53 protein-coding genes (1 of these 53 running past the window's edge) are annotated in these 55697 nt (G+C 63.8%); 32 read left to right on the forward strand and 21 right to left on the reverse strand.

The genetic code is table 11. The features are described 5' to 3' along the window. Positions 1-294: 294 nt before the first annotated feature. The 7 genes from folD to AC5P65_RS15550 all read left to right on the forward strand — a co-directional run bounded on the left by folD (position 295) and on the right by AC5P65_RS15550 (position 10225). On the forward strand, positions 295-1173 hold the full coding sequence (gene folD / locus AC5P65_RS15520; protein WP_164133639.1) for a bifunctional methylenetetrahydrofolate dehydrogenase/methenyltetrahydrofolate cyclohydrolase FolD: 879 nt from the start codon (positions 295-297) through the stop codon (positions 1171-1173). Positions 1174-1546: 373 nt separating this feature from the next. Further along, on the forward strand, positions 1547-3004 hold the full coding sequence (gene guaB, locus AC5P65_RS15525) for an IMP dehydrogenase (protein ID WP_032958143.1): 1458 nt from the start codon (positions 1547-1549) through the stop codon (positions 3002-3004). 103 nt (positions 3005-3107) lie between these two features. Further along, positions 3108-4673 carry a glutamine-hydrolyzing GMP synthase gene (gene guaA, locus AC5P65_RS15530; RefSeq protein ID WP_495215693.1) on the forward strand — a complete coding sequence of 522 codons (1566 nt, stop codon included), beginning with the start codon at positions 3108-3110 and terminating at the stop codon, positions 4671-4673. 193 nt (positions 4674-4866) lie between these two features. After that, positions 4867-6267, forward strand: a complete 1401-nt coding sequence (locus tag AC5P65_RS15535; protein WP_495215694.1) for a TRM11 family methyltransferase — start codon at positions 4867-4869, stop codon at positions 6265-6267. Further along, positions 6260-7243 (forward strand): phosphoribosyltransferase-like protein, encoded by a 984-nt coding sequence (locus AC5P65_RS15540; protein ID WP_495215695.1) that lies wholly within the window; start codon positions 6260-6262, stop codon positions 7241-7243. The genes AC5P65_RS15535 and AC5P65_RS15540 overlap by 8 nt, the downstream gene beginning before the upstream one ends. Further along, the gene (locus AC5P65_RS15545; protein WP_495215696.1) at positions 7240-9270 is read left to right on the forward strand and encodes an ORC-CDC6 family AAA ATPase; all 2031 of its coding nucleotides are present in this window, start codon (positions 7240-7242) and stop codon (positions 9268-9270) included. Before AC5P65_RS15540 ends, AC5P65_RS15545 begins: the two co-directional genes overlap by 4 nt. A gap of 154 nt (positions 9271-9424) precedes the next feature. Further along, positions 9425-10225, forward strand: a complete 801-nt coding sequence (locus tag AC5P65_RS15550) for a hypothetical protein (RefSeq protein ID WP_495215697.1) — start codon at positions 9425-9427, stop codon at positions 10223-10225. Between the two features lie 110 nt (positions 10226-10335). Here AC5P65_RS15550 and AC5P65_RS15555 read toward each other — a convergent pair whose 3' ends face one another. Both AC5P65_RS15555 and AC5P65_RS15560 read right to left on the reverse strand, forming a co-directional pair. Further along, positions 10336-10695 (reverse strand): hypothetical protein, encoded by a 360-nt coding sequence (locus AC5P65_RS15555; RefSeq protein ID WP_495215698.1) that lies wholly within the window; start codon positions 10693-10695, stop codon positions 10336-10338. Between the two features lie 544 nt (positions 10696-11239). After that, entirely contained in the window at positions 11240-12157 is a 918-nt protein-coding gene (locus AC5P65_RS15560; protein WP_495215699.1) for a LysR family transcriptional regulator, read from the reverse strand. A 96-nt stretch (positions 12158-12253) separates the two neighbouring features. Between AC5P65_RS15560 and AC5P65_RS15565 the strand changes: the two genes are divergently transcribed. The 8 genes from AC5P65_RS15565 (at position 12254) to AC5P65_RS15600 (ending at position 20424) form a co-directional block, all read left to right on the forward strand. Continuing rightward, the gene (locus AC5P65_RS15565; RefSeq protein ID WP_495215700.1) at positions 12254-13093 is read left to right on the forward strand and encodes a type 1 glutamine amidotransferase domain-containing protein; all 840 of its coding nucleotides are present in this window, start codon (positions 12254-12256) and stop codon (positions 13091-13093) included. Between the two features lie 99 nt (positions 13094-13192). Next, positions 13193-13924, forward strand: a complete 732-nt coding sequence (locus AC5P65_RS15570) for a hypothetical protein (protein ID WP_495215701.1) — start codon at positions 13193-13195, stop codon at positions 13922-13924. A gap of 85 nt (positions 13925-14009) precedes the next feature. Next, positions 14010-14489, forward strand: a complete 480-nt coding sequence (locus AC5P65_RS15575) for a hypothetical protein (RefSeq protein ID WP_258391444.1) — start codon at positions 14010-14012, stop codon at positions 14487-14489. Between the two features lie 563 nt (positions 14490-15052). Continuing rightward, a complete protein-coding gene (locus AC5P65_RS15580) occupies positions 15053-16339 on the forward strand; it encodes an alpha/beta fold hydrolase (RefSeq protein ID WP_258391445.1) in 1287 nt (428 codons plus the stop codon). Between the two features lie 174 nt (positions 16340-16513). Next, on the forward strand, positions 16514-17548 hold the full coding sequence (locus AC5P65_RS15585; protein WP_495215702.1) for a radical SAM protein: 1035 nt from the start codon (positions 16514-16516) through the stop codon (positions 17546-17548). Further along, on the forward strand, positions 17545-18591 hold the full coding sequence (locus tag AC5P65_RS15590) for a hypothetical protein (protein WP_111098744.1): 1047 nt from the start codon (positions 17545-17547) through the stop codon (positions 18589-18591). Before AC5P65_RS15585 ends, AC5P65_RS15590 begins: the two co-directional genes overlap by 4 nt. Before the next feature lie 3 nt (positions 18592-18594). Continuing rightward, positions 18595-19140, forward strand: coding sequence for a hypothetical protein (locus AC5P65_RS15595; RefSeq protein WP_181451840.1), 546 nt, complete (start codon positions 18595-18597; stop codon positions 19138-19140). Between the two features lie 501 nt (positions 19141-19641). Beyond that, positions 19642-20424, forward strand: coding sequence for a 3-hydroxybutyrate dehydrogenase (locus AC5P65_RS15600; RefSeq protein WP_111098747.1), 783 nt, complete (start codon positions 19642-19644; stop codon positions 20422-20424). On the opposite strand, the gene AC5P65_RS15605 is transcribed toward AC5P65_RS15600, so the two are convergent. The 4 genes from AC5P65_RS15605 to AC5P65_RS15620 all read right to left on the reverse strand — a co-directional run bounded on the left by AC5P65_RS15605 (position 20421) and on the right by AC5P65_RS15620 (position 22144). Continuing rightward, positions 20421-20792, reverse strand: coding sequence for a DUF4180 domain-containing protein (locus AC5P65_RS15605; RefSeq protein WP_111098748.1), 372 nt, complete (start codon positions 20790-20792; stop codon positions 20421-20423). The genes AC5P65_RS15600 and AC5P65_RS15605 overlap by 4 nt on opposite strands. 109 nt (positions 20793-20901) lie before the next feature. Continuing rightward, a complete protein-coding gene (locus AC5P65_RS15610) occupies positions 20902-21360 on the reverse strand; it encodes an SRPBCC family protein (protein WP_111098749.1) in 459 nt (152 codons plus the stop codon). A gap of 2 nt (positions 21361-21362) precedes the next feature. Further along, complete coding sequence (locus AC5P65_RS15615) at positions 21363-21677, reverse strand: ArsR/SmtB family transcription factor (protein ID WP_005416268.1); 315 nt, start codon at positions 21675-21677, stop codon at positions 21363-21365. An 11-nt stretch (positions 21678-21688) separates the two neighbouring features. Next, positions 21689-22144, reverse strand: coding sequence for an SRPBCC family protein (locus AC5P65_RS15620; RefSeq protein ID WP_111098750.1), 456 nt, complete (start codon positions 22142-22144; stop codon positions 21689-21691). A gap of 233 nt (positions 22145-22377) precedes the next feature. Here AC5P65_RS15620 and AC5P65_RS15625 point away from each other — a divergent pair, with 233 nt between their 5' ends. Both AC5P65_RS15625 and AC5P65_RS15630 read left to right on the forward strand, forming a co-directional pair. Beyond that, positions 22378-22965 (forward strand): TetR/AcrR family transcriptional regulator, encoded by a 588-nt coding sequence (locus AC5P65_RS15625; protein ID WP_495215703.1) that lies wholly within the window; start codon positions 22378-22380, stop codon positions 22963-22965. A gap of 92 nt (positions 22966-23057) precedes the next feature. Next, positions 23058-23558: a hypothetical protein gene (locus AC5P65_RS15630; protein ID WP_495215704.1), complete on the forward strand. Its 501-nt coding sequence runs from the start codon at positions 23058-23060 to the stop codon at positions 23556-23558. 11 nt (positions 23559-23569) lie between these two features. Here AC5P65_RS15630 and AC5P65_RS15635 read toward each other — a convergent pair whose 3' ends face one another. From AC5P65_RS15635 to ftrA, 3 genes are all read right to left on the reverse strand, one after another. Beyond that, positions 23570-24037 (reverse strand): chemotaxis protein CheW, encoded by a 468-nt coding sequence (locus tag AC5P65_RS15635; RefSeq protein WP_180832281.1) that lies wholly within the window; start codon positions 24035-24037, stop codon positions 23570-23572. A 97-nt stretch (positions 24038-24134) separates the two neighbouring features. After that, positions 24135-24578, reverse strand: a complete 444-nt coding sequence (locus tag AC5P65_RS15640) for a BLUF domain-containing protein (RefSeq protein WP_495215705.1) — start codon at positions 24576-24578, stop codon at positions 24135-24137. Positions 24579-24673: 95 nt separating this feature from the next. Further along, positions 24674-25675, reverse strand: coding sequence for a transcriptional regulator FtrA (gene ftrA, locus AC5P65_RS15645; RefSeq protein WP_058982599.1), 1002 nt, complete (start codon positions 25673-25675; stop codon positions 24674-24676). Between the two features lie 337 nt (positions 25676-26012). Between ftrA and AC5P65_RS15650 the strand changes: the two genes are divergently transcribed. The 9 genes from AC5P65_RS15650 to AC5P65_RS15690 all read left to right on the forward strand — a co-directional run bounded on the left by AC5P65_RS15650 (position 26013) and on the right by AC5P65_RS15690 (position 36670). Further along, complete coding sequence (locus AC5P65_RS15650) at positions 26013-28589, forward strand: TonB-dependent receptor plug domain-containing protein (RefSeq protein ID WP_495215706.1); 2577 nt, start codon at positions 26013-26015, stop codon at positions 28587-28589. A gap of 116 nt (positions 28590-28705) precedes the next feature. After that, a complete protein-coding gene (msuE, locus tag AC5P65_RS15655; RefSeq protein WP_346483781.1) occupies positions 28706-29287 on the forward strand; it encodes an FMN reductase in 582 nt (193 codons plus the stop codon). Between the two features lie 157 nt (positions 29288-29444). Next, a complete protein-coding gene (locus AC5P65_RS15660) occupies positions 29445-29807 on the forward strand; it encodes a DUF3088 family protein (RefSeq protein ID WP_188249784.1) in 363 nt (120 codons plus the stop codon). A gap of 14 nt (positions 29808-29821) precedes the next feature. Beyond that, entirely contained in the window at positions 29822-30799 is a 978-nt protein-coding gene (locus tag AC5P65_RS15665) for an MsnO8 family LLM class oxidoreductase (RefSeq protein ID WP_495215707.1), read from the forward strand. 18 nt (positions 30800-30817) lie between these two features. Then, on the forward strand, positions 30818-32161 hold the full coding sequence (locus AC5P65_RS15670) for an LLM class flavin-dependent oxidoreductase (protein ID WP_111103769.1): 1344 nt from the start codon (positions 30818-30820) through the stop codon (positions 32159-32161). A gap of 4 nt (positions 32162-32165) precedes the next feature. Next, the gene (locus AC5P65_RS15675; RefSeq protein ID WP_495215708.1) at positions 32166-33386 is read left to right on the forward strand and encodes a M20 aminoacylase family protein; all 1221 of its coding nucleotides are present in this window, start codon (positions 32166-32168) and stop codon (positions 33384-33386) included. Then, entirely contained in the window at positions 33383-33934 is a 552-nt protein-coding gene (locus tag AC5P65_RS15680) for a GNAT family N-acetyltransferase (protein ID WP_478419530.1), read from the forward strand. Before AC5P65_RS15675 ends, AC5P65_RS15680 begins: the two co-directional genes overlap by 4 nt. After that, positions 33931-35676 carry an amino acid ABC transporter permease/ATP-binding protein gene (locus tag AC5P65_RS15685; protein ID WP_478419531.1) on the forward strand — a complete coding sequence of 582 codons (1746 nt, stop codon included), beginning with the start codon at positions 33931-33933 and terminating at the stop codon, positions 35674-35676. The genes AC5P65_RS15680 and AC5P65_RS15685 overlap by 4 nt, the downstream gene beginning before the upstream one ends. 16 nt (positions 35677-35692) lie before the next feature. Next, positions 35693-36670 (forward strand): ABC transporter substrate-binding protein, encoded by a 978-nt coding sequence (locus AC5P65_RS15690; protein ID WP_495215709.1) that lies wholly within the window; start codon positions 35693-35695, stop codon positions 36668-36670. A 59-nt stretch (positions 36671-36729) separates the two neighbouring features. On the opposite strand, the gene AC5P65_RS15695 is transcribed toward AC5P65_RS15690, so the two are convergent. Beyond that, a complete protein-coding gene (locus tag AC5P65_RS15695; RefSeq protein ID WP_495215710.1) occupies positions 36730-39849 on the reverse strand; it encodes a discoidin domain-containing protein in 3120 nt (1039 codons plus the stop codon). 222 nt (positions 39850-40071) lie between these two features. On the opposite strand from AC5P65_RS15695, the gene AC5P65_RS15700 reads away from it, so the two are divergent. Beyond that, entirely contained in the window at positions 40072-40371 is a 300-nt protein-coding gene (locus tag AC5P65_RS15700) for a hypothetical protein (RefSeq protein WP_197576056.1), read from the forward strand. An 83-nt stretch (positions 40372-40454) separates the two neighbouring features. Here the strand turns inward: AC5P65_RS15700 and AC5P65_RS15705 are convergent, their stop codons facing one another. Continuing rightward, a complete protein-coding gene (locus tag AC5P65_RS15705; RefSeq protein WP_495215711.1) occupies positions 40455-41531 on the reverse strand; it encodes an MBL fold metallo-hydrolase in 1077 nt (358 codons plus the stop codon). A gap of 104 nt (positions 41532-41635) precedes the next feature. Here AC5P65_RS15705 and AC5P65_RS15710 point away from each other — a divergent pair, with 104 nt between their 5' ends. Next, entirely contained in the window at positions 41636-42247 is a 612-nt protein-coding gene (locus AC5P65_RS15710) for a TetR/AcrR family transcriptional regulator (protein WP_021202877.1), read from the forward strand. Here AC5P65_RS15710 and AC5P65_RS15715 read toward each other — a convergent pair. Continuing rightward, entirely contained in the window at positions 42244-44190 is a 1947-nt protein-coding gene (locus AC5P65_RS15715) for an EAL domain-containing protein (protein ID WP_111103748.1), read from the reverse strand. The two genes, AC5P65_RS15710 and AC5P65_RS15715, sit on opposite strands and share 4 nt — an antisense overlap. Before the next feature lie 96 nt (positions 44191-44286). Continuing rightward, positions 44287-45003 carry an SDR family NAD(P)-dependent oxidoreductase gene (locus tag AC5P65_RS15720; protein ID WP_495215712.1) on the reverse strand — a complete coding sequence of 239 codons (717 nt, stop codon included), beginning with the start codon at positions 45001-45003 and terminating at the stop codon, positions 44287-44289. 90 nt (positions 45004-45093) lie between these two features. Here AC5P65_RS15720 and AC5P65_RS15725 point away from each other — a divergent pair, with 90 nt between their 5' ends. Beyond that, positions 45094-45897: an APH(3')-II family aminoglycoside O-phosphotransferase gene (locus AC5P65_RS15725; RefSeq protein WP_495215713.1), complete on the forward strand. Its 804-nt coding sequence runs from the start codon at positions 45094-45096 to the stop codon at positions 45895-45897. Here the strand turns inward: AC5P65_RS15725 and AC5P65_RS15730 are convergent. Then, complete coding sequence (locus AC5P65_RS15730; protein WP_188249773.1) at positions 45870-46295, reverse strand: DoxX family protein; 426 nt, start codon at positions 46293-46295, stop codon at positions 45870-45872. The two genes, AC5P65_RS15725 and AC5P65_RS15730, sit on opposite strands and share 28 nt — an antisense overlap. Positions 46296-46437: 142 nt before the next feature. Here AC5P65_RS15730 and AC5P65_RS15735 point away from each other — a divergent pair, with 142 nt between their 5' ends. From AC5P65_RS15735 to AC5P65_RS15745, 3 genes are all read left to right on the forward strand, one after another. Continuing rightward, entirely contained in the window at positions 46438-47028 is a 591-nt protein-coding gene (locus tag AC5P65_RS15735; RefSeq protein WP_111103734.1) for a TetR/AcrR family transcriptional regulator, read from the forward strand. Continuing rightward, positions 47025-48059, forward strand: a complete 1035-nt coding sequence (locus AC5P65_RS15740) for a DUF418 domain-containing protein (RefSeq protein ID WP_111103731.1) — start codon at positions 47025-47027, stop codon at positions 48057-48059. The genes AC5P65_RS15735 and AC5P65_RS15740 overlap by 4 nt, the downstream gene beginning before the upstream one ends. Positions 48060-48158: 99 nt before the next feature. Continuing rightward, positions 48159-49199, forward strand: coding sequence for an aminoglycoside phosphotransferase family protein (locus AC5P65_RS15745; protein WP_180832251.1), 1041 nt, complete (start codon positions 48159-48161; stop codon positions 49197-49199). Between the two features lie 132 nt (positions 49200-49331). Here the strand turns inward: AC5P65_RS15745 and AC5P65_RS15750 are convergent, their stop codons facing one another. From AC5P65_RS15750 to amaB, 7 genes are all read right to left on the reverse strand, one after another. Then, the gene (locus AC5P65_RS15750; RefSeq protein WP_019661359.1) at positions 49332-50219 is read right to left on the reverse strand and encodes a DMT family transporter; all 888 of its coding nucleotides are present in this window, start codon (positions 50217-50219) and stop codon (positions 49332-49334) included. A 32-nt stretch (positions 50220-50251) separates the two neighbouring features. Further along, the gene (gene murB / locus AC5P65_RS15755) at positions 50252-51313 is read right to left on the reverse strand and encodes a UDP-N-acetylmuramate dehydrogenase (protein WP_111103773.1); all 1062 of its coding nucleotides are present in this window, start codon (positions 51311-51313) and stop codon (positions 50252-50254) included. 8 nt (positions 51314-51321) lie between these two features. Beyond that, positions 51322-52377 (reverse strand): quinone-dependent dihydroorotate dehydrogenase, encoded by a 1056-nt coding sequence (locus AC5P65_RS15760; RefSeq protein ID WP_111103729.1) that lies wholly within the window; start codon positions 52375-52377, stop codon positions 51322-51324. A gap of 8 nt (positions 52378-52385) precedes the next feature. Continuing rightward, positions 52386-53156 (reverse strand): class I SAM-dependent methyltransferase, encoded by a 771-nt coding sequence (locus AC5P65_RS15765; RefSeq protein WP_495215714.1) that lies wholly within the window; start codon positions 53154-53156, stop codon positions 52386-52388. 4 nt (positions 53157-53160) lie between these two features. Continuing rightward, a complete protein-coding gene (locus AC5P65_RS15770) occupies positions 53161-53445 on the reverse strand; it encodes a DUF4190 domain-containing protein (RefSeq protein ID WP_111099072.1) in 285 nt (94 codons plus the stop codon). 161 nt (positions 53446-53606) lie between these two features. Then, positions 53607-54416, reverse strand: a complete 810-nt coding sequence (locus AC5P65_RS15775) for an SDR family NAD(P)-dependent oxidoreductase (RefSeq protein ID WP_111099073.1) — start codon at positions 54414-54416, stop codon at positions 53607-53609. Positions 54417-54456: 40 nt separating this feature from the next. Then, positions 54457-55697, reverse strand: partial view of an L-piperidine-6-carboxylate dehydrogenase gene (gene amaB, locus AC5P65_RS15780; protein ID WP_111099074.1) — the 3' portion only. 292 nt of this gene lie beyond the right edge of the window; the window shows 1241 of its 1533 coding nt (coding positions 293-1533); its start codon lies off the right edge, out of view; it ends in the stop codon at positions 54457-54459.

A 55697-nucleotide genomic window follows, 5' to 3' on the forward strand; every position in this document is an offset into this window, starting at 1 on the left:
GCGGTCGGTTGTAGAGCCGAGCCCATGCTCGGCTGCTCTTCGGTCGGGTTGCGATAAAGCCGCGCTGCGCGCGTGAGCCGAGCGTAGGCTCGGCTCTACACGGGCGGGGCGGTCGGTTGTAGAGCCGAGCCCATGCTCGGCCGCTCTTCGGTCAGGTTGCGAAAAAGCCGCGCTGCGCGCGTGAGCCGAGCGCAGGCTCGGCTCTACAGGGGCGGGTCGGTCGATGCCGTGGCGGTGGGCGAGGGGGCCTGAATCGGGGACAATAGCGTCCCCGCCGCCCCACGCCTGCCCCCGATGAACGATTCCGCCCCCCAGCATCCTGCCCGCATCCTTGATGGCCGCCGCATCGCCGAGGACCTGCTCGACAGCCTGAAGGTGCGCGTCGACGCCCGCGTGGCTGCTGGTGGCAGCCGCCCGGGCCTGGCCGTGGTGCTGGTCGGTGGCGACCCGGCCTCGACCGTGTATGTGCGCAACAAGCGCCGTGCCGCCGAGAAGGTCGGCATTGAGGCGCATGACTACGATCTGCCGGCCGGGACCACCGAAGCCGAGCTGCTCGACCTGATCGACCAGCTCAACGCCGATCCGAAGATCAACGGCATCCTGATCCAGCTGCCGCTGCCGGGCATCCCCGATGCGCGCCGACTGATCCAGCGCATCGACCCGCGCAAGGACGTGGACGGCTTCCACCCGGAAAACGTCGGCCACCTGGCCCTGCGCGAGTTCGGCCTGCGCCCGTGCACCCCGCGCGGCATCACCACGCTGCTGGGCCACACCGACCAGCCGGTGCGAGGCCGCAACGCCACCATCGTGGGCGTTAGTAATCATGTCGGCCGCCCGATGGGCCTGGAGCTGCTGATTGCCGGCTGCACCGTGACCAGCTGCCACAAGTTCACCCCCAAGGACGTGCTGGAACAGGCCGTGCGCAACGCCGACATCCTGGTGGTGGCGGTGGGCCGCCCCGGCATCGTGCCGGGCGAGTGGGTGAAGCCGGGCGCGGTGGTGATCGATGTGGGTATCAATCGGTTGGATGACGGCCGCCTGGTGGGCGACGTCGGGTTTGAGGCGGCCGCCCAGCGGGCCAGCTGGATCACCCCGGTGCCGGGGGGCGTGGGCCCGATGACCGTGGCCACGCTGATGCAGAACACCCTGGAAGCCGCGGAAGCGCTGAGCTGACCCCAATTGGGGCTATCTGCTGTTGGTGGGTGCCGACCGTTGGTCGGCACAATGCTGGGGCACAGGTGTCTGAAGGGTAGTGCGGACCAACGGTCCGCACCTATCAAAGATGCCCCAGGGCTGGCCCAGGTGATCCTCTCAAGGTCAAGGTGGGTGCCGACCGTTGGTCGGCACAATGCCGGTGCACAGGTGTATCAAGGTAATGCGGACCAACGGTCCGCATCCACCAAGGGCAGGTTCCAGGCCCTGAGAGCCGGTTCCAAGCCCTCCTGAACCAATCGCCGCCCGCGCGACACTGCGTCGCATCTCCCCCCTGCCACGCGGCGCGAAAACAGGGTAAAATGTCGCGCTTCCCCACATCTCGGGTATGCCGATGCTGCGCATCCAGGCTGAAGCACTCACGTACGACGACGTCTCGCTCGTCCCCGCCCACTCGACCATCCTGCCCAAGGACGTCAACCTCGAAACGCGGTTGACTCGCGACCTGAAGCTGAAGCTTCCGATCCTGTCCGCAGCCATGGACACCGTCACCGAAGCCCGCCTGGCCATCGCCATGGCCCAGCTCGGCGGCATGGGCATCATCCACAAGAATCTCAGCCTGGAACAGCAGGCCGCGGAAGTGGCCAAGGTCAAGAAGTTCGAGGCCGGTGTCATCCGCGACCCGATCACCGTCGGCCCGGAAACCACCATCCGCGACGTGCTGGCCCTGACCCAAGCGCACAACATCTCCGGCGTGCCGGTGGTGGGCAGCGACGGCCAGCTGGCCGGCATCGTGACCCACCGCGACATGCGCTTCGAGACCGAGCTGGACGATCCGGTCCGCCACATCATGACCAAGAAAGATCGCCTGATCACGGTCAAGGAAGGCGCCGCGTCCGACGAAGTGCTGCAGCTGCTGCACCGCAACCGCATCGAAAAGGTGCTGGTGGTCAACGATTCGTTCGAGCTGCGTGGCCTGATCACCGTCAAGGACATCCAGAAGAACACCGACTTCCCGAACGCTGCCAAGGACCTGTCGACCCGCCTGCTGGTCGGCGCTGCCGTCGGCGTGGGTGGCGATACCGATCGCCGCGTGGAAGCGCTGGTCGCCGCCGGCGTGGACGTGATCGTGGTCGATACCGCACACGGCCACTCGCAGGGCGTGCTGGACCGCGTCAGCTGGGTCAAGAAGAACTTCCCGAACGTGCAGGTCATCGGTGGCAACATCTGCACCGGCGAAGCCGCACTGGCGCTGCTGGACAGCGGCGCTGACGCAGTGAAGGTCGGCATCGGCCCAGGTTCGATCTGCACCACCCGCGTCGTTGCCGGCGTCGGCGTGCCGCAGGTGACCGCCATCGACCTGGTGGCCGAAGCGCTGCAGGACCGCATCCCGCTGATCGCCGACGGTGGCATCCGCTACTCGGGGGACATCGGCAAGGCGCTGGCCGCCGGTGCCTCGACCATCATGGTCGGCGGCCTGCTGGCCGGTACCGAGGAATCGCCGGGCGAGACCGAGCTGTACCAGGGCCGTTCGTACAAGAGCTACCGCGGCATGGGTTCGCTGGCTGCCATGGAGAAGGGGTCGAAGGACCGCTACTTCCAGGACGCCGCCACCGCCGACAAGCTGGTGCCGGAAGGCATTGAAGGCCGCGTGCCGTACCGCGGCCCGGTGGGCGGCATCATCCACCAGCTGATGGGCGGCCTGCGCGCCACCATGGGCTACGTGGGCTGCGCCACCATCGACGAGATGCGCAGCAAGCCCAAGTTCGTGAAGATCAGCGGCGCCGGCCAGCGTGAGAGCCACGTCCACGACGTGACCATCACCAAAGAGCCGCCGAACTACCGCGCCTGATGCGGGCCGAGCAAAGAGGAACGGGGAAGCACTTCCCGTTCCTCTTTCTCCATCTGCCGCCGTAAATCTGATTTCGTTTTCCCTACTGCATTGCCGGGGCGCCATGACCAACATCCATAACGACAAGATCCTCATCCTCGATTTCGGCGCGCAGTACACGCAGCTGATCGCCCGCCGCATCCGCGAGCTGGGCGTCTACTGCGAAATCTGGGCGTGGGACCACAACCCGGCCGAGATCGCGGCGTTTGGCGCCAAGGGCATCATCCTGTCCGGTGGCCCGGAATCGACCACGCTGCCGGGTGCCCCGGCCGCGCCGCAGGAAGTGTTCGACAGCGGCCTGCCGATCTTTGGCATCTGCTACGGCATGCAGACCCTGGCCGCGCAGCTGGGCGGTGCCACCGAAGCGGCGGATCAGCGCGAGTTCGGCCACGCCGAAGTGAACGTGATCAACCCGGATGCGCTGTTCAAGGGCCTGAGCGACCACGGCGGCGAGCCGAAGCTGAATGTCTGGATGAGCCACGGCGACCACGTCTCCGTTGCACCGCCGGGCTTCACCATCACCGCCACCACCGACCGCATTCCGGTGGCCGCCATGGCCAACGAAGAAAAGCGCTGGTACGGCGTGCAGTTCCACCCGGAAGTGACCCACACCCTGCAGGGCCAAGCGCTGCTGCGCCGCTTCGTGGTGGATATTTGCGGTTGCCAGACCCTGTGGACCGCCGCCAACATCATCGACGACCAGATCGCCCGCGTGCGCGAACAGGTGGGCGATGACGAAGTGATCCTGGGCCTGTCCGGCGGCGTCGATTCGTCCGTGGTGGCCGCGCTGCTGCACAAGGCCATCGGCGAGAAGCTGACCTGCGTGTTCGTGGATACCGGCCTGCTGCGCTGGCAGGAAGGCGACCAGGTGATGGCGATGTTCGCCGAGCACATGGGCGTGAAGGTGGTACGCGTGAATGCCGCCGACCGTTACTTCGCCGCGCTGGAAGGCGTGAGCGACCCGGAAGCCAAGCGCAAGATCATCGGCAACCTGTTCGTTGAAATCTTCGACGAAGAGTCGAACAAGCTGAGCAACGCCAAGTGGCTGGCGCAGGGCACCATCTACCCGGACGTGATCGAGTCGGCTGGCAGCAAGACCGGCAAGGCGCATGTGATCAAGAGCCACCACAACGTGGGCGGCCTGCCAGAGCACATGAAGCTGGGCCTGGTGGAGCCGCTGCGCGAGCTGTTCAAGGACGAAGTGCGCCGCCTGGGCGTTGAGCTGGGCCTGCCGCGCACCATGGTCTACCGCCATCCGTTCCCGGGCCCGGGCCTGGGCGTGCGTATCCTGGGCGAAGTGAAGCGCGAATACGCCGAACTGCTGGCCAAGGCCGATGCCATCTTCATTGATGAGCTGCGCAAGGCCGATCTGTACGACAAGACCAGCCAGGCGTTTGCCGTGTTCCTGCCGGTGAAGTCGGTAGGCGTGGTGGGCGATGCGCGGGCCTATGAGTGGGTGATTGCGCTGCGTGCGGTAGAGACGATTGATTTCATGACGGCGCATTGGGCGCATCTGCCGTATGAGTTCCTGGGCACGGTGAGCAACCGGATCATCAATGAGTTGCGGGGGGTGTCGCGGGTCGTCTATGACATCTCGGGGAAGCCGCCTGCGACTATTGAGTGGGAATGAGCGTGGTTCTTGATGTAGGCTCGCCGAGATAGGCGCGGAGTGACTATAGGGCGCGGAATTCGCGCCCTTTCAGTTTGTGGCCATGTCAGAACGCGAATGGGAACCTGTTGGATAGATGGTGATCAATTCGCTAGCGTAATGAAGCGCCATTGTTGCCTGCGAGTGCCAGTCGGTCTTATCACTATAAACTGTGATGAACAATAATTTCGGTAGTTTGATGTCGAGAATAACTAGCGATGGTTTTGGAGCGAACGAGGCAGGGAGGGTGCCGGCCAGCTCCGTCGGGTATCCTTTTGACACAAGTTCGGCGGTGCTGAAGTTGTTTGCGGAGTACGCAATCGAAGGGCAGCCTGTCGCTGTATCATTTAGGCAGCTTGTTCCATGGATTAAGATGGGTGAGCGCGCGACGCACCATATTCACCATTATCCGGCTAAGCTCATCCCCCAGATCGCTCATTTCTTCTTGGCTACAGAAATTTTCTGTCCAAGGTATGGGGTGGTGCTTGATCCATTCGGTGGGACTGGTACTGTGGCGCTTGAGACCTGCTTGTCAGGTCGCCATGCTGTATACGCTGATACAAATCCTTTGGCTCGCATGATCGCGGCAGCCAAAGTTACTCCTATCGCCAATCTAGACGCCGACTCTTTGCTCTCATCTGTATATAGTCGATATAAGCGAGCCCGCAGCAACTCGCTCCCGGATGTAGTGAATGTGGAAAAATGGTTCGCAGGATCAGTCATTCGGCAGTTGGCTAGACTAAAGCGATCAATTGACGCAGAGCCTGTTGAAGCTATTCGGAATTTCTTGCTGGTTACCTTTTCAGCCACACTTCGAAAGGTAAGCAATGCCGATCCTAGGCTTTCTGTTCCTGTGTTAATAAAAGCTCGATCGACGCCGAGTGGCGAAGTTGATGTATTTAAACGATTTTCCGAGCAATGTGAAGCCAATGTGCGCCGTATGAGTGAGTACATGGCCGCTATTAACGGCGGCGGATCTCTAACGGTTGCCGGATCCGATTGCCGTCGTTTGCTAGTGCAAGATGGTGGTGTTCTAAATCCAGGCGAGGTCGACCTAGTTATTTCATCCCCGCCTTATGCTGGAGCTCAAAAATATATTCGTGCTTCTTCACTTAGCTTGGGTTGGCTGGGGCTAGCAGGGGCGGGAAAGCTTAAGCCTCTAGAGAATCTAACGATTGGACGTGAGCATCTACAGCTTAGGGATCGATTGCAGGCGGGAGAGACGCACGCGCCAAGCGCAGAAAAGGTTCTGAGGAGAATAGAGGCCAAGAATGGTTATCGCGCGGCAATATGCCGGATCTATCTCATTGAGATGTATGATGCCCTTGTTCAGGCGGCGAAATGCCTAAGGCTTGGTGGATACTTTATTCTTATAATAGGGAATAATCAGGTATGTGGTGAGGAGTTCTGGTCATCCACATACTTATCTGAAATGTTGACCGGGCTGGGTTTTAGAGTTGAGCTCGAGCTGGTAGATGAAATCAAGTCTCGCGGCCTCATGACCAAGAGAAATAGGTCGGCCGGCATGATATCTAGGGAATGGGTGATCGTGTTCAAGAAGGTGAGAGATGCTTGAAATTCCAAATGGGCTTTCCAATGATCAGATCTTGGCGTGGGAATCTTTAGCTAGCAGAATTGTTACTTTGAACGAGCGGGCTTGGGATCGGAGGGTGGGCGCCGAGGTTATAACTAGTTGGCTGGAAAACTTTGACGGCCGAACTGGGAATGCTACCGCGGAGGAGCGCCTCGGGGCTCTCTATATGCTTTCTCAGTTTATGTACTTTGGTTCTCGAGAAATTAGAGTTCTTCTGCAGGCTTTATATAGGGATCTATTTCTCTTGCCTCTCGCGCATGAGGTGAAGGCGCGTACCGGATCGGTTTCAGATTTTAATTCTGAAATGAATAGTCAGATATCAAAAACCAGATTCTTGGGTCTGGGTAATCCATCCGAAAGTGGCGTTCATTTGCTCTATTACTTTAGACAGGAAAATCTGCTTTCCAAGTCTGATTTCATCGATGCGGCTCAGATGTACAAAAATGTCGAAGTGGCAGGCGAGCGTCGCAGGGTCGCGAGATACGACGATGTGGAGCGGTACATCTTCATAGACGACATGTGCGGTAGTGGTGAGACGGCTGTAAGATACTCGAATGACGTTCTGCCTGACCTTCTGGATCAAAAGCCCGGGATAGAAGTCAGCTATCTCTGTCTTTTCGGAACCAAGGCGGGAATGGATCGAGTCAGGGGAGAGTCTCGATTTGGTCAGAATGCCGCTGCTGTATTTGAGTTGGATGAGAGCTATAAATGGTGTTCTAAGGATTCCAGATTCAAGGCGGGCATTCCCGTTGGAGTCGATCCCAAAATTCTGGATTCAATAGCACTAACCTACGGTAGTGGCCTGAGTATTCACCATCCCCTGGGATACTTGGATGGGCAGCTTCTCCTTGGATTCTTTCATAATACGCCTGATAATACCATGCCCGTAATATGGGCGGACGCATACAATAGCGGGACTTCTTGGTATCCCGCATTCCGAAGGTACCCTAAAGTATGAATCATTTCAGTGATGATCCGAAGGTATATCAGAATCCATTTGAGCTGAACAAGGCTTCAGACTATTCGGACAAGCAGGTTCAGGACTATTGGGTAGACGTCGAGGATCTCAAGCTACTCCGTTTATTGAATCTGAGCTCCGCTAGGCCGATGTTCCTTCTGGGCGGCAAGGGCAGTGGGAAGACGCATTTAATGCGTTACTGCTCTTCAGCCGTTCAAGAGCTTCGTCATGATTCTCTGCGTTTAGCCATAGAGTCTGACGGGTATGTAGGTATATATACCAGTATCGACGGCTTGAACGTTCATCGGTTCTCAGGGAAAGGCCAGTCCGAGGAGGCTTGGTCTGCGGTCTTCTGCTATTCGTTCGAGCTGTGGCTTGCTGTGAGTCTTCTGACATCTCTGCAGTTTGAGTTGGATCGAGAGCCTGAAATTTCTGCTCGAGTGGAGTCCGATATCCGGGCTATGGTGCAACTTGAGGGGGAGGGGAAGGGTAGTATATCTGGACTCATTGATTCTCTTAATGGTCTCCGCCGTCACGTCGATCTTATTGTAAATAATGCTGCCATTAAGCGAAGCCTGAGCGGAATTGAGGTCGGCTTTACGCCAGGGCACTTGGTTTATGGAATTCCCAAGCTGCTCGCGAAGGAATATTCGTTTCTTTCTGAGGCGATGTTTATTTATCTTATAGATGAGCTAGAGAACTTCACGGAGCAGCAACAGTTCTTTATCAATACCTTGATAAGGTACAGGAAGGGGCCTGCAACGCTGCGTGTTGGATCTCGTATTAATGGTGTAAAGACATTTTTAACTCTGGGGGCGGGTGAACCCATCCGCAGGGGCGCAGAGTTCGATGTTGAAGTCATCGATGAAGTACTTCGGCTTGAGAAAGCAAAGTACGAAAAGATGGCTGAAAAGCTCGTAAAAAGGCGGATTCAGCTGGCTGGCATTGATATCTCTCTCCGTAGTCAACATCCTAGAGAATTCTTCTCTGAACCAGATCCAACTGACTGTTATCGTGAAGCGTCTCTCGCACTAGTTAACGGACGGGATATGGCTGGGCAGCGACGACCACACTTGGCGCGTCTTGAGAGGCAGCTCGCAGATGTACTGTCTGATGCGGAGGAAGTGGCCCGAATCGTCAAGAATCTAAGTGTGGCAGATCATCCGGTTCTCGAGAAGATTAATATTATGATCTTCTTAAAGCGTGTGTCGCGTGGCGGGGATCTGATTGAGCTATCCGATAAGGTGGCAGCTGACTGTGCAGCCTTCCGATTGGGAGGCCGGTCGGCTTCATCGTCGTACTACGTTACCTATACGCACTTTTCTTCGGATATATTTGCTCAGCTGTATAGAGATTACGGGAAAAGACCAGTTTATGCTGGGTTTAGAACTCTTGTCAGATTGTCGCAGGGTATTCCGAGAAATCTTCTCAATCTTCTAAAGAACATATATAGGAGATCTGAGTTTGCGGGGGAGGATCCATTCAGAAGTGGTGTTATTTCTGTTGATGCTCAAACGTATGGCGTCCAAGACTCGGCGGATTGGTTCTGGGAGGACGCGCAACCAGACCGTTTTGGTTCTGTGGTGCGTGGCGCGGTAGAAAATGTCGCGACCCTTCTGCGCTCAATAAGATACAGTGATAATCCTTCCGAGTGCGATCTGTGTTCCTTTTTAATTGCCCTGGATGGTTTGTCGGAGGATAGTATTGTCGCGATTCGTGCCGCGGAAAGTTGGTCGTTTCTAATTCAGGTTGGTACCGCATCTGGCTCGAAGAATGATGGTCGAATCCTCTATAAGTACCAAGTCAATCCGATGCTGGCCGCGCGGTGGGGGATTTCTGGGTCAAGGCGAGGGTCGGTGGAGTTGAGCGATGAGCTCGCCAACACCATGTTCTCATCGAAGGGTGAAAGTACTGAAGTTAAGCAGGCCATACGAGCGCGGGTAGATGGAATGGATGGAGGGAAGCTCCTGTCTCGTTGGAAGGTCGCTGCGGCTGCTAGTTCTCAAGGAGGCCTGTTCAATGAGTAGGGATAGGGATCTCCGGCAACTCTACGACTCCCTCGGTGAGGGGCGGTTCCCTCTGCCCAGCGATTACAGCTGTGATGTATTTGTCTCAGCGTTTAACCTGAGTCAGCGAGTGCGAAGTGTTTTCGATCAAGTCTCTGCTGCTCGCAAATGCTGGGTGCTCCATCAGGAATATGATTTCGCATCAGCCGATCTGCCTGAAGGTGCGGAGATGTACACCTCCGGTGCTCAGGGTGAGGCGGACTTTGTGGTTGACGTGATGAAGGATGTTCTGAAAGGGATTTCTTCAGATGCGCGGGTGTGCATTGACTCAACTGGATTTATGCGCCCCCATCTAATGTTTCTGTTGCTCTATTGTAGGGAGAGTGGATTTCTAAATGTAGACGTGATCTACACGGAGCCATCTCACTACGTAAAAAAGGCGGAGACTGTATTTTCGAGTGATGTTATTGAGGTTCGCCAAGTCGAGGGGTATGAGGGGGCTCATTCTACCGATCTCTCGAAGGATATACTCTTGATTGGCTGTGGGTATGATCACGATTTAATTAGTGAAGTTATCTCTTACAAAGGAGGGGCTCGGATTTTGCAGCTGCTTAGCTTGCCATCTCTTAGTGCTGATATGTATCAGGAAAGCCTGGTTAGATTGCAGCGCGTTGTGGAGGCTCCTGGGAGTGTTGCTCCGGTGCAAATTGCGTATGCTGCCGCTAACGATCCATTTGCAACATTCATGGCTGTTGAGAGCGCTCTCCAAAGAATTTCTATAAACCAAGGTGGGATTTCTAATATATATATGAGTCCGCTGGCGACAAAGCCCCAAGTAATTGGGTTTTGTATGTATTACCTCAAGCGCTTGAATGGGTCGTCAGCTAGTCTCGTTTTTCCATTTGCTAGAAAGTACTCGAAAGAGACGAGCAAAGGGGTGGGGCGTAGTTGGCTCTATAGGCTGGGATTATCGTAGTCGTTCTTGTTTTCTTCATCTTCGTGCTCTTTTAGTCGAGAGAGCATGAGTGGTCCCTAGGTCTGCGATTAGTCGAACCTCCTCCCGGAAGGACGAGTGTTGATCGACCTTTAGCTGTCCGGCCTAACCTCATTACAGGCCCACTCAACCAGCCCGCGGCAAGCCAGAAACAATCCATCCACCACTCCCTCATCCAAATGCCGCTCCGGGTCCGCTGCTACCCGGCAGCGGTCTGCCGCGTGCAGGAGTTCCAGCACCGTGAGTGCCCCGACCATCGCACGCTCGCTCCTGGCCAGGCTCACGCGGCGGCCGGGTGATACATCGGTTTCTGGCCACGGGTGCCCATCCGCCCCCTCGCAGCCGCGCATGCGCTTGAGGATGCCGAGGAGGGAGTTCAGATCGGGCAGGGGAGTGTCGTCGTTGATGGGTTCAACAACGGTGTACGAAGAGAAGGTGTCGGATTCGTGCATGGCGTCGGCTTCCGTGGCTGTGCTTAACAGCGCCACCGCGAAGAGGTGGCGGACGGTGCGGGTTCCAAACCGGGACAGACAGTTGTCAATAACCGGCGGGTCCGAAGACCCCCACGCACCGCCCGCCATAAAGACCGACGGATTGCCCGCCGGCACCGGTTAAGGACGGTGCCGACGGGCAAGCGTAAACAACTATCTGTCTCGGGTTTGGACGCCCGCTGCCACCCGTTGTCGGTGGCACGTCATGGTGTTTACGCAGCCGCTTCGAATGCCAATAGAAATTCGCGAAGGAATCGCGGAATCCGAGAGCGAAGAACTATTGTTGCACGCACCATTCATGCAGCACGCGACGCGAGCAGACGCATTCGCGCAGCTACTCTGCTGATGGCGAATCAAAGTGGCGCAATCGCCCATGCCACAAGCGAATAGCGCGACAGCCTTCTTTGCAACAGTTCTTAGTCCGCCTCGCCAAGCAGCGGCACGCGATCAGCCGCACACCCCGAAAATCGGTTCAAACCCGACACCGCCATCGAGCCTTGCGGCTTCAACCAGCGCGATCCTCACCCGCATTCCCCACCAGCAACTCAATCATCGCCCGCGCCGCCGCAGACTGTCGCCGATGCGGCGCATAGATCACCGAGAACGGCCTCGACCGCCCACGCAGCTGCGGCAGCACCTCCACCAACTGCCCACGCTGCAACCGCTCGCGCACGATGAACTCATAGCTCTGGCAGATGCCGATGCCCTGTTCGGCCAGCGACACCACGCCCAGCACATCGTCGGAGGTCTCGATGGACGAACGCGGCAGCCAGTCCACGTCGCGCCCGCCGTCGCGGAAGATCCATGGCGCCAACCGACCGGTGCGCGGGATCACGAAGGGCAGGCACAGGTGCTGCTGCAGGTCGTCCAGCGTCTGCGGCGTGCCCCGGCGCTGCAGGTAGTCCGGCGCGGCCACCAGCAGCAGCGGCGCGTCTTCCAGCTTCCGCCCCACCAGCCCGCTGTCCGGCAGCTGGCCCAGGCGGATGGCCAAGTCGAAGCCTTCGGCCACCAGGTCCACGTTGCGGTTGGTGATGTTCAGTTCCACCTGCACCTGCGGGTACTGCTGCGCAAAGCGCGCCAGCACGGGCGGCAGCCGGTAGTGGCCATAGGTGGTGGGCACGCTCAGGCGCACGCGGCCGGCCAGCGCACCGTCCTGGGCCAGTACGTCGCGCTCGGCATCGTCCAGCAGGCCGAAGGCGGTGCGCACCTGTTCCAGGTAGAGCCGCCCGGCGTCGGTCAGGCCCACGCGGCGGGTGGTCCGCTGCAGCAGCTGTCGGCCCAGTCGCGCTTCCAGGCGGGTGACCGCGCGGCTCAGCACCGAGGGCGTGGTGGACAGCGCCACTGCGCCGGCCGTGAACGAGCCGTGCTCGACCACCGCCAGGAACACCTCCACATCGCCCAGGTAGTCGAACTTGCGGCTCATTTGGCTCTCCGGGGAACAGATGTTTTGCGATGGGGCCAATTTATCGCCGCTGCGGCGATGAATAAAGTGGCCGCCATTCCCCGATAGGAGCTCCCCATGAACCTGATGACCCGGCTGGCCGCAGCGCTGGCCCTGACCTTGGCCGCCAGCGGCGCGCATGCTGCCAACGTGCTGGTGGTGCTGTCCGACGAAAACCACCTGGACCTGAAGGACGGCAAGGTGCTGTCCACCGGCTTCTATCTCAATGAGCTGATGCAGCCGGTGAAGCTGCTGCTGGACGCGGGCCACGAGGTGACCTTCGCCACGCCGCAGGGGCGGGCGCCGACGGTGGATGCGTCCTCGGTGACGCCGGCGTACTTCGGCAACGATGCGGCGCAGCTGACGCTGCACAAGGAGTTGCTGGAGAAGCTGGCGCTGACCTCGCCGACGGCCTCGCCGGTGGTCAGCCTGGCGCGCGTGGAGCAGCAGGGCTACGCGCGATTCGATGCGGTCTACATTCCCGGTGGCCACGCACCGATGCAGGACCTGCTGAAAAGCCCGGCGCTGGGCCGGCTGCTGGCCGACTTCCACCAGCGCAACAAGACCACCGCGCTGGTCTGCCACGGGCCGATCGCGCTGCTGTCCACGCTGGCGGATGCGGGTGGTTTTGTGGCGAAGCTGGAAGCGGGTGCGATGCCGGCTACGCCGAAGTGGATCTACAGCGGCTACCAGATGACGGTGATCAGCAACCAGGAAGAAGAGCAGGCCAAGCCGCTGCTGGGCGGCGGTGAGATGAAGTTCTACCCGCAGACCGCGTTGCAGCGGGCGGGGGCGACGTTCAGCAGCAACACCACGCCGTGGACCGGGCATGTGGTGGTGGACCGCGAGCTGATTACCGGGCAGAACCCGGCTTCGGCGTTGGAGGTGGGGCAGCGGCTGGTGGAGCGGTTGAAGTAAGGCGGGGCTCTGCATCGCGTGCGGTGCCGTGGCAACATGGTGGGCTGGCCTCGTCCTTCCGGGCGGGGCCGGTTTTCCACGGAAGCTCTAGAACACGACATGCGAACGTCTTTTTTCATTCTCTCCGCCTTGTGCCTTGGCCTGCTGTCCGGCTGTGCCAGTGGCCCGGAGGAGCACGCCTCAAGCCGCGAGATCACCAGTGCGTTCGTGGCCGACGACGGCCAGCTGTACCTGCTGCCGCGCTATGACGAGCCGATGCGCTTCAATGCCGCGCCGTTCCGTGAGTACCGGGCGCTGATGGACAGCCCGCTGCGCGAGGCAGTGGCCTGCGCGCAGATGTACTTCCATGAAGACTGGCGCGACCCGGCGAACAAGGCCAAGGTGCACGGCAGCTATGCGCTGCTGCTGCGGCCGGAGCAGGTGACGGCGGAACAGGCCGCGCAGTTCAAGCTGGAGCGGATTGAGGTGCTCCCGCGTGAGGCCAAGGCCGTGGAGGAGCGGGCGCGCTACTACCTGCCGATGGACCGGACCCGTTACGCGCTGGCGTTTGACCGCGCCTGCAATCTTTCAAGGAAGGGCGGCAGCTATTACAGCGCGCTGTTCGAGGGCGACGGCGAGCGGGTGCAGTTGCCGGATGCTGCGGCACTGGCGGAGAAGGGGAAGCTGGCACAGCCGATCAATGCGCGGGCGCAGCGGATCCTGCCGGAGAGGGAGGACAAGCCGGGTGTGGGGTCGGCGGCGGGCAAGGTGCTGGGCGCGGCGTTGATCCCTGTGGCGGTTCCGGTGTTTGTGTTGAGCCTGCCGTTCCTGGGGCCGGATCATTGGAAGTGATGGGGCGTTGAAGCCAGAGCATCCACGCGTGGCGTGGATCTAGTCGGGCCTTGCAAGTGCCTGAACGTTCATCCTGGAGATCTGTGTGCCCAGCACGCTGGAAAATGTTTTGAAGACCGTAGGTTTCATTGTCCTTGCGGCGCTTCCGTTGGTGATCCTCTGGTTTACCCTTCGGCGAATGTCGGCAACTGCTCGCTCGTCCGTGAAATCGGGGCTGCGTTTGGATCCTCCTCGCCGGATATCCGGAACATCCATGACCTTGGTGATGGTGGATGGCAAAGAGGATCGCGAGCACTACTTCTTTGATGCGGAGTCCTTTTACATGCGGCGGGGTCCGCAGCCCACGATGGTTCCGCTTTCGCAGATCACCTCAGTCACGCGAACGTCCGACAGCATCTACGGGCGCTATGTCTGGCAGGTGTGCTTCAGCAAGGCATCGGGCAGAAAGTGCGTGAAGTTTACCAACAACCTGACGCTGTTCAACCGCGACTTCCTGCTGTTTCTGGAGGCGGTGCGGAAGGTCAATCCGCTCGCGACCGTTGAGCGGGCAAGCGTCATCTTCTAGAGCGTGTTTGAAGTTCGGTATGAACAGTGTCACTGCAATGGCATCACAGCGTGCAGCCCCTGTTCGACCGATGTGATCGATGAGAAATGGGCGTTTGTTGCGCAATCGACGTGCGCGGGTGGCCCGCGCGCAGGCTATGACGGCAATAAACGCAAGAATGGAAGCAAGTTTCACATTGCCGTGGACACGCTCGGCCATATATTGCCCGTGCTGGCGAATGAGCAGGAGCGCGCGCAGGTTGGCACTCTGGCTCGGAAGGTCCAGCATGTGACCGGTCAGGCTGTGAAGCCGGCCTGTGTCAGCGAGGGGTATATCTGCTTCAAAGTTCGTAGCGCGCTCTAGACGAATATCCCCGCTTGCTTGCGACCATCTCCAACCAAGAATCGCAGCCACCTCTAGCACACGTTGACCTCCGTACCCGCATGCATCCATGATGGCGTCATTCAGGATGAACTGCGTATGCGCTGCCTCGACTCAACGAATCCGCCAGAACTGGGTTGGTGAGCGCTATCACGTCGACGCTGACTACCTCTGTTGGGCAGCGTCAAGATGGAGCTATAACATTGAAGAAGCGCATTGGGATGTTGATCTTGTCGCTAACGATGCTTGTTCATTCAGCGGTCGCAGCAGAGCCTGAGCAAGTCGTAGCCCGCTTGCTCGATCACCTGGAGGCTGGGCGCATCGCTGAAGCCGAAGCAATGTTCACTCCACAAATGGCCGAAGCGGTACCGGCGGAATCTCTCAGCACCCTGTGGAACTCATTGGGGACTTTGAAGAGTCGTGGCCTGGCAGCGATCAGCACTCATGAAGGCATGCAGCTGGTGTTGGTGCCATTGCAGTTCAGCAACGGTCGATTTGTTGCACAAGTGGTGGTCGACAAACAGGAGAAAGTCGGCGGGTTAATGTTGCGGCCCGCCGCGCCCGAACAAGCGGCGCCGGCCCCGGCCAATGCCAGCTACCATGAGATCGATTTCGTCGTTCCACAGGCACGCGGTGCGCTTCCAGGCACGCTATCGCTTCCCAAAGGAGAAGGCCCATTTCCCGCCGTTGTGCTGGTGCATGGCTCAGGACCGCAGGATCGTGACGAAACCGTTGGACCCAATCGGCCCTTCCTGGACGTCGCGCGCGGTCTCGCCGCGCAGGGTATCGCAGTACTTCGATACGACAAGCGAAGCCGTGCGCGCCCCCAGGATCTTAATGGCGACTTCAGCATTGATGATGAAACAACCGACGATGCGGTTGCCGCGCTCACGGCGTTGGGCGCTGATCGAAGCATAGATGGCAAGCAGCTATTTGTGCTGGGCCATAGCCAAGGCGCGATGCTGGCGCCGCGCATCGCCCAGCGATCACCTGAAGTGAGAGGGGTAGTCCTATGGGCCGCACCCGCGCGAAGCCTGTTGCAGATTATTCCAGAGCAGACCCGCCGCCTCCTTTCGGTAGACGGGCAGCTTGGGCCAAAAGCGGAAGAGCAGCTGGCCATGCTGGATACACAAATCGCGGCTGCTTTGGGTGATCAGGAAGTTGAGGCCAGCAAGCTCCCGCTGGGTGCACCCCAATCCTTCTGGAAGAGCATCGAAGCAATTGACGCGCGCGGCGACGCCAGGTCACTCCGGAAACCATTGCTTCTATTGCATGGTGGCCGCGATTTTCAGGTAACAGCGATTGACTGGCGCATGTGGAACGAATCGCTGGAGGGGCAGCAGGAAGTGCAACTGAGAGAGTATTCCGCACTCAACCACCTCGGCATTGCAGGTGATGGCCCGGCTTCCCCCCAGGAATACATGCAGCCCGGAAACGTGGACCCGGTAATGATCAGCGATCTCGCACGTTGGCTTAAAGCCCAGAAGTAATGAGGCTGTCGGGCCATGAGCGCCCGTAGGCGTTCTCACGTCAAATATGCAATCGAAGATCTGCCGGGTTTCAATCTTCCGAAATATCCCTTATGGTGGATCTGCTGTTTGGACCCGCCGTAGTGTCCACAGGCGGCCCGGATTGGCCCTTGCCAGTAACATGGAGAAGCAAAAATGGATTTATGCGCTACCCAGGTGCTATCGCCCAGGACGCTGACGTTTATCACAACCTATCGCTGCACTGCGGCATGCGTTCAGTGCTGTTTCGAGTCGAGCCCGACGGTCAAAGGAAGGCTCAGTCGCGATGAGATGATCACAGCGCTTCATGATGCCAAAGGCTCCTTCCCCTCGCTGTCTGTCATCGTCTTCACCGGCGGCGAGGCGACACTTCTCAAAGACGATTTGATCAGTGTGATAGCCGAAGCGACATCGCTAGGGCTCGGCACGCGGATGGTATCGAATGGCTCCTGGGCGAAGACCCGATCCACCGCGAAGCGTTGGGCTGAAAAGCTTTCAACCGCAGGATTGAAAGAGCTTAATATCAGCTCCGGCAAAGATCATCAGGAGTGGGTACCTCATTCTTCCGTGGTCAATGCTGCCGAGGCCGGCCTCACTGCGGGGCTGCACGTTCTCGTGACGGTGGAGGCAGACACGGAAGACGGTCGAACAATGGCGACCTTCGCCGAGGATTCGACAATACGGATGCTTCTGAAGAAGGGCTTGCAACTGCAGTCAAACAGCTGGATGGAGTTCAAAAGCGATCAGGTCAAGCGCGAGAATACGGTTCCACAGCACCTGCGAATAGCCCCGTGCCACCAGATTCATGACAACATCGTTGTCACGCCCTACAAGGAAGTCGCTGCCTGTTGCGGACTGACACTTGAGCACATCCCAGAGATGAAAGTTGGGCGTCTCGAGGATGGCGTCAGCAACGCCTATCTCTCTCAAACGGACGATTTCCTCAAGTTCTGGATCAGAGTGGACGGCCCTGCGGAGATCATCAGGCGCGTGATGGGCGAAGAGAAAGCCGATGAACTACTGAATGGATCGGTGCACATGTGCCACGACTGCGCAGTGCTTCACAAGAACAGTGAAGTGCGCGCAAGACTTGAATCGGATTACCAGAAGTTCATTCCAGAGGTAATGAGTCGCTACGCACTCGGTAAGGCAGTAAACACCCTTTCCCGGCAACAAGGAGCGTTCAAATGAAGCGGCGGAAGTTCATCCAGTCCACACTCGCGGCCAGTGCTGCTGCATCAATTTCCGGGGCGGCGGCTGCCGCGGGCGACAAGAGGGTGTTCGGCACACCTGCGAGCCTTACCGGCGGCACGGATGTCAACGCAACACGAATGCTTCTTCCACTCTCGCGTAGCGGCATGCCTGCAGCCGGCTGGGATCACTGGTCAAAGTTGAGTGCCGCTGCTGTCGATATGTTTTCTGACGAGAAGAAGCGTTCGCTCTTCAACACCAATCCTGGTCGATATCTTTCCACGCTTGGGTTCGACACCAGCAAAGAGACACTGAACGCACCATCTCTGGCTCTGCTGGTTGCTCTGTCGGATAGGGATGTACAAGACGCGGCCAAACGTCGTGACTATACGCAAATGTTGAACTATCTCCAGGCATCTGGTGCGTTGGCGCGTCCAAAGGAAGACGTGCTCACCATGAAGATGCAGCACGCACTCCAGAGCAATATAGACATGATCCGCGGCGTGATGGAGCTTTCTGGGGACGAGTCTCCCGATGCCGAATCGGTACTCTCTTTCATCAAAGCTACTGACAAGCCTCCTACAACGGCAGACCTCGCGGCCCTCGCCAGTGTGGCGGAGCTTCTGCGGACAGCCCCTGGTCAAGCGGTTGTTGGCGCGGCTGTGATTGTGGTTGCGGCTGTTGACGCCATTGTTGGTGTGACCGTAGCCGTGGCTGCATTCACCATGGTTGCCGTTGTGAACCAGGTAGTGGTTGCCGGAAACGAGACCCAGATACCGTCATACAATCATGTGTTCAACGGCCAGCTGAGTCGGCTGGACGGTGACATCTGCGACAGTTGCGACGTTGCACATCGTGCAGCTTCCATCCTGGGAGCCCCCGGCCTTTACGACGAACACGCAAAACTCGTAATAAAGAACGAGGTTCGCTCGTTCCTGCGCGCGATGCGAAACGTCGGCCTTGTCACCTATGAAGAAGATGCATTTGAGACGATTGTCGAAGCGACTTACGTTTACGGCATGCGGTCAATCTCTGCGGAGTAGTTCATGATGATGTGCCGATCCACGCTGGACGTCTCCCTGATTCATGCCTATGCGCTTCCTCTCGGCATATGCGTGGCAGCAGCCGTGGTTCTGATCGCAGTATGGCTGGTACCCCGCTCTGGCGGGGTGCCAGCCAGGAATATTGCGCTCGGCTCGGCGCTGGCCGTTGTTGTCGTAGTTGCCTTTGGCCTCGTATATCAAGCGCGGACAGCGTACATCGCCGTTACAGATGGCCAGCTGATTGGGTCAGCAGCGTTTGTCCGACTGCAGCTCCCGCTTTCCAGTGTCTCGTGGCAGGACGCTTCCGATGCTTCAAGGCTCACGCTGCCTCACCGGCAACTTGGAACGAGCACCGGTGGCGTTGAGCTTGGCAAGTTCCGCATGCACAGCGGTCGCAACGTCTTCGTGCTGCGCACGGAGCGTAGCTCTGTTCTCGTCAAAGCCAGAGGGGATACTGACTTGATTCTGGACCGACGTCTTCACGAACAGCTCAAAGCATGCATGGATCAGGTACGTGAGACCGGCGGTCATCGAGGAAGATTGCAATGATCAGCAGGAAGTACTGGTTTACCAGGAAAAAGTACGGATGGGGTTGGGGGATGCCGTGCGCGTGGCAGGGCTGGCTTGTGTACGCAGTCGCATTCGGCCTGCTGCTGGCAGGTCCGTTTCTGTTCTCTCCATTTCGCGAGCCCATCGCGTTTCAGCTCTGCACGTGGGCCGTAGTGTTGGTCCTTGTCCTTATCTGCTGGATGAAAGGCGCTCCGCCCGGTTGGAGGTGGGGGGAGTAGAAGGGCCGCAGAAGCTATTTTCGGACGTGTTCGATCCGCTGGGCAAAGCATGGATGCATTGCCCTTGTGGGAGTCGGACAGTATCGCCAGCAGGCCACGGCTGCGCCCCCTCTGAGGTGTACCGTCCGTTTTGAATGAACGCTGGACACTTCCCTCGGCGGATGCCCAACGCGTTCTAACCGTTGATTGACCAAGGTAGCGTCGCTTAAAGGGGGCACCGGTGAAGCTACACTGACCACCTACGCCCGATGGAAGCTCGCCCATGTTCTCTGGAAAGGTTGCGGTGGTCACCGGCTCCACCAGCGGTATCGGTCTTGGCATCGCCACCGCGCTGGCGCGGCAAGGTGCCGACATCGTGCTGAATGGCTTCGGCGACGCGGCGGAAATCAAAAAAATTCGTTCCCGGTTGGAAACCGAGTTCAGCGTACGGGTGACGCATGATGGCGCCGATCTGTCGCGGGGTGCAGCGGTGCGCGGGATGATCGACCACGCCGTCGCGACGATGGGGCGCATCGACATCCTGGTGAACAATGCCGGCATCCAGCACACCGCGTCGATCGAGGAATTCCCGGTAGAGAAGTGGGACGCAATCCTGGCGCTGAATCTGTCGGCGGTGTTCCATGCAACGGCGGCGGCGTTGCCGCACATGAAGCGGCAGGGCGCCGGCCGCATCATCAACATCGCGTCGGTGCACGGGTTGGTAGGCTCGGTGAACAAGTCGGCCTATGTGGCGGCCAAGCATGGCGTGGTGGGGTTCACCAAGGTAACCGCGCTGGAGAATGCGGGCACGGGCATCACCGCCAATGCGATCTGCCCGGGCTGGGTGCGGACGGCGCTGGTCGAGCAGCAGATCACCGCGTTGGCGGAGAAGGAAGGCACGGATCAGGAATCGGCCGCCCGCGCGCTGCTGGCCGAGAAGCAGCCTTCGTTGCAGTTCGTGACGCCCGAGCAGCTGGGCGAAATGGTGGTGTTCCTGGCCTCGGACGCTGCGGCGCAGATCACCGGCACGGCGCTGCCGGTGGATGGGGGCTGGACGGCGCGCTAACTGGCCGAGGCCGACAGGCGAGTCTGCAGAGCATCCCAATCGGCCACGAAGCAGCCGTCGCGACCACGGTTGCACTCGGTGATCCACGCGTCCAGCGATTCGCTTTGTGCGCGGTAGCCGCTGACATCGCCCAGCACGGCGAAGCGCAGGCGGTAGTTCACCAGCATCTGCAGCCACTGACCGGCCATGCCGGAGCGCAGCTCGAAGAATTCTGGAGAGAGGCGCTGCACCGGAATGGCGATCCACTCGGCCTGATGCCCAAGGGCGTCGCCGACCAGATCGCGCAGGCCGTTGGCATCGAGTGCGGGGCCCTGCGGCTCGATGCGCAGGACGCGGATGGTGCCGAGCTGTTCCAGAGAAGGGGGCATGGGGTGTCCTGAAATCCGCGTTGTGTGCCGAGTATGGTCGCGTACGCTCGTGACAGCGAAGCCGCCTGCAGTCAGTGCGGCTTCGCTCTCATCGTGCTGCTCGAGATGTTCAACTCGGCTTCGCAAACACATCCAATCCCTTGCCGGTCTCCAGCAACGACTTCAGGCTGGACAGCACGATCGGCCAGCCCTGGCGGATGCCGGTATCCATGCCACTGCCCGGTTCCAGCTCCTCATGGGTAACCGTCAGCCGCACCATGTCCTGGTAGGGCACGATCTCGAAGGTCACACGGCTGTAGGCGTCCGGGTCGTCGGCCTGCGAGGCGGCGGCCCAGGTGATGACCAGCCGCGAGGGCGGGGTGCTTTCCACCACTTCGCCGACCAGTTCGACCGAGCGCGTTTCGTTGGCGCGCACATGCTGCCAGCGCGAGCCGGGCTTCCAGTCCGAGACGTTTTCATGGCCCCAGTAGCGGCTGGCGATCTCGGGGCGGGTGATGGCCTCGAACACCTTCTGTGGCGTGGAGGCGATATAGATCACGTGGATGAAGCGGGTGGTCTCTGCGGACATCGTCATTCTCCTTCCAGTTCGCGTTTCAGGTCATGCAGCAGGCTCAGGCGCTGCTGCTCGAACTTGCGTACCCAGCGCTCATAGACCTCATGCAGCGGCACCGGGTTGATGAAGTGCAGCTTCTCGCGGCCACGGCGCACGGTGCTGATCAGGTTGGCGTCTTCCAGCAGGCCCAGGTGCTGGGTGACCGATTGCCGGGCCATGTCCAGGTGCTCGCACAGCTGACCGAGGGTCTGGCCGTTGTCTTCGCAGAGCAGGTCCAGCAGCGTCCTGCGTGTGGGGTCGGCCAAGGCCTTGAACACCTTGTCTGCATTCATGCGGGGCGTCTTCAGTTCCAGTTGTCGATCCTGACGTCGTGCGGGTTGGGCTGGCCCTTGCCGGTTTCCAGCAGGGCTTTGAGGCTCATCAGGAACACCGCCCACTTGGTGCTGCAGTGGGAGGTGAACTCGACGCGTTCCTTCCAGCCTTCGTGGGTGAACAGTACGATGCAGTAGTCGCCTTCCTGTTTCAGTGCGAAGCGTGCATGCGTGCCGATCCATTCGGCGGGGCCGACCAGGAACTTCCAGAGCACCAGCTCGCCAGGAATCAGCTGTTCCAGTTGCATTTCCATGGCGCCGATTTCCTGGCCGTTGTTGGTGAAACGGACCTTTGCCGTGCCGCCGACGTTGTAGTCGCCATGGGCGTCTTCTGCCCACCAGGCGGCGACGCCTTCGGGGGTGGCCAGTGCTTGATACACCTGGCTTGCGGGGGCCTTGATGCCGACCCGGTGTGCGATATCCACCATTGCAGGTTCCTCGCATGGGCCGGCAGGTGCCGCCCTTGAGTGGACTATATGCAGGTAACTACCTGCATGTCAAAACCGGCCACGAACGCCCGGATGCGGTAGTGCCGGCCGCTGGCCGGCATCCCGGTGGAGTTGGGTGCGTGCAGTTGCCGGCCAGCGGCCGGCACTACCAGATGCTGCCGACCTCGCAGCGGGGACTTGACAGTGGGGCAACCTACTAGTAGGTTGGCGACATGAAAGAGTCGCTCTCGCCCAAGGCCCAGGAGATCCTGGCCCATGCCCGCTCGCTGCTGGAGGCCGGTGGCTACAACGGCTTCAGCTACGCCGACGTGTCCGCGCGGGTGAACATCAGCAAGGCCAGCATCCATCACCACTTCCCCAGCAAGGCGGACCTGGTGCGCACGGTGGTTGAACTGTACCGGGCCGAGGCGCGCGAAGGCCTGGCGCTGCTGGACCGGCAGCTGGACGACCCGCTGCGGGAGCTCAACGCCTATGTGGACTACTGGTCGAGCTGTATCGCCGGTGGCACGTCTTCGTTCTGCACCTGCGCGATGCTGGCGGCAGAGGCGCCGATGATCCCTGCGGAGATTGCCGAAGAAGTACGCGGGCATTTCGATGATTTGAGTGGGTGGCTGACGGTGACGCTGGAGAAGGGCGCGGCGCTGGGCCAGTTGCGCCTGCAGGGTTCCCCTGCGGACGAGGCCAGGGCGTTCATGTCGTCGGTGCATGGCGCGATGCTGGCCGCGCGCGGTTTCGGCGATGCGGCGACGTTTGCTGCGCTGGCACGGCTGGCCATCGCGAGGGTGAGCGCGGCTGCCTGATTGATGTGTGCTGGGCCTGCGGCAACGTAGGCCTTTTCTTTGATTCAGAAGTCTACCTACTAGTAGGTTCAATCAACCCTTGGAGATGTTCCATGTCGCACTCTCTGTCCACGCTGGGCGTGATCCACACGGCCGTCAGCCTTGTACCGGTGTTCGCCGGCCTGTATGCCTTCATTCGCCATCGCGCGATCGACCCCGCCACGCGCGCGGGCAAGCTGTACCTGCTCGGGCTGGTGCTGTCGGTGGCAACGTCGTTCACCGTCTCCAGTACGGGCGGGATCAACCCGGGCCACGCATTCGGGTTGATCGTGCTGCTGGTTGCCTTCGGCGGCGTGCTGGCCGCCCGGCTGCGCTGGCTGGCGCGCGCAGCGCGTTACCTGTCGACCTTCGCGCTGTCGTTCAGTTTCCTGTTGTCGCTGGTGCCCGGCGTCAATGAAACGCTGACCCGCCTGCCGGCCGCGCAACCGATAGCTGCGGCGCCGATGGCCCCGGTGGTGCTGCAGACGTTGCTGGGATTGGCGGCAGTGTTTGTGCTGGGCTTTGCCGCGCAGTGCTGGCGCATGCGGTCTCAACCGGTTCGCAGGCGCCCTTGAGCAGAGGCACCTCAGTCCCGCATGGCCATTTCAGCCAGCAACGACTGCGGTTCGATCAGCGCAGCCGAACGTGTGGCATCCACCCGAACATGCCGGCTGCAGAAGTTGAACACCCGACCCTCGGCAGGCGCGGATACGTCTGGCGTTGCGTCCGGCGTCTCGATCTCCAGCACTTCATCCACCGCCAGCGCCAGCGTTGCGCTACCGGCGTTGATCAAGAGCACGGCAGGGCTGCCGCCACCGAATGCCGGTTGACCGCTGAGCCTGCGCAGGTCGGCTACCGGCAACGGCTGCCCTCGTACCTCCAGGTTCCGCCGGCCATGCTGATCTGCAGGGCCGAAGGTCTCGGGGCCGCGTATTTCCACGGCAGCCTGGACGTCGATCGCGAACAGGGCCGTGCCTGCACGAAGGACGACGACCTCGAACAACTCGGCGGGCGAGGCACGTGTTTGCGTTGAAGGTTGAGCGGGTACAGGCATGCTGTGGATCTGGCAGGAACGATGGGTAACGCGGCTTGAATGATGACGTGTGCAGGGAGCACGCGGCCGCGTGGGACTACGCGCGCAAGGCGGCGGTTCAGCTGGATCCGACGGGCGCATGGTGCGCACTGAGCGGGCCGATGCGCGGAAAGTGCGGACGCAGCAGGCCGACGAGCTGATCCATGCCCGGAACGGCATGGCCAAATTCGTCCCATCGCGCATTGACCAGGCCGGACACCATGATCTGCCCGGTGTCGATGCGGGTCATGGCCCAATAGGGAACAGCACGCGCGCTGATGGCCATGTCCAGTACCGGAACGACGGCAGCATGCGAGCGACTGTCATGGATGCGGCGCTTGACCGCCTCCAGGCCGTCGGGAGGACCTTCGATGTACTGGAAAAACCGCTGACCGTCGACGAGCAGCGCTCCGGTAACGTCCACGCGACGGTTGAACGTGGCAGAGCAGGAGACGATCTGCCGGAGGATTTCATCGGAAAGCCCAGCCGACATGTGGCTGGAGTAGGCAAATGCGTGGAGCATGGAAGGGGCTTCTTGTGACGCCCGTCACTATACGTGGGGCGCCGTAGCCTGCCGTGAGCCTTTCCTCACGCATCACCTGGGAGTGATGCGTTGGATCAGCAGCCCACCAGCCGATCCGCGCCAATTCCGCCGCGATGCTGGCTGCGGTATTCGGTAGGACTGGCGTCCACCTGGCCGCGGAAGTGCCGGCGGAACGACTCCTGCGAACCAAAGCCGGCCTGCTCGGCAATCCACTGCAGCGGCCGGTCAGTGGTTTCCAGCAGCTCGCGGGCGAATGCCACGCGCTCGCGGATCAGCCAGTCGATGGGTGACAGGCCGGTGGCTTCCAGGAACTGCCGCTGCAGGGTGCGCTGGCTGAGCGCGGCCTGCTCGGCAAGACTGCCCAGCGAGTGCGGCTCGCGCAGGTTGCGGCGCATCCATTCCATCAGTTTTGCCAGACGCGAGGGCTCGCCATGGGGAATGGCGCGGCTGACGCGCTGGCTGCGCCCGGCATCACGCCATGGCGCCAGTACCAGCCGCTCGGCCACCAGGTTGGCCACGCGCGCGCCGTAGTCCTTGCGCACCATGTGCAGCATCATGTCCATGCCGGTGGCCGAGCCGGCCGAGGTGATGATGCTGCCGGTATCGACGTACAGCACGTCCTCGCGCACATCGATGCGTGGGAAGTCGCGCGCCAGCGCTTCGGTGAGGCGCCAGTGGGTGGTGGCCTGGCGGCCATCGAGCAGCCCGGCCCACGCCAGCACGAAGGCACCGGAGCAGATCGAAGCGATGCGCGCGCCACGGCCGTGGGCACGGATGAGTGCATCAAGCAGCGCCTGTGGCGGGCGCTCGCTGGGCTCGCGCCAACCGGGAATGACGATGATGTCGGCGTCATCAACTGTGCTGAGGTCGTAGGGAAGCTGCACCTGCGTTCCGCCAAGCATGCGCAGCGCACCGGGTTCACCCGCGCACAGCTGGGTGCGATACCAGGCCACGCCGAGCTCGGGTCTTATCGGCGCGAACAGGCCCACCGCACAGCCGAATTCGAACAGCCCCTGGCCGTGGCAGGCGACGATGGCAACGAGCGGCGCAGCGGGGTCGGCGGGTGGGCTGGGCATGGCTTGATGCTACGGGTGCAGATGCATGGCGCTGAGTGGTGCGCGGGCATGAGGTGATGCCGGCCAGGCATATGGAGCGGTCGCTCCCCTCTTGTAGAGCCGAGCCCACGCTCGGCTCAATACCGGCAGGGGGATGCATCTGACGCCGTCGCGAGGAGCAGCCGAGCGTGGGCTCGGCTCTACAGACAGCAGTGCACCGGCAATGCCGCCTAACCTCATTACCAGCGGTCATGTGGGTGGCCGGATATGACGGTTGGGTGACGTAATCCCGCCTGTCGCGCCAGGTGAACAGGCCCTTGAATGGAAGCGTGTTTCCGGCCCACCCCCACGAGCCCCCATGCCTGTCGCCCACGCCCCTGTCCTGAGCACTCTCGCTGTCCTGATCACAGCCATCCTCGCCGCTTCGCCCAGCCATGCGGCTGAAGCCGATGCGGATCCTGCTGCCGCCGCCGCGACGGCCAACGTGGCCGCGTCCACGCTGGATGCCGTGGTGGTGACCGGCTCGCGCACCAGTACGCGTACGGTGAAGAACAGCTCCACGCCCATCGATGTGATCTCTGCCGAGGACCTTGCCGCTACCGGGCAGGGCAACCTGCTGGAAGCGTTGCAGCGTGCGCTGCCGTCGCTGAGCCAGATCGGTGGCTACCAGAGCGACCAGGAAAGCCTGATCCGTGGCTACCAGCTGCGCAACCTGTCGCCGGGCTACACGCTGGTGCTGGTGAACGGCAAGCGTCGCAATGCCAGCGCCTATGTGAGCGGTGCCAACGGCGGCGGCTTCCCCGGCCATGCCTGGGCCGATCTGGCGCTGATTCCGGTGTCGGCCATCGACCATGTGGAAGTGCTGCGCGATGGTGCGTCGGCCATCTATGGTTCGGACGCGATCACCGGTGTGGTCAACGTGATCCTGAAGTCGCAGGCGCACGGTGGCGAGCTCGCCGTGGAAAGCGGGCAGAGCATCGACGGTGATGGATCGCGAACCAGCGTGCGTGCCAACGTGGGCCTGCCGTGGGGTGCCGATGGCTTCGTCAACCTGTCCGGCGAGACCACGCGGCAGCACCACGCGATCCGTACCCGCCGTTACATCGATGGCTACCTGAGCTATCCGGCGGTGGACGCCAACGGCAACCTGGTCGCACTGCGCCCGAACAACCGGTTGCCGGCCGGCGCATCACTGAACCCGGCCGAAGCCAGCCGCAATGCCGAGGCCAACACCATCCTCAGTTCGCCATCGTATGCGCTGAAGGCCTTCGCGGTGAACGTGGGCCATGGCCTGGGCGAAAGCGCGCAGTTCTACGCTAACGCTACGGCCAGTGACCGCACCGCGCAGGCGATCCAGAACTTCCGTCTGCCGGCGACCATCTTCACCACTTACAAGGCACCCGGCGTGCTGAGCGTGTTTCCCGATGGCTTCCTGCCGGTGCTGGAAACCAAGGAGAAGCAGTACACCGGCACCGCGGGCGTGAAAGGCCAGATCGCAGGCTGGGACTACGACGCCAGCCTGACCGGCAACCGCAGCACGGTGCGCACGTATACCCGCAACTCGGTGAACTACTCGCTGCCATACCCCGGTTCGCCTACCGACTTCTACGACGGCAAGCTGGACTACCAGCAGGGTATCGCCAACCTCGACCTGCGCCGTGGCTTCGAGGTGGCTGCGTTCGCCTCGCCGCTGGAAGTGAGCGCAGGTGCCGAGTACCAGCACGAACAGTACGAACGTGGGGCGGGGCAGTGGGAGTCGTATACCGGCTTTGGTGCTGCGGCCTTCGTCGGCTATTCCACTGCGGACGCGGTGAAGGCTACCCGCAACAGCAAGGCGGTCTATGTGGGCGCGGCCACCAACATCACCTCGCGCTGGTATCTGGATGCGGCCGCGCGCTGGGAAGATCACTCCGACTTCGGCAGTGTCTCCACCGGCCGCCTGACCACGCGCTTCGACTTCACCGACGCGCTGGGCGTGCGCGCCACGGTCAGCAACGGTTTCCATGCACCCAGCCTGGGCGCGCAGTACTACCAGGCCACGGGCAGCTGCCCCTGCGGCACCACGCTGGTGGCGCAGGTGTCTTCGCGGGCGGCGGTTGCGCTGGGTGCGACGCCGCTGAAGCCCGAGAAAGCCACCAACTACAGCCTGGGCGTGACCTGGGACCCGAGCCCGGCGTTCCACCTGGCCGTGGATGCGTACCAGATCGACATCCGTGGCCAGCTCGGCCAGTCCAGCCAGATCGGCTACAACGCGCAGGATCCAGCGCGCATCACCGACAACAGCGGCACGGTGCTGAGTAAGGCGCAGAAGAACACCATCGATGCGCTGCTGGGCTCGGCCGGCATCAGCATCCTGCCGGGTGATGCGTTCTATGCCAGCTACTTCACCAACGTGGGCAATACCCGCACAAGCGGTGTCGAGCTGACCCTGGAGGCCAACCAGGAAACCGTGTGGGGCAAGCTGCGCTGGAGCTATGCGGCCAACGTGGGGCGCACCACCATCCAGAAGGTCAGCGACATTCCGGCGGCGCTGCAGGGGCTGCCGAACATCAACCTGTTGACCAAGAGCAGCGAGTACGCGCTGCGCTTCCGTACGCCCAGCTACACGCAGGTGGCGGGGTTGGGCTGGCAGAACGGGCGCTGGCGCTCGAACGTCGACTTCACCTACTACGGACCGATCAAGCGCCTGAACAACGGCGTGGAGTACAAGCAGCCGCCGGTGCTGGTGACCAATCTCTCCGGTGGCGTGGAACTGGGTGCGGGCTGGAGTGCGGCGCTGGGCATCAACAACGTGTTCGACAAGCGCACCCGCAAGGTGCCGGAGTACGCGCGCAGTGCCACCGATGTGGCGAGCATCGAGACGACCTGGGATTCGGGCGACGTGCTGAGCCGCATCGGGGCGTTCTGGTACGGGCGGATCAATTACCGGTTCTGATCTGGAGCAGTCGAGCATGGCTCGACTCCACAAAGGCGAAAGCAGCCGAGCATGGCTCGGCTCTACACGAGGCGAAAGGCGGCCGGCGGCAGTTCGGCATCATCGAGGAGCAGTTCATGTCTTCTGCATTGAGGGTGGTTGCAGTGGTGGGGTCGCCGACCAGTTCGGCGACGTCGCGCACGTTGCTGCTGGTGCGGCACCTGCTGGCGTCGCTGCAGCAGCGGGTGCATGCCAGTGTGGATCTGGTGGAGCTGGCACCGATCGCGCGTTCGCTGGGGCAGGCGTTGTCGCGCGACGAAGTGGAGCCCGCCGTGGAGCAGGCGCTGCAGACGATCGAGGCGGCCGGGCTGCTGGTAGTGGCTGCGCCGGTCTATCGGGGATCGTATCCGGGGCTGTTCAAGCATCTGGTCGACTTCATCGGGCTGGAAGCGCTGGTGGATACGCCGGTATTGCTGGCAGCGACCGGCGGCAGCGAGCGCCATGCGCTGGTGATCGACCACCAGTTGCGGCCGTTGTTCAGTTTCCTGCAGGCGCACACGCTGCCGATCGGGGTGTACGCCACGCCTGCCGACTTCGATGGCGAGCACATCAACAGTGCCGCTTTGCAGGCGCGGATCGCGCTGGCGACCGAGCGTGCGGCCGGCCATCTGGCTACGCAGGCGCTGGCGGTAGCGGCGCCGCTGCGACGCATCGCCTGACGGCATAACCGGCGGCGCTTTGCTTATGGCCAAGGCGCATCTGCGTGGCCGGATCTGACCGCCGATTGTCGTCTGGCATCGCCGTGCCGACCGCCGTCATCTCTAGCATCGATATCGAAGCGGCATCGCATTGCCGCCCCCCGATGAGGACGACCCCGTGAGTCTGGACGCAACCGACAAGCCCATCCTGTTCCTGCTCGACCGTGAGTTCGAGGACGGACAGATTCCCGGCCAGCGCTTCTTCTGCCGGCACAGCCTGCTGCTGGAAGGGGCGCTGTCGAGCATCGACGGCCTGGACGCGCAGCTGGACGTGCGCCGCATCGGTTTCGCACGGCCGCGCCGGGAGTTGATCGCCGAGATCGGCGAGCAGGACCAGTCGCTGCCGAAGCTGGTGCTGCCGCAGGGCGTGCGCAGTGACCTCGCGAGTGGCGTGCACCAGGACCGCCAGTACATCTCCGGTGCCGAGCCGATCCTGGCCGCGCTGAACGGGTTGCTCGGCATCCCCGTGGCCCATCCCTGAGCGAGGACGCGACCATGAGCTATCAGATCAGCGTGTTGGACAAGAGCCCGGTGGCCGAAGGCGCCTCGCCGGAGCAGGCGCTGCGCAACAGCCTGCAGCTGGCACAGCGCGCCGAACAGCTGGGCTATCACCGCTACTGGTTTGCCGAGCACCATGCCGCGCCGACGTTGGCGAGTCCCGCACCGGAGGTGCTTGCGGCGTGGGTGCTGGCGCAGACCCGGCGCATCCGTGTCGGCAGCGGCGGGGTGATGCTGCGCCACTACGCGCCGTACAAGGTGGCGGAGAACTTCAACCTGCTGGCAGCGTTGGCGCCAGGGCGCGTGGATCTGGGCGTGGGCAAGGCGCCGGGCGGCCTGCCAGCGTCGACTGCCGCGCTGGCGGCCGGGCGCCCGGCGTTCGCCGACTTCGACCAGCAACTGTGCGATCTTGAGGGCTATCTGTCCGGCGCCGAAGCCGATGTGCTGGCGCGGCCGATTCCGCAGCAGGCGCCGGAGCGCTTCCTGCTCGGTGCCAGCCCGCAGAGTGCGAAGCAGGCGGCCGAGCTGGGCTGGCGCTTCGTCTACGCCGCGCACTTCGATGGTGATCCGAAGCACATCGAGGCCGCATTCGACGCCTACCGCAGCGTCGCCTCGCAGCCCCCGCTGCTGGCCACGGTGGCCTTCGCCGCACCGACTGCCGAAGCAGCCGCACGCCATATCGGCGCGCTGCGCGTCTACAAGCTGCATCTTGGCCCGGGGCAGACGGTGAACCTGCCCAGCCCCGAGGCGGCTGCCGAGTATGCACGCCAGGTAGGTGTGGCGGACTTCCGCATCGAGGAAACACGGCCAAGCGTGCTGTCCGGCGATGCGCAACAGGTACGCGGCGAACTGGATGCGCTGCACCGACGCTTCGGCGTGGGTGAATTCATCCTCGACGCGCCGGTGGCCGACTTCGACGCACGCCTGACATCCCTCGAACTGCTGTCGCCCGCGCCGCGCGCGGCGGTGGCCTGACCTGCAGGAGCGATTCCCATGAGCACCACCCCGCGCCACATTCCGTTCGGCATCATGCTGCAGGGCCCCGGCAGCCACATGCATGCCTGGAAGCATCCGTCCAATCCGGCCGATGCCAGCGTCAACCTGCAGTTCTACATCGACATTGCGCGCACTGCCGAGGACAACGGCATCGCCTTCGGCTTCGTTGCCGACGGCCTGTACATCAACGAAAAGTCCATCCCGCACTTCCTCAACCGCTTCGAGCCGATCTCGCTGCTGTCGGCGCTGGCCACGGCAACGAAGAAGATCGGCCTGGCCGGCACGCTGTCGACCTCGTACAGCGACCCGTTCACTGTCGCCCGCCAGTTCGCTTCGCTGGATCTGCTCAGTGGCGGCCGCGCCGGCTGGAACGTGGTGACCTCGCCACTGGAGGGTTCGGGCCGCAACTACGGCCGGCCACACCCGGAGCATGCACTGCGCTACCAGATCGCCGATGAGTACCTGGACGTCGTGCAGGGGCTGTGGGATTCGTGGGACGACGACGCCTTCGTGCGCGAGCGCGACAGCGGCACGTTCTTTGCGTCGGAGAAGTTCCGCCGGCTCGACCACAAAGGCCGCTTCTTCCAGGTGGAAGGCCCGCTCAACATCCAGCGTTCGCCGCAGGGACAGCCGGTAATCTTCCAGGCCGGTTCGTCTGACGATGGCATCGCGCTGGCCGGCAAGTACGCCGATGCGGTGTTCACCCATTCGCCTTCGCTGGAAGAAACCCGTGCATTCACCCAGAAGGTGAAGAACTCGGCGATCGCGCACGGCCGCAGCGGCAACGATGTGAAGATCTTCCCGGGCATCGGCCCCATCGTCGGCCGCACCGCCGAGGAGGCCGAAGCCAAGTACCAGGCGATCGCCGCACTGGCCACGCTGGAGGATGCACTGGCGTACCTGGGGCGCTTCTTCGATCACCACGATTTCAGCCAGTACGACCCGGATGCACCGTTCCCGGAGCTGGGTGACATCGGCAGCAATTCGTTCCGTTCCACCACCGACCGCATCAAGCAGGATGCGCGTGAGAAGGGCCTGAGCCTGCGCCAGGTGGCGTTGGAAGCGGTGAGCCCGCGACCAAAATTCATCGGCACGCCGGAGCACGTGGCCGATGAGCTGATCCGCTGGTTCGACGCCGGTGCCAGCGACGGTTTCATTCTTGGATTCGCCGCACAACGCGAAGGCCTGGACGATTTCGTGACCCACGTGCTGCCGATCCTGCAGGCGCGCGGCTACCACCAGCGCGAGCTGGAAGGACAGACCCTGCGCGAGCATCTGGGTCTGCCGTACAAGGCCAGCCGCTATTCGACCGACGCCGAACCGGCGCGGAAGGTGGGGTAGGGCGATGAGCGGAGAAACTGCGGCAGCGCCGGGCCATGCCCGGCGGGATTCCGCGTCCATCGGCGTGCTGCCGGAAATTGCAGCACGCGCCGAGGCCGCCATCGCGATCCGCCATGACCTGCACCGCCACCCGGAGCTGGCCTTGGAGGAGCACCGCACCAGCGCCCGTGTGGCCGAGTTGCTGCAGCAATGGGGCTATGAGGTGACCACCGGTCTCGGCGGCACCGGCGTGGTCGGCACGTTGCAGCGTGGGCAGGGCGGCCGTCGGCTGGGGCTGCGTGCGGACATCGATGCCTTGCCGATCCACGAAGACTCGGGGCTGGCCTACGCCAGCCAGACCGACGGCCTGATGCATGCCTGCGGTCATGATGGTCACACCGCCATCCTGCTGTCTGCGGCGCATTACCTGGCCCATCACGGCAATATCGACGGGACCTTGCAGCTGGTGTTCCAGCCAGCCGAGGAAACCGGCTCGGGTGCATCGAAGATGATTGCCGACGGCCTGTTCGAGCGCTTCCCGGTGGATGCGATCTATGGGCTGCACAACTGGCCCGGCGTACCGGTCGGCCACTTCGGCTTCGTCGATGGTCCGGCGATGGCATCGGTGGACTGGGCGCGGCTGAAGGTGATCGGCAAGGGCGGACATGGTGCCGAACCGCAGGGCAGCGTCGACCCGATCCTGGCGGCGGCGCACATCGTCACCGCGCTGCAGAGCGTGGTGTCGCGCAATGTCGATCCGCGGCAGATGGGGGTGGTGACCGTCGGTTCGATCCACGGCGGGCAGGCCGCCAACGTGATTCCGGACGTGGTCGAGCTGAAGCTGACCGTGCGCGCCTATCTACCGGAGGTGCGCGATACCCTGCGGCGCCGGGTCACCGAACTTGCAGAGCAGACTGCCGCCGCGTTTGGTGCACGCGCGGAGATCGAATTCCCGCGCGGCTTCCCCAGTGTGATCAACCATCCGCAGCAGACCGCCTACATCCGCGAGGTGGCCGTGCACGGCTTCGGCGCCGGACAGGTGGTGCCCGACTTCGCACCGCGCACGGCCAGCGAGGATTTCGCGTTCCTCCTGCAGGCGCGGCCGGGCAGTTTCGTGTTCGTCGGCAACGGTGACAGTGCACCGCTGCACAGCCCGCGCTATGTGTTCAACGACGCGGCCATTGCCCCCGCCGCCAGCCTGTGGGCGCGACTGGCCGAAGATTACCTGGTGAAGGACGCGACATGAGCCACGACGAACGCTTCCTCTATACCTCGGTCGATGACCCGCTGGCGCGGCCGTTGTTCGACGGCCTGGAGCAGGAATACGACAGTCGCTACGCTGATGTGCGTCGACGCATCGGCGGCAGCGCTCGCGAGGAGCTGCAGCGCTACCCGGCGCAGGCCTTTGCGGCCCCGGTGGGCGCCTTCGTGCTGCTGCTGCGCGACGGGGTGGCGATTTCCGGCGGTGCGTTCATGCCGCACCGCGATCCGGATACCGCCGAATTCAAGCGCATCTGGACGCTACCCGGGCTGCGTCGCCAGGGCATTGCGCGGCGCGTGCTGCAGGAGCTGGAAGAGCAGGCGGCGCGGCAAGGGTACCGGAAGGTGTTCCTGACGACCGGCTTCCGCCAGCCTGAAGCTGTTGGCCTGTACCTGAGCCACGGCTACACCGCGTTGTTCGATCTGGAGGCCGACCCGGAAACCGTTGCGCATCTGCCGTTCGAAAAGCACCTGCGGGCGACGACGCCTGTCGTTACCGCTGCACAGGCACTGCTGCACGGAGCCCACGCATGAGCACACCGTCGACCGCGCTGGAGGGCATCGCCGCTCGTCCGGCGCCCGGACCGGCACTGAAGATCGTGCCCGCCCGGCATCCGCTGCAGGTCTTCGGCACGGTACTGGCACTGGCGCTGATCCTGATCGGGCTGCAGTCCGTGCTGGGCAATCCGCGCTGGGGCTGGGGCACCTTTGCCGAGTGGTTCTTCGCACGCCCGGTGCTGGAAGGCCTGGGTCGCACGCTGCTGCTGACCGCGCTCGGTACCGGCCTCGGCTTCGCACTGGGCACCTTGCTTGCGTTGGCCCGCGTCTCCGGTTCGCCGCTGCTGTCAGCGGTGTCGTGGGGCTATGTGTGGTTGTTCCGTTCGATCCCGTTGCTGGTGCTGTTGTTGTTGCTGAACAACCTGGGCTACCTGTACAGCACCATCGAACTGGGCGTGCCGTTCACCGGCATCAGCCTGTTCTCGTACCCGACCACGCAGCTGATCGGTGTGTTCACCGCCGCGGTGCTGGGCCTGACCCTGAACCAGGCGGCGTTCTCGGCCGAGGTGATCCGCGGTGGCATTCTTTCGGTCGACCACGGCCAGTACGAGGCCTCGGCCGCGCTTGGCCTGCCGCGGGGCCGCCAGGTGCGCCGCATCATCCTGCCGCAGGCAATGCGCTCGATCCTGCCGGCCGCGTTCAACGATGTGATCGGCCTCGCCAAAAGCACTTCGGTGGTCTACGTGCTGGCGTTGCCGGAGCTGTTCTACACCGTGCAGGTGATCTACCGCCGTAACCTGGAAGTGGTACCGCTGCTGATGGTGGCCACGGTCTGGTACCTGGTGATCCTGACCGTACTTTCACTGCTGCAGCGGCGCGTGGAACAGCGCTTCGCGCGCGGCCAGCTGCAGCGCGAGCGCTCGGTGTCGCGGGTGTCGTCACCGGTGCGGACATCCAGTGATGCTGCGCCGCGCGTGGCCAACCGCCCGCGCATCGCCACCCAGGTGGAAGCGGGCGAGGGTGCGGCGGTATCGCTGCATGGCGTGGGCAAGGTGTTCGGCGATCAGCCGGTGCTGGAAGACGTGAACCTGGAGCTGCGCGCCGGCAGCGTGACGGTGCTGATCGGCCCGTCCGGTGCCGGGAAATCCACGCTGCTGCGGTTGATCAACCACCTGGAACGTGCCGACAGCGGCTACGTGACCGTCGGCGGCCAGCTGATCGGTTACCGCCGCGAGGGTGACACGTTGTACGAACTTCCCGAGCGCGAGATCCGCCGTCGGCGTGCCGAGGTGGGCATGGTGTTCCAGGGCTTCAACCTGTTCCCGCACCTGACCGCATTGGAGAACATCATCGAGGCGCCAATCGCGGTGCGCGGCGTGCCGCGTGCGCAGGCCGAGCGGCAGGCGCGCACGCTGCTGGAGCGGGTCGGCCTGGCCGACAAGGCCGATGCGTTCCCGCGCCAGCTGTCCGGTGGCCAGCAGCAGCGCATCGCGATTGCCCGCGCGCTGGCGCTGCAGCCGAAGGTGCTGCTGTTTGACGAACCCACGTCGGCACTGGACCCGGAACTGGTGGCTGAAGTACTCAGCGTGATCGAGGAACTGGCCCGTTCGGGTACCACGCTGGTGATCGTCACCCATGAGCTGAGCTTCGCCCGCCGCGTGGCCGACCACGTGGTGATGATGGACCAGGGCCGGGTGATCGAGCAGGGCACGCCCGAGGCGTTGTTCGAGCGCCCGCGCCAGCAACGCACCGCCGATTTCCTGGCCAAGACCCTGTAACCCCGGAAGGAACATCATGAGCCCCGCAGCACCGCGTCGTCCCTCGCGCAGCACCCTGTTGATCGTGGGCGTGCTGGTCATCGGCATCGCCGGCATCGTCTACTCGCGCGCGCGCCAGGCCCCGGAGGCTGCCGCTGTGGCCGCGGCCAACCTGGCCGGCACCAACACCGCCGTGCTGAAGGGCACGCTCGACCCGAAGGCGCAGGCCTTGATTCCTGCGGGCTACCGCTTCGTCACGCCGGGCGCATTCACCGTGGCGACCCACCCGGGGCAGCTACCGCTGGCCGACTACGGCGCCGACAGCAAGGGCGTGGTCGGCATCGAACCGGACATCGCGCGGCTGATCGCGGATGCTTTGGGCCTGAAGCTGGTGATCGTGCCGGTGGCCTGGGCCGACTGGCCGCTGGGGCTGGAGTCAGGCAAGTACGATGCGGTGCTGTCGAACGTGACGGTCACCGAGGAACGCAAGAAGAAGTTCGATTTCTCCAGCTACCGTTACGACCTGCTGGGCATCTACACGCGCAGCGACGGGCCCATCCAGAAAATCGAAAAGCCCGCCGATGTGGCCGGGCTGAAGGTGGTGGTCGGTGCCAGCACCAACCAGGACCAGATCCTGCGCCAGTGGGACCAGCAGAACATCGCGGCGGGATTGAAGCCCGTGGAATACCAGTACTTCGATGACGCGGTGGTCGGCCGATTGGCGGTGATCACCGGCCGCGCCGATGTATCGTTCGAGCCCAATGCTACCGGCGCCTATTCGGCGCGCGACGGCAAGGTGCGGCGCGTGGGCCTGTTCCCTGGCGGCTGGCCGAATGCCGCAGCGATCTCGGTGACCACGCGCAAGGGCAGCGGCCTGGCCGACGCGGTGACGCAGGCGCTGAACACCCAGATCGGCAGCGGCACCTACGCGCAGGCGCTGGCACGCTGGAATGTGGCCGAGGAAGCCGTGCCACAGTCGCAGACCAATCCGCCGGGGTTGCCAACGTTGCAATGACACCGGGCGTGGCCCGGCGCGACTTCTGCTTTTGTAGAGCCGAGCCATGCTCGGCTGCTTTACCAACGCGCTTCCAGCGTTCTGAACGGTTTCGCCAAGCGCACGCCCTCGGCGTCGAAGTCGGAAACGCTACGCCCATCCACACGCACCGTCTTCGGCATGGTGCGCGCCGGCCACCAGACCTTCAATGCCGTCCCGCTGCGCAACCCCTTGCCCAGCGTGACCGTCAGCATGCCGTCGCGCTGCCGCGCCTGCATCTGCAACGTGCCATACGCGGTCGGCAACCGCTCCACCGCCAATCCATCGCCTGCCACCCACGACGGTGGCGTGCCCGGCAGCAGTGAGAGGGCATCATCGTCTTCGCGCATCAGCATGCCGAACAGCGTGCGGCCGTACTCGGCACCAATCCAGGTATGCGGCATGTCGCCCAGGTAACGCGGGAAGCGCAGCCGTGAATGCACTACTTCGGCCAGCACCTGCCATTCAAGCGGACGCCGGTCATGAAGCAGGCCCTGGAGCAGCTCGTCAGCCACGTCTGGCTGGCCCAGGTGCACATAGCTCAGCACGTTGCGGATCTCGTACGGGGTGTACGCGTACAACGCACCAGGCTGGCTGCGCTTGCGCACATCGTCCAGATAGCGCGCGAAGGTGGTCCGCAGCGCCTCGGCGGGCAGCACGCTCTGTGCGCCGGTCGGGTCCAGTGCGATCGATACGCCCGTGGGATCGCCATCGCCCAGGTCGGCCGAGGAGGGAATGAAGTCGATGCCCTTCCACGCCATCGTCGCCCGGATCGAGGCACGCAGCGCGTCGTAAAGCAGTTTGTACTGTTCGCGTGCCCACGCTGCGGTCTCGTGGTCGCCCAGCGATTCGGCCAGCCACGCGCCGTCGTGCCAGCCCTTCAGGCCCCAATAGTCGTCCCAGTAGCTGTGGGTGGGAGACGGATAACCCTCATGGCTGATCGACGGCGCAAGAATGCCCGCGAAGCGCTCCGGCGCTGGCTGGTCGGCCTTGTAGCCGGGCACCAGCGTGCGCTCGCGCAGTTCCTGCAGAAAGCGCAGCGCCGCTTTCACTTTCGGCAGATAGGCACGTACCGACTCGGGCCCGCCATCGAGGCGCGCGACATCGGCCACCAGCGTCACGTACTGGCCCTGGCTGTCGTACTCGATGTCCGAGCCGAAGCCGGTATTGACGCTGCCATCGTCGTTGAGGATCGGCGAGACCAGGCCGTTGGCATGCACCCCGTGTTCGCTGTACCAGGCCAGGTAGTCGCGCGCGACGCGTGCTTCGCCCATGCGCAGCAGCACCGCCGAGGTGGCCATGCCGTCGCGGATGAAAGAGCGGTTGTAGTTGCGCGGGCCGGGCTGCATGGCCGGGCCGGTCTGGTTGATCAGCATGTAGGCGGCCTGCGCGCGCAGCATGTCGACCAGTGAGGGATCGGGCAGGCGCAGCCCGACCTGGCCCAGCCGTGCCTGCCAGTCCGCGGACGCCTGCGTGGCCAGGGAATCGAACGCCGCATTGGCATCGCGGGGCAGCGTGGCCAGATCGAGCGCAGGCGCTTCGGGCAGTGCGCCCTTGGTATCGGCGGCGGTAGTACCCAGCGGGAACGCGACCACGATGGCATCGCTGGCCCCCGGTGCCAGTGATACGCGGTAGTTCAACGCAGCCGAGGCAAGACCCTCGTCGTCGCGCGCCTGTTGCGTGGAGGGCAGCTGGCCGGCAGCGAGGGTCGCGGTGATTTCCGTTGCGCCATCCCTGCCAAACGGCGCCGCGCCGGACGCAGCCACCGGCGTGAGCGACTGCAGCAGCGTGCGTCCATTGATGCGCACCGCCTGCCCATCGATGGTCACATCGCGGATCGGTGACAGCCCGCCGTTCTGCCACGGCGGATTCATCTGCATCGGGCGCACGACCAGGCTGAGCGTGCCTTCGATCCTGGCGCTGCCCGTGTTGTGCAGGCGATGCCGCAAGAACGTTACCGGCTGGCCGTCGCGCTCGATGGCGAATACCTCGCTGCGCAGCTCCAGGCCGGGCTGCGGTGACCACGTAGCGGAGGGCATCGGTTTCCAGCCATCCCGCAACGCGTGCTGTATCGGCTGTCCTGCCGCGCCAGCGGCACGCCCGTCAGCGCCACGCCAGATCGGCTGCACCAGCGGCGCGCCCTTGAAGGCTTCCAGATTGCCGTATTCGTCGAAGATCGATTTCTGTCGTCCTGCGTGCACACCGACGGCGGTCCAGTAGGTCTGCTGCATCTGCAGCGATGCCGGGAACAACGCGCGCTGAGCGCCGCTGGCGGTGATCTGGTATCGCTTCATCGGCGTCATTACCGCCTTTGGCCCGAGCAGGCGCAGTCGCGCGACCTGCGGTGCGGGGCCGTCCACGCTCAGCCGGAACGCACGCAGGGGTTGTGCCGTGTCAGCAGCCAGCCAGCTTTGCCGATGATTGGCCGCCTGTGCATCGTGTGCGACGTCCTGCCAGCGGCCCTGTGCATCCTGCGCCTGCAGTCGCGCAGCGCCGCGCGCGCCATCGGCCCAGTCGACCACCAGGCCAGCCGTGGATTGAGCCTGCGGCAGCGTGATCTCGAGCGCATGGGATCCACCTTTTCCGGCCGGAACCGCAACGGTGCCGCCGCCTTGCCAGAGCGCGGCTGCCTGTGTTGCATCGACATCGGCGATGCGTGCGCTGAGCGTGCTGTCCAGCGGCTCCAGCTCGAAGATCGACACGCCCCAGTCGGAGGTGCGCTGCGGACTGGCCAGTCGTAGATAGCGCGCCTGCCGCGGCGCGAAGTACAGCGTTTCCACATCGCCCAGTGAATCGGCCATCGTGTACGCGGTCTGCCACTGCATGCCATCCATTGAGGTCTGCAGTGAATAGCCTTCCGGGTTGGAGACATCCCAGGTGAGGCGGGCGCCCGCCAGCTGGGTGGGCGCGCCCAGGTCGATCTGGAACCAGTGGCCGGGGCTGAAGGCGCCGCCGGTGACGGTCTTCGGATCGCCGTCGATCAGGTGGCCGATCGCCATCGCCGGCACCTGCTGCGAGGAACTGCTGGCCTGCCATTGGCTGCGCGGGGGGAGGGTCTGTGCCTGTGCGGCAGCGGCGAGGGCGGCCAACAGCAGGGTGGCGGCAGCTCGCCACGGAATGGCTGAGCGGGAGACCTTGGAGCGTTCGGCGCGCAATGTCATTACGTACAGCCTCGCAGGTTCGGCAGGTATCGGGCGAGCGCTACGCTAGCAAGGTATGTAATCGGTTACATGACGCGCTGCAATAGGTTGCGGATGATCCCCGGTCGCCTCCTTCGTGGGCTTGAGTCACGATTCATCGATGGGACTGACGCATGTGGCTCTGGACGCCTGCAGGCTAGGTCATACGCTGATTGATAGCGACCTCAGGTCTGAAATGGATTGATGGTGGAATTCAGCTTCACGCTGATGTATCGGGTGCCCGATACCGGAGAAGATCTCAGTGCATTTGAGCGATGTCTTGCAGAGTCGGGATGTGACGATGCATTGCTGGGCAGCGGTTTGCCGGGCATCTTGGCGTTGCGATTCTGGCGAGAGGGAACGGCCGCAAACGATGTCGCGCGTGACACATGCGCGCAGGTCCAGAAGGCGCTCCCGGAAGCCGAGTTGATAGCGGTGCATTCTGATGTCAGCGATGCTGCCAGCGTCTCTACCTGCAGTTTCGCCAGAGCTGAGCCTGCTTGACTTCCACTGAACACGTTTCAGAAGCAGCCGAGCATGGCTCGGCTCTACAGGGCCTTGGGATACATGACGCCCCGTCACGCCGGTTACAACTCCACCGTCTCCCACCAGCGCGTGCCCGCCTGCGGCGCCTGCATGTCCAGCGCTTCGCCCATCATCGGCGTGGCCACCGGCACGTTCTTCGCCGCGGCCAAGGCGGTGATCCGCTCGAACGGCTGCTGCCATGCGTGCAGGGCCAGATCGAAGGTGCCGTTGTGGATCGGCAGCAGCCACTTGCCGCGCAGGTCCAAGTGCGCCTGCAGCGTCTGTTCCGGCTGCATGTGCACGAACGCCCAGCGCGGATCATAGGCGCCGGTCTCGATCATGGTCAGGTCGAACGGACCGTACTTCTCGCCGATGGCCTTGAAGCCGTCGAAGTAGCCGGTGTCGCCGCTGAAGAAAATGCGGAAGTCACCGTCCTGGATCACCCATGACGCCCACAGGCTGCGGTCGCTGTCACCCAGCCCGCGGCCGGAGAAGTGCTGGCCCGGGGCCGCGGTCAGGCGCAGGCCGTTGGCTTCGGTGGATTGCCACCAGTCCAGCTGTTCGACCTTGCTGGCGTCCACACCCCAGGCAATCAGCTGATCGCCGACGCCGAGCGGGGCGATGAAGCGCGCGGTCTTGCCGGCCAGCTGCATTACCGCGGCATGGTCGAGATGGTCATAGTGGTTGTGCGAGAGGATCACACCGGCTATCGGCGGCAGCGCGTCGATGCTGATCGGTGGCGCATGGAAGCGGGCCGGGCCCATCCACTGCACCGGCGAGGCGCGCTCGGAGAACACCGGATCGGTCAGCCAGTACTGGCCACGCAGCTTCAGCAGGATCGTGGAGTGCCCCAGCCGGAACAGGCTGCGGTCCGGCGCGGCGTCCAGCGTGGCGCGGTCCAGCGGCTGCACCGGAATGGGGTGGGCCGGGACGGTGCCCTTGGGCTTGTTGAACAGGAACGTCCACCAGATCTCCGCACCGTCGCGCAGGCCCATCGCCGGACGGGGCAGGGCATTGCGGAACTTGCCATCACGGTACTGCGGCGAATCGGGGAAGTCGGGGAGGGACCAGGACTTGCAGAAGGTGTAGGCGGTCACAGCGAGGATTCCAAGCAGGAGGACAAGGAGCAGGCGCTTCATGGGTGACGTCCGCTGAGTACACTGCACAGTGTAGTTTCGTGTTTTTCAAAAGTACACTGTCCGGTGTAAAATGTGCGCATCCGTTCAGTTATCCGGTTTCTGCCATGCCCCGTGCCCCGCAACGCCTGACCGACCGCAAACGCGAGGCTATCGTGCGCGCGGCGGTGGAGGAGTTCCGTGCATCGGGCTACGAGGCGACCAGCATGGACCGCATCGCCGAGGTGGCCGGGGTCTCCAAGCGCACCGTCTACAACCACTTCCCGAGCAAGGAAGCGCTGTTCTCGATGATCCTGGAGGAGCTGTGGGAACGCAGCGTGGCCAGCGACGCACTGCCGTATCGCGCGGACCAGCCGTTGCAGGCGCAGCTGCTGCAGTTGCTGGGCCAGAAGCTGGAACTTCTCAGCGATGCCAACTTCATCGACCTGGCACGGGTGGCGATGGCCGAGGTCATCCACTCACCGGAGCGGGCGCAGGCCATCGTCTGCCGCATGGGCGAGAAGGAAAGTGGCGAGAGTGCCTGGATCCGCGCAGCAATTGCCGATGGCCGCCTGCGCGAGGTGGATCCGGACTTTGCCGGCCACCAGTTGCACGGCCTGGTGAAGAGCTTTGCGTTCTGGCCGCAGGTCACGATGGGGCAGCCACCGCTGACCGCGCAGGAACGTGCGCGCGTGGCCGAATCGGCGGTTGCGATGTTCCTGGGCTTCTACGCGGTCTAGCTGGCGGCGAAGCGACGGAACTCGTCGGCCGGCAGCGCCGCCGAGTACAGATAGCCCTGGCCGACATCCACGCCCAGGGCTCGCAGCTTCTGCTCCTGCGCCAGGGTTTCGGTACCTTCGGCCACCACGATCGCGCCGCAGCGGTGCGCGACCTCGACGATGAAGCGCACGATCGACTGTGACTTGGCGTCGGACAGCGTGGCGATCAGTGCCTGCTCGATCTTGACCTCGGCGATGGCCAGCTGCGAAAGCAGGATCAGGGTTGAATAGCCGGCGCCGAAATCATCCAGCGACAGGGTGACCCCGGCTGCCAGCAGCTGCGTGATGTTGGCATCGACCACGTCGCGCTCGACGATTTCGGTCCATTCGACGATCTCCAGGCGCAGCATCGGACCGGGGATGTCATGCAGTTGTAGCAGCTCCTGCAGGCGCAGGCCGAAGTCGGGCAGGCGCAGGGATTCGGCTGACACATTGACTGCGATGGTCAGCGCCGCGCCGTCCTGCCGGAAGTGCTGCAGGAAGTGCACCGCCGACTGCAGTGTGGCCCATTCCAGGTCTGCCAGCCGGCCCTGCCGGCGCAGCAGCGAGATCACCCGCATCGGTGCAATCGGCCGGCCTTCGCCATCGCGCATGCGCAGCAGCGCTTCGGCGCCGACCAACTGGCGGTCCTGCAGGCGATGCTTGGGCTGGTAGCACAGCGGTGCATCGCCCTGCTGCAGCCAGCGTTCGAGAGCGACTTCGATCAGGGCGTCGATCTCGCTGTCGCGCTGGATCGGGTCGTCGAAGAACACGACGCCCGATTCGATCGCACTCATCGTCAGGGTGATCGCCCGGAACGGCAGGTGACCGTCGTGTGTATCGGTGGGGGGCTTGAGTTCGACTACCGCGCAACGGAACAACGGGCGGAAACCCGGCCAATCGCGGCCCACCCGTTCGGCCAGGTTGCTGGCCAGCTCGGTGATCTGCGGTTGCGTACGTAGTTCGGACAAGGACAGGTCGCGCACCAGGATCGCCAGCGCGGCATCGCCGAACTGGTAGATCTCCAGTTGCCCGGTCGGCAGCGATGGCAGCAGCCGATGTACTTCTTCGGTGCTGTCGCGCTGCCACAGGCCGCTTTCCTGCAGCGGACCGTAGCGCAGGCGCAGATCGCGCAGGTTGCCCATCTCGGCCACGATCAGGCAGGCCTTGCCGAGGCCGTCGTTGTCTCGCCAGTACTGCTGCAGACGTTCGCCCAGCGCACGCATGTTGGGCAGGCCGCTGATCGGATCGATGCGCAGCCAGGCGTGTTCGCGCTGACGCTGTGCATCGATCTGCGCATCGTTGTAGACCAGTGCGAACACCGCGCCCAGCATCAGCAGTGACAGCGGCAGTGCCAGCAGGCGCTGGATTGCCAACTCCTCCACGGGTAGCTGATTGGCGCCGATGATTGCGACGCCCAGTGCCAGGCCCAACGCAGTGACGACGATACGCACGCCCCAGGCCTGCAGGATCATGCGCAGCGAGAGTTCATTGAGCATGCGCGGGTGCAGGCGCCTGCGCAGCCAGACGCCTGCCAGCATCTGCAGCGTGGCCTCGAGGCCGGCCGGCAGAAAATACTGGGTGCCGGCGAACTGGTAGCGGGCCAGCAGGCTGGCACCCAGGCAGGCCAGGCCGCCGCGCCAGCCGCCGAGCAGTCCGCTGACCAGCAGGATGTCGAAGCCGAGGTGCAGCTTGACCACGCCCTGGGTGTAGCGGGCTACGAACCAGGCGTTGAACAGGTAGATCAGGCCCAGCGCCACGCCCACGTACAGGCGGCGGCCTTCAATGGCATGGCCAGCGCGACGGGTGGCGATCAGCAGCACGCCGATCATGCCGATCACCGCCGTGGCCTGCAGCAGGTACAGCGGCAGGCTGGGCAGGCCGCTGTCCAGGACCTGGGCCGAGACCCGTGAAAGCGCATCCATAGCAGGTTCCCGCCTGTGACCGACGGCCAGTGAGGAGCAGGGTAAACCACAGGCGCCCGAGCGGCCACCAAGGGCCCCGGGCCGAGGCCTCTGCAGTCAGTAGCGCGGGTCGGCGATGGCCGGCAGCACCAGTTCGCGCACGAAGCCGGACGGCGACAGCTGCAGCAGCGCACGCACCATGGTCACCACGTCGTGTACCGGCACAAGTTCGCCATCGCCGCGTGCTGCGGCCTCCGCCACGGGAACCGACAGTACGTCGTCGGTGTTGAGGTAGCCCAGCTGCAGGCTGGTCACCGCCAGCCGGCGATCGCGGAAGCCCTCGCGCAGTGCATCGGCGATGCCGTTGAGCGCGAACTTGGATGCGCCGAACGCCACTTCCGGGCGGCCGCTGCGTGGCAGCGCCGAGGTCGAGCCGGTCAGCACCAGCTGCGGGCGTGGTGCGCCCAGTACCCGCGGCAGCAGGCGCTGCAGCAGCACCAGGGTGGCGGTGATGTTGACGTCGACCAGTTGGGTGAGCGCGGCATCGCTCTCGTCGAGGAAGGCGTACTCGTCGCTGAAGGCGGTCTCTTCCCAGATGCCCAGGTTGTGGATCAGCACATCCAGATCGGCCGGTGCCTGCGCTGCGATGTGATTGGCAGCCAGGGTGGGTTGGGACAGATCGGCCTCGATCCACTGCAGGGTGACGCCCTCGGGGCATTCAAGATCGCGCGGACGGCTGCGCGAAACGCCGATGACGGTGTTGCCCGCACTGCACAGGCCTTCCACGAACGCCCGACCCAGGCCCCTGCTGGCGCCGATGACCATCAATTTCATGTTGCTTCCTTCCATTGCGCGCTCTGCTGGGCGGTGTGCTTCGGGATCGGCGAGAATCCGTAGGGTCCCCAGCAACAGGAGCATCCCGACATGGGAGCACCCGATCCCTTCACTGATGGCATGCCGCTGCCGTTGGCGTGGCAGAAAGCGTTTGCCGATGCGCGCATCGAGCGGCAGTCGATCGGCGTGTCGCGTGCGGATGTTGCTCGTGTGCAGCAGCCAGGCCAGCCCGATGCCTTCGTGAAGTCGGAAGTGATCGACGCCTTCAGTGAGCTCGGTGATGAGATCGCGCGCCTGCGCTGGCTGCAGGAGCAGGGACAACCGGCGCCAACGGTAATTGCCACCGCCGAAGAAGCGGGCCGGCGCTGGTTGCTGATGAGCGCGCTGCCCGGCCGCGACCTGGCCTCGTCGCCGGAACTTGCGCCGCAGCAGTTGGTGGAACTGCTGGCTGACGCGCTGCGCAGGCTGCATGTGTTGCCGGTGGCAGCCTGTCCGTTCGACCAGCGATTGGCCTCGCGCTTGCAGGCCGCCGCCGCCCGCGTCGATGCGGGTCTGGTCGACGCCGATGACTTCGATGACGAGCGCCTGGGGCAGAGCGCACAGCAGGTGTTCGCCGAACTGTGCAGCACCCGGCCCGACCATGAAGATCTGGTGGTCAGCCATGGCGATGCGTGCCTGCCGAACCTGATGGCGGTCGAGGGGCGTTTCAGCGGTTTCATCGACTGTGGGCGACTGGGTGTTGCCGACCGCTACCAGGACCTGGCGCTGGCCGCGCGCAGCCTGGTCCACAACTTCGGCGACACGCGTTGGGTGGCGCCGTTGTTCCAGCGCTATGGCGCGGTGGCCGACGAGCGGCGGCTGGCGTTCTACCGGTTGCTCGACGAGTTCTTTTGAGCCCGCGCATGGCTGGCGATGGCCGCGCAGATCAGGCCACCGACCACGCTCAAGTGTTCCAGCGCGAAGAACAGGGCCAGCTGCTGTTCCGCGCCGTGCTTGGTCCAGAAGGTATGCACGACGGCGATGGTCAGCAGCATGAACACTGCCAGCGCGCCGCTGCCCAGCCAGAGCAGGCGATCTAGCAGCAGGCACAGTACGCCGCCCAGCAGCACCACCGCGCTGGCGAGGTTGAACAGCACAGGCGGCTGCAGCCCGGCGGCCTGCATTTCGGCCACGCTGTTGTCCCACGCCAGCAGCTTGGCCAGGCCCGAGGACAGGAACACCACGGCCAGCAGCAGCCGGGCGAGGAACCACAGCACGCGGCTGTCGAGCAGGGTGGTGATCATCCGTGGCATGCAGGAACTCCGGGTTGGGCATGGAACAGGTCGCGCAGCATCGGGCCTCAACCGCAGTTGAGGTCAAGGCCGGCTGAACGGAGTCCGATGGTGGCCAGGTCGACATCTACAAAATGGACGAACGTTCGTTCATGATTGTGGCATGAGCCGAATCGACCGCAACGAGCAGCGCGTGACCCTGATCCTGCAGGCGGCCCTGCGGTGCTTCCTCGCCAAGGGATTCCACCAGACCAGCATGCGTGACATCGCGCAGGCGGCTGGCGTCAGCCTGGGCAACCTCTACAACCACTTCCCGGGCAAGGAAGCGATCATCCTTGCAGTGGCAGTGGCCGAGAGCGAAGAACTGGCACCGTTGCTGCGTCGACTGGCCGCGTCCGAAGGCGAGCGCGCACAGGTACTGGGTTTCCTTCAGGACTTCCACGCACTGTGCCGCCAGCCGGAATGGGCGACGCTTGCCGTCGAAGTGCTGGCCGAGAGCGCACGCAATCCGGCCGTGGCCGAGGCATTTGCGGCCAATCGCAGGCAATTGCAGGCGACCCTGGCCGAAGCCCTGCAGCAGGTGGCACGGCGCGAACGTCGGCGTCCCGTGCTGGCCCCGGCATTGCAGGCGCAGGTGCTGCTGGATGCCATTGAAAGCGATGCGCTGCGTCGGGGGCTGGGCGAAGCCGATGGCATCGATGAGGCCTCGCTGGATCTTGGCCTGCTCGCGCTGCTGCTCGGGGCACGCGCATGAGTGCCGTTGACCGGCGATTGCACGGCCTTGATCTGGCGCGCTACCTGGCCCTGGCCGGCATGGTGCTGGTCAACTTCCGCCTGGCGATGGCCGTGCCGGCAGAGGGTGAGAGTTGGTTGGCAGGGTTCTTCCATCTGCTGGAAGGCAAAGCCTCGGCGACGTTCGTCACTCTGGCCGGTCTTGGCCTGGTGCTGGCCACGCAGCGGCAGGGGTGGTGGCCGGCCAGCGTGCAGACCTGGAGGCGCGCGCTGTTCCTGATGGTGCTGGGCCTGCTCAACCTGACTCTGTTCCCGGCCGATATCCTGCACTACTACGCGGTGTATTTCGCGTTGGCGGTGGTGTGGCTGCGTGCGTCGCCGCGGGTGTTGCTGGCCAGCATCGTGGGCCTGGCGGCGTGTTCGTTCTGGGCGTTGCTGCGCTGGGACTACAGCCAGGGATGGAACTGGCAGACGCTGGAATACGCCGACCTGTGGCAATGGCCGGGCGCGGCCCGCAACCTGTTGTTCAACGGCTTCCATCCGCTGCTGCCGTGGCTGTGCTTCTTCCTGCTGGGGATGCTGCTGGCACGCCTTCAGCTGTCGCAACCGCGGGTGCAGCGAGCATTGCTGGTGCTGGGGCTGCTGCTGATCGCGGCCGGCCATGGCGTGCAGCAGCTTGCGCAGGGAACGCCTTGGCAGGTGTGGCTGGGAACGCAGCCGATGCCGCCGGGACCGGCTTATGTGCTCACGGGTGCGGGTGCGGCCTGCAGTGTCATTGCCGCCTGCCTGTGGCTGACGCGTGTGCAACCCGGGGACTGGCTGGAGCCGTTCATCGCGGCCGGACGCATGACCCTGACCCTGTACGTGGGCCACATCCTGCTGGGCATGGGCACGCTGGAAAGCCTGGGCCTGCTCGATGGCAGCGCGTCGCTCGCATCGGTGCTGCTGTGGGCGATGCTGTTCCTGATGCTGGCGACCGGCGCGGCCTGGCTGTGGTCGTGGCAGTTCGCACGCGGCCCCCTGGAGATGGTGATGCGACGCATCGCAGGCTAGTTCTCTGGTCGCGGCGAGCTGATGTTGTGACGGACATGTCTGTGTCGCGGCGGATGCATCTGCGATAGTGGCAGCAGGCAATACTTTCCGCTTGCATCCATGTCATTCGCTTCGGCGCAGCATCTCGGCGAAGTCCTGCAACAATCCTATGGCATCACTGCCACCGCCGTGGTGCCACGCCCGGTGGGTGCCGACGCCAATGCCAGCGTGTATCGCGTCGATGCGCGGCACGGGCAGTGGTGGTTGAAATGCCGCACCTACCAGGTCGCCCCAGCGGTGTGGGACAGCCTGCATTGGCTGCGCGGCACGCTGGGTATCGATGAGATCGTTGCGCCGTGGCCAGCATTGACCGGCGGCGCATCGGTACAGCGGTGGGGGCTGCAGTTCACCCTGTTCCCTTATGTGGAAGGGCAGTCCGGATTCGAGGCGGCGTTGAGCCGCACGCAGTGGAAGCGGTTGGGCGAGGTACTGCGGCGCCTGCACGGCGCGCAACTGCCAGCGCAACTGCAGCAGGCGCTGCCGATCGTACGGCTGGAAACCGCGGCGCTGGAGACGGTCGGTCAATGGCTGGCCGGCGAAGGCCTGGCGGCCGCGAAGGACGGGCTGGGCCGCGCATTTGTTTCGGTATGGGACCAGCAGCATGCGCGCATCGCGGCGCTGCATGCGCAGGCACGGGAGCTGCTCGTGGCATTGCAGGACGTACCGGTAGATCTGCATCTGTGTCACACCGACCTGCATGCCGGCAACCTGCTGATGGGCAATGACGGGGGCCTGCACCTGATCGATTGGGACGGCCTTTCGCTGGCCCCGCGCGAGCGCGACCTGATGTTCATTGGTGCGGCGGTTGGTGGGCGCTGGGGGCGCGAGAATCCGCTGGGCTTCGAGGAGGGCTACGGCAGCGACCGCGGCGATCCGCGCTGGATCGCCTGGTACCGGCATTGGCGCATCCTGCAGGACCTGATCGAGTTCCAGCAGGTGCTGTTGGGCAGCGATGGCGAGGAGCGTTCGCCGCAGTTGCGCCGGCAGTCGTTGCACTATCTGGGCGAGCAGTTCGCGCCGGGCAATGTGTTCGATGCGGCGGAGCGGGTGTATCGCGCACTGGATCAGGTTCTGGGCCGCTGCCAGGATCGCCCCGGGTAGAGTCGACTGTTGGTCGACTGCTCTTCGATTGGAACAGGCGAAGCCCGCGCTGCGCGCGAGAGTCGACTAACAGTCGACTCTACCCAGGGCCTTTCCATGCACGGTCCATTGGCTTGTCCATGCAGGTGGTTCTTATTCGGCGGGCTTGGCCGCTGCAGAGGCCGCCGCGCTTGCAGCGCGGCGTGACAGCACGGCTTCGCGGTGGGCGATGTAGGCGTTGGCGGCGAGGATGATGCCGGCACCGATGATCGTCCAGCGGTCCACCGTTTCGTTGAACAGCAGCCAGCCGAACAGCGTTACCAGTGGCAGCTGCAGGAAGCTGATCGGGGTCAGGGCGGAGACTTCGCCCAGCCGTAGCGCGCGGGTCCACAACAGCTGGCCGACGGTGCCGAGCACGCCGGTGGCCAGCAGCCACAGCCACGCCATGCCGGAGGGCCAGACCCAGACGAACAGTGCCGGGACCAGCGACAGCGGCACCCAGAACACGTAGGTGTAGAGCACCACGGTGTCAGCGCTGTCGACACGGGTCAGCTGCTTGATCTGGATCGCCACCAATGAGCTGAGCACGGCGGCTGCCACCGCTACCAGGCTGCCCGCGGTGAAGCCGGCGGTACCGGGGCGCACGATCACCAGCACACCGATGAATCCAACCACCACCGCAGCCCAGCGGCGTACACGCACGGTCTCGCCCAGCCACAGCACGGCGGCGATGGTGACGAACAACGGCGTGGAGTACGAGAGGGAAACCGCCTGCGCCAGTGGCAGATGGCCCAGTGCCCAGAATGCGCACAGCATCGAACCCAGGCCAATCGCACTGCGCACGAAATAACGCGGCAGCTGCTGCGTTTTCAGTGGTGCATGGCCGGGGCGCAGCAGCATCGGCAGCAACGCGAGCAGGCCAAAGGCATTGCGAAAGAACGCCACTTCCTGGGTTGGTACGTACCGGGTGGCGTAGCGGATGGCGACGGCCATCAGGCCGAATGCCATCGTGCTGCCGAGCATCAGCAGCGCCGCCCGCATCGGGGTGGCGCTGGGGGAGAGGGCGGGGGTGTTCACCACTGTGCGCCGAGCAGGCGGGGCTCCGGTTCGATCGGCACGCCGAACTTTTCCAGCACCGAGGCCGAGATGCGTCGCGCAAGCGCCAGCAGCTCAGCACCGGTGGCGTTGCCGTGGTTGACCAGCACCAGCGCGTGGCTCGGCGCAACGCCGGCATCGCCTTCGCGGAAGCCCTTCCAGCCGCAGGACTCGATCATCCAGGCCGCAGAGACCTTGCGCTTGTCGTCCTGTTCGGCCGGGAACACCGGCAGCTCGGGGAAGTGCTGCAGCAGTACGTCTACCTGTTCCAGTGGCAGTACCGGGTTCTTGAAGAAGCTGCCTGCGTTGCCCAGCACATCCGGATCGGGCAGCTTGCGGCGGCGGATCGCGATCACCGCATTGGCCACGTCCACGGCACTGGGTAGCTCCACGCCCTGTGCCTGCAGTTCCTCACGGATGCCGGCGTAGTCCATGCGCAGGTCGTGCAGCAGCGGCAGCCTGAGCTCGATGGCGGTGATCAGGTAGCGATCGGGTTGCTGCTTGAACACGCTGTCGCGGTAGGCGAAGCCACACTGTTCGTTGTCCAGCCGCACCCAGGCCTGCTCCTGGCAGTCCCAGGCTTCAACGGCCTGGATGAACTCGCCGACCTGCGCGCCATAGGCACCGATGTTCTGGATCGGCGCGGCACCGGCCGTGCCGGGAATCAACGCCAGGTTCTCCAGGCCGGACAGGCCTTCCTGCAGCGACCACATCACCAGGCCATGCCAGGACACGCCAGCGCCGGCGCGGATCACCGCATGGTCGGCGCGGTGCTCCAGGAAGCTGATGTCCCGGTTGCCGAACACCAGCACGGTGCCAGGCAGGTCTTCGGCGATCAGTACGTTGCTGCCGCTGCCCAGCACCAGCAGCGGGCCGCTGGCCACCTCGGGCAGCGCCAGCACGTCCGGCAGCAGTGCGGCATCGTGCAGTTCCAGCAGCTGCGCGGCGCTGGCCTGCACGTGGAAGGTGTTCAGCGCCTGCAGCGGCGCATTGCGGGTGAGCGTCCAGCGCAGCGGGGCGTTGCCGTCGACGGTATCCATGGGCGCGCTCACAGTGGGGCCACCGCGCCGCGGCTCGGCGCTTCGCGGCGGCGACGGATCGCCTCCACGCATTCAGAGACCAACGCCGGGCCACGGAAGATCAAGCCGCTGTAGCACTGCACCAGCGCCGCGCCTGCGGCCATCTTGGCCACCGCATCGGCACCGGACAGGATGCCGCCGACGCCGACCAGCGGGACCGATTCGGGCAGGCGCGAACGCAGGCGGCGCAGTACCAGCGTGGACTGCTCCAGCACCGGCGCGCCGGACAGGCCGCCGGCTTCGTTGGCCAGCGGATCGCCGGCCACCTTGCTGTGGTCGATGGTGGTATTGGTGGCGATCACGCCGTCCACCTGCAGTTCGCCCAGTACGCGGGCGGCGGCATCGATGTCGCGCTCGCTCAGGTCCGGTGCCACCTTCACCAGCATCGGGACGCGGCGGCCATGCTGCGCGGCCAGTGCTTCCTGGCGGTCGCGCAACTGGCTGACCAGCTGGCGCAGCGCGGTCTCTTCCTGCAATTCACGCAGGCCGGCGGTGTTGGGCGAGGAGATGTTGACGGTGACGTAGTCCGCCAGCGGATAGACCTTGTCCAGGCAGGCGATGTAATCGTCCACGGCCTGTTCGTTGGGCGTGTCCTTGTTCTTGCCGATGTTGATGCCGAGCAGGCCGCGGCGGTTGCGCGCGCGCTCGACATTGCGCACCAGCGCGTCCACGCCCGCATTGTTGAAGCCCATGCGGTTGATGATCGCGTTGTGCGCCGGCAGCCGGAACAGGCGCGGCAGCGGATTGCCGGCCTGCGGGCGCGGGGTGATGGTGCCGATCTCGACGAAGCCGAAACCCAGCGCGAACAATGCATCGATGTGCTCGCCATTCTTGTCCAGGCCAGCGGCCAGGCCGACCGGATTGGGGAAGGTCAGCCCGAACACGGTGCTCGGCATCGGCGCGATGCGTCCGGCCAGCAGCGGCGTGGTGCCGGTGCGATAGGCCAGGTCCAGTGCGGACAGGCCGAGGCCGTGGGCGCGCTCGGCGTCGAGCGAGAACAGGAAGGGGCGGGCAAGCGAATACATGCGTCGGTTCAGTCCAGCGTGCCGAGGAAGGCTCGGGTTCGATATTCAAAAGCAACCTGGCCGTCGACCGCGTGGGCGGCGAACAGGTCCTGCAGGGCGGCGATCATCGGCGCATGGCGCGGATGACCGGCTTGGGGTGCGTAGGAGGAGGACAGCAGGCGCCCGCGCAGGGCGTCGAAATCCAGATGTTGCACGTTCGGCAGCTGCACCATGCCGCGCAGGCCGGGGCCGAACCAGGCCTGCATGGTGGCGTCGTCCTGGTAGCGCTCGGCAACGGCGGTGTAGTCGGTGCCGTAGTCCAGCAGCAGCTGCTCGTAGCCGACCAGGAACGGGCTGGCATCGAGCAGGCGCGAGTTCCAGTAGATCAGTGCCAGGCCACCCGGACGCAGGATGCGCTGCCACTCGGCGCGCACCGCCACGGTGTCGAACCAGTGGAAGGCCTGCGCGACGCTGACCAGATCGATGCTGGCATCGTCCAGTGTGGTGGCCTCGGCGCGGCCATCCACCGCACGGAACTGCGGGTACTGCGGTGCCAGCCATTCCTCGGCCGCGCCCCGCATGGCGGCGTTGGGTTCAACCGCGACTACTGGATGGCCGCTGGCCAGGAACAGGCGACTGGAAATACCGGTGCCGGCGCCGATGTCGGCGACCACGGCCTCGTGGCTGACGCCCATCGGGCCATGCAGCCACTCCAACAGTGCGGGCGGGTAACCGGGCCGGTAGCGGACGTAGTCGGCAACGCGGCTGCTGAAGCGTTCAGTGCTGTCGGAGGCAGTCATGGCGTCACTTCGACACTGCCGCCAGCCATGCCAGGCCGCCGAAGAACAGGATGAAGACCAGGATGGCGGCAAGCACGGCGCCGACCATGACCCAGCCCAGCACAAGGCCGGTAACGGCCATGCCATCGCCTTCCAGTTCATGCGGGCGGCGGCGGATCTCGGCGCGGGCCATGTGGCCGGTGATGATGGCCACGATGCTGGCCACGAAGGGCAGGACGGTCCAGCTGGCGATGCCCATGACCAGGCTGACCACGGCCAGGGCGCTTGTCTGTCGGGGTGCCACGCTCATCGGGGTCCTCTTTGGCAGTGTGCACATGATAGTGCCTCTGCCCGGGCAATCCCATGGGCAGTGCCCTGTAGAGCCAAGCCCATGCTCGGTTGCCCCCTTGGGCTGATGCGGGATCGACCGCGTCTTGCGTGCAAGCCGAGCATGGGCTCGTCTCTACAGATTCAGCCCATCAACACCTGGCCGCCATCCACGTTGAGCACATGGCCGGTGACCCAGCGCGCCAGCGGCGAGCACAGGAACAGGGCGGCGTCGGCGATCTCACGCGGGTGGCCGAAGCGGCCGAACGGGATCTTCGCCAAGGTGCCGTGGTACAGGGCGGGGTCTTCGGTGCGGCGGCGGTCCCACAGGCCGTCATCGAACTCGATCGAGCCCGGTGCGATGGCATTGACCCGGATCCGGTCCTTGGCCAGCGCCAGCGCCTGTGACGTGGTGTAGTGCGAAAGCGCGGCTTTGGCCGCGGCGTACGGCGCGCCACCGGGGCGCGGCTGCTGCGCGGCAATCGACGACAGATTGAGGATGCAGGCGTCGCTGGAGGCACGCAGCCATGGCAGTGCCAGGCGCGAGGCGCGCACGGCCGCCATCAGGTCGATCTGCAGGCTGGCGGCCCAGCCGTCCTCGTCGTCGACCATGCCGTAGCCCGTGGCATTGTTGACCAGCACATCGATACCGCCGAGGGCATCGGCGGCGGCCTGCAGCCAGGCCTGGATCTGGCCGGGATCGGCCAGATCGATAGAGAACGCGTGCAGTTCGAAGCCCTGCGCCCGTGCATCGGCACGCAGGGCATCCAGGCCGGCCTGGCCGCGGGCGCAGGCCGAGACCTGCGCACCGGCACCGGCAAAGGCCAGCGCCATCTCACGGCCAATGCCCTTGCTGCCGCCGGCGATCAGCACGCGGCGGCCGGTGAAATCAATCACCGGCTTGCCACCCTGTAGTGCCGAGCCATGCTCGGCTGCATTTCCTGCGGTGTTCATGGCGCATCCTGCCGGGCATGGCCCCGCACTACAGAAAGCGTTACAGGTCGAACTTGATGCCCTGGGCCAGCGGCAGCGAATCCGAATAGTTGATGGTGTTGGTCTGGCGGCGCATGTAGACCTTCCACGCATCCGAACCGGATTCGCGGCCACCGCCGGTGTCCTTCTCGCCACCGAAGGCGCCGCCGATCTCCGCACCGGACGTGCCGATGTTGACGTTGGCGATGCCGCAGTCGCTGCCGGCGGCCGACAGGAACTTCTCGGCGGTCTTCAGGTTCTGGGTGAAGATCGAGGACGACAGGCCCTGCGGCACGCCGTTCTGCATGTCGATGGCTTCGTCGAGGGTGTCGTACGGCATCACGTACAGGATCGGCGCGAAGGTCTCGTGCTGGACCACGGCGTCGCTGTTCTTCAGACCGGAGACGATGGCGGGCAGTACGAAGTTACCCGGTCGATCGATGCGGGTGCCGCCGGTTTCGATGGTGCCGCCGGCGGCCTTGGCCTGGGCGATGGCATCGAGGAACTGCTGTACGGCGCCTTCGCTGTTCAGCGGGCCCATCAGGTTGGCGGCATCGGTCGGGTCGCCGATCTTGCCTTCCACCTGCTTGTAAGCCTTGACCAGGGTGGCCAGTACGTCGGCGTAGATCGAGCGGTGCACGATCAGGCGGCGGGTGGTGGTGCAGCGCTGGCCGGCGGTGCCGACCGCACCGAACACGATGCCCGGCACGGCCAGCTTCAGGTCGGCGGTTTCGTCCAGGATGATGGCGTTGTTGCCGCCCAGTTCCAGCAGGCAGCGGCCAAGGCGGCGCGCAACCTTCTCGTTGACGGTGCGGCCGACCTGGGTCGAGCCGGTGAAGCTGATCAGCGGCACGCGGCGGTCATCGACCATCTTCTCCGACAGCGCGGTGCCGGCATCGTTGATGAGGAAGAAGATGTCCGGGAAACCGGCTTCGCGCAGGGCCTCGTTGCAGATCTTCAGCGAGGCGATGGCGGTCAGCGGGGTCTTGTTGGACGGCTTCCAGATGCAGACGTCGCCACAGACGGCGGCCAGGAACGAATTCCAGCTCCACACCGCGACCGGGAAGTTGAAGGCCGAGATGATGCCGACCAGGCCCAGCGGATGGTACTGCTCGTACATGCGGTGGCCGGGGCGCTCGGAATGCATGGTGTAGCCGTACAGCATGCGGCTCTGGCCCACGGCGAAATCGGCGATGTCGATCATCTCCTGCACTTCGCCGTCGCCTTCCGGCTTGCTCTTGCCCATTTCCAGGGCGACCAGCG

The organism is Stenotrophomonas sp. YJH_SMC_48-3, assembly GCF_059369375.1.

What these genes read in the sequence shown, in the direction of transcription:
- folD (WP_164133639.1), top strand. Translation starts at nt 295, where the DNA reads ATGAACGATTCCGCCCCCCAGCATCCTGCCCGCATCCTTGATGGCCGC.
- guaB (WP_032958143.1), top strand. Translation starts at nt 1,547, where the DNA reads ATGCTGCGCATCCAGGCTGAAGCACTCACGTACGACGACGTCTCGCTC.
- guaA (WP_495215693.1), top strand. Translation starts at nt 3,108, where the DNA reads ATGACCAACATCCATAACGACAAGATCCTCATCCTCGATTTCGGCGCG.
- AC5P65_RS15535 (WP_495215694.1), top strand. Translation starts at nt 4,867, where the DNA reads ATGAACAATAATTTCGGTAGTTTGATGTCGAGAATAACTAGCGATGGT.
- AC5P65_RS15540 (WP_495215695.1), top strand. Translation starts at nt 6,260, where the DNA reads ATGCTTGAAATTCCAAATGGGCTTTCCAATGATCAGATCTTGGCGTGG.
- AC5P65_RS15545 (WP_495215696.1), top strand. Translation starts at nt 7,240, where the DNA reads ATGAATCATTTCAGTGATGATCCGAAGGTATATCAGAATCCATTTGAG.
- AC5P65_RS15555 (WP_495215698.1), bottom strand. Translation starts at nt 10,695, where the DNA reads ATGCACGAATCCGACACCTTCTCTTCGTACACCGTTGTTGAACCCATC.
- AC5P65_RS15560 (WP_495215699.1), bottom strand. Translation starts at nt 12,157, where the DNA reads ATGAGCCGCAAGTTCGACTACCTGGGCGATGTGGAGGTGTTCCTGGCG.
- AC5P65_RS15565 (WP_495215700.1), top strand. Translation starts at nt 12,254, where the DNA reads ATGAACCTGATGACCCGGCTGGCCGCAGCGCTGGCCCTGACCTTGGCC.
- AC5P65_RS15570 (WP_495215701.1), top strand. Translation starts at nt 13,193, where the DNA reads ATGCGAACGTCTTTTTTCATTCTCTCCGCCTTGTGCCTTGGCCTGCTG.
- AC5P65_RS15585 (WP_495215702.1), top strand. Translation starts at nt 16,514, where the DNA reads ATGGATTTATGCGCTACCCAGGTGCTATCGCCCAGGACGCTGACGTTT.
- AC5P65_RS15590 (WP_111098744.1), top strand. Translation starts at nt 17,545, where the DNA reads ATGAAGCGGCGGAAGTTCATCCAGTCCACACTCGCGGCCAGTGCTGCT.
- AC5P65_RS15595 (WP_181451840.1), top strand. Translation starts at nt 18,595, where the DNA reads ATGATGATGTGCCGATCCACGCTGGACGTCTCCCTGATTCATGCCTAT.
- AC5P65_RS15600 (WP_111098747.1), top strand. Translation starts at nt 19,642, where the DNA reads ATGTTCTCTGGAAAGGTTGCGGTGGTCACCGGCTCCACCAGCGGTATC.
- AC5P65_RS15605 (WP_111098748.1), bottom strand. Translation starts at nt 20,792, where the DNA reads ATGCCCCCTTCTCTGGAACAGCTCGGCACCATCCGCGTCCTGCGCATC.
- AC5P65_RS15610 (WP_111098749.1), bottom strand. Translation starts at nt 21,360, where the DNA reads ATGTCCGCAGAGACCACCCGCTTCATCCACGTGATCTATATCGCCTCC.
- AC5P65_RS15615 (WP_005416268.1), bottom strand. Translation starts at nt 21,677, where the DNA reads ATGAATGCAGACAAGGTGTTCAAGGCCTTGGCCGACCCCACACGCAGG.
- AC5P65_RS15620 (WP_111098750.1), bottom strand. Translation starts at nt 22,144, where the DNA reads ATGGTGGATATCGCACACCGGGTCGGCATCAAGGCCCCCGCAAGCCAG.
- AC5P65_RS15625 (WP_495215703.1), top strand. Translation starts at nt 22,378, where the DNA reads ATGAAAGAGTCGCTCTCGCCCAAGGCCCAGGAGATCCTGGCCCATGCC.
- AC5P65_RS15630 (WP_495215704.1), top strand. Translation starts at nt 23,058, where the DNA reads ATGTCGCACTCTCTGTCCACGCTGGGCGTGATCCACACGGCCGTCAGC.
- AC5P65_RS15635 (WP_180832281.1), bottom strand. Translation starts at nt 24,037, where the DNA reads ATGCCTGTACCCGCTCAACCTTCAACGCAAACACGTGCCTCGCCCGCC.
- AC5P65_RS15640 (WP_495215705.1), bottom strand. Translation starts at nt 24,578, where the DNA reads ATGCTCCACGCATTTGCCTACTCCAGCCACATGTCGGCTGGGCTTTCC.
- ftrA (WP_058982599.1), bottom strand. Translation starts at nt 25,675, where the DNA reads ATGCCCAGCCCACCCGCCGACCCCGCTGCGCCGCTCGTTGCCATCGTC.
- AC5P65_RS15650 (WP_495215706.1), top strand. Translation starts at nt 26,013, where the DNA reads ATGCCTGTCGCCCACGCCCCTGTCCTGAGCACTCTCGCTGTCCTGATC.
- msuE (WP_346483781.1), top strand. Translation starts at nt 28,706, where the DNA reads ATGTCTTCTGCATTGAGGGTGGTTGCAGTGGTGGGGTCGCCGACCAGT.
- AC5P65_RS15665 (WP_495215707.1), top strand. Translation starts at nt 29,822, where the DNA reads ATGAGCTATCAGATCAGCGTGTTGGACAAGAGCCCGGTGGCCGAAGGC.
- AC5P65_RS15670 (WP_111103769.1), top strand. Translation starts at nt 30,818, where the DNA reads ATGAGCACCACCCCGCGCCACATTCCGTTCGGCATCATGCTGCAGGGC.
- AC5P65_RS15675 (WP_495215708.1), top strand. Translation starts at nt 32,166, where the DNA reads ATGAGCGGAGAAACTGCGGCAGCGCCGGGCCATGCCCGGCGGGATTCC.
- AC5P65_RS15680 (WP_478419530.1), top strand. Translation starts at nt 33,383, where the DNA reads ATGAGCCACGACGAACGCTTCCTCTATACCTCGGTCGATGACCCGCTG.
- AC5P65_RS15685 (WP_478419531.1), top strand. Translation starts at nt 33,931, where the DNA reads ATGAGCACACCGTCGACCGCGCTGGAGGGCATCGCCGCTCGTCCGGCG.
- AC5P65_RS15690 (WP_495215709.1), top strand. Translation starts at nt 35,693, where the DNA reads ATGAGCCCCGCAGCACCGCGTCGTCCCTCGCGCAGCACCCTGTTGATC.
- AC5P65_RS15695 (WP_495215710.1), bottom strand. Translation starts at nt 39,849, where the DNA reads ATGACATTGCGCGCCGAACGCTCCAAGGTCTCCCGCTCAGCCATTCCG.
- AC5P65_RS15700 (WP_197576056.1), top strand. Translation starts at nt 40,072, where the DNA reads ATGGTGGAATTCAGCTTCACGCTGATGTATCGGGTGCCCGATACCGGA.
- AC5P65_RS15705 (WP_495215711.1), bottom strand. Translation starts at nt 41,531, where the DNA reads ATGAAGCGCCTGCTCCTTGTCCTCCTGCTTGGAATCCTCGCTGTGACC.
- AC5P65_RS15710 (WP_021202877.1), top strand. Translation starts at nt 41,636, where the DNA reads ATGCCCCGTGCCCCGCAACGCCTGACCGACCGCAAACGCGAGGCTATC.
- AC5P65_RS15715 (WP_111103748.1), bottom strand. Translation starts at nt 44,190, where the DNA reads ATGGATGCGCTTTCACGGGTCTCGGCCCAGGTCCTGGACAGCGGCCTG.
- AC5P65_RS15720 (WP_495215712.1), bottom strand. Translation starts at nt 45,003, where the DNA reads ATGAAATTGATGGTCATCGGCGCCAGCAGGGGCCTGGGTCGGGCGTTC.
- AC5P65_RS15725 (WP_495215713.1), top strand. Translation starts at nt 45,094, where the DNA reads ATGGGAGCACCCGATCCCTTCACTGATGGCATGCCGCTGCCGTTGGCG.
- AC5P65_RS15730 (WP_188249773.1), bottom strand. Translation starts at nt 46,295, where the DNA reads ATGCCACGGATGATCACCACCCTGCTCGACAGCCGCGTGCTGTGGTTC.
- AC5P65_RS15735 (WP_111103734.1), top strand. Translation starts at nt 46,438, where the DNA reads ATGAGCCGAATCGACCGCAACGAGCAGCGCGTGACCCTGATCCTGCAG.
- AC5P65_RS15740 (WP_111103731.1), top strand. Translation starts at nt 47,025, where the DNA reads ATGAGTGCCGTTGACCGGCGATTGCACGGCCTTGATCTGGCGCGCTAC.
- AC5P65_RS15745 (WP_180832251.1), top strand. Translation starts at nt 48,159, where the DNA reads ATGTCATTCGCTTCGGCGCAGCATCTCGGCGAAGTCCTGCAACAATCC.
- AC5P65_RS15750 (WP_019661359.1), bottom strand. Translation starts at nt 50,219, where the DNA reads ATGCGGGCGGCGCTGCTGATGCTCGGCAGCACGATGGCATTCGGCCTG.
- murB (WP_111103773.1), bottom strand. Translation starts at nt 51,313, where the DNA reads ATGGATACCGTCGACGGCAACGCCCCGCTGCGCTGGACGCTCACCCGC.
- AC5P65_RS15760 (WP_111103729.1), bottom strand. Translation starts at nt 52,377, where the DNA reads ATGTATTCGCTTGCCCGCCCCTTCCTGTTCTCGCTCGACGCCGAGCGC.
- AC5P65_RS15765 (WP_495215714.1), bottom strand. Translation starts at nt 53,156, where the DNA reads ATGACTGCCTCCGACAGCACTGAACGCTTCAGCAGCCGCGTTGCCGAC.
- AC5P65_RS15770 (WP_111099072.1), bottom strand. Translation starts at nt 53,445, where the DNA reads ATGAGCGTGGCACCCCGACAGACAAGCGCCCTGGCCGTGGTCAGCCTG.
- AC5P65_RS15775 (WP_111099073.1), bottom strand. Translation starts at nt 54,416, where the DNA reads ATGAACACCGCAGGAAATGCAGCCGAGCATGGCTCGGCACTACAGGGT.